The sequence below is a fragment of the Ruegeria sp. AB6 genome, from assembly GCF_056542685.1.
On the sequence record NZ_JBQGAD010000009.1, the window covers coordinates 115,344 to 163,115 of the forward strand.

The window sequence follows — 47,772 nt, forward strand, 5'->3', positions numbered from 1 at the left end:
CCTGTTTACGCGCGTCGATCTGAGACAGCATCTGCTTGCGCACTTCGCTAATCGTGCGGCCCTCAATCAGCGCGTTCAGGAAATTCGCCGCCTCACGCATGGAACTGGGCGTCTGCCCCGGCGGCGGAGTGAACAGGCGGTTTTCCACGTGCCCGTCCGAAAACACCAGCACCACCAAAGCGCGGTCATGGCCCAGCGAGACAAACTCGATATGCTTGATCTCGGCCTCATGCTTGGGCGTCAGCACCAGTGACGCACCTTGTGTCACGTGTGACAAGGCCGATCCCACCCGGTCCAGCATTCCGCCCACATCGCCCGTGTTAGAGCCTAATGTTTCATTCAGCTTCTGCCGATCGTCGGCGCCCAGATCGCCAACCTCAAGCAACCCGTCAACAAACATTCGCAGCCCCTGCTGCGTCGGAATCCGCCCTGCGCTTACATGAGGGCTGTCCAGCAGGCCCAGAAACTCCAGATCCTGCATCACATTGCGCACCGTCGCGGCGCTGACTTTCTCCGACAAGGTGCGGGTCAGGGTGCGGCTGCCCACCGGCTCGCCGCTCTCCAAATAGCTTTCGACGATCAACCGGAACACTTCGCGCGAGCGGTCGTTCATCTCATTCAGAATTTTACTTGCTTCGCTCATCGGCGGCCCCCTGCTGGATCGTCATTAAATCGCAGGTAAATGAAAGGTCAATCGGGGTTGCATCGTAACGCCACGGGGCGGTATCCCAAAGCCAGCAAACAAAGGATATTTCATGCGACCCTCAGGACGTAATCTAGACGAAATGCGCGCTGTTTCCATCGAGACAGGTTTCACCAAACATGCCGAAGGGTCCTGCCTGATCAAGATGGGCGACACCCATGTGTTGTGTACCGCCACGATCGAGGATCGCGTGCCGCCCTTTATCAAAGGCTCGGGACTGGGTTGGGTGACGGCGGAATACGGCATGCTGCCCCGCGCGACCAACACGCGGATGCGGCGTGAGGCGGCCTCAGGCAAGCAAGGCGGTCGCACCGTGGAAATCCAGCGCCTGATTGGCCGCGCCCTGCGCGCCGGTGTCGACCGGGTTGCATTGGGTGAACGCCAGATCACTGTCGACTGCGACGTCATTCAGGCCGATGGCGGCACCCGCTGTGCCTCGATCACCGGCGGTTGGGTCGCGCTGCGTCTGGCAGTGAACAAGCTGATGAAAACGGGCGATGTCATTTCCGATCCTCTGGTCGATCCTGTCGCCGCCGTGTCTTGTGGCATCTATGCCGGTCAGCCGGTGCTGGATCTGGACTACCCCGAAGACAGCGAAGCCGGTGTGGATGGCAACTTCATCATGACCGGCTCGGGCAAGCTGATCGAAGTACAGATGAGCGCCGAAGGCTCGGTCTTTAGCCGCGCGCAGATGGATCACCTGATGGATCTGGCCGAGAAAGGCGTCGGCGAACTGGCAGCGGCACAGAAAGCCGCCACCGCATGACCCGCAAGTTCGACAGCGACAGGCTGCTGGTCGCCACGCACAACAGAGGCAAGCTTGAGGAGATGGCGCATCTTCTTGAGCCCTTTGGCGTGACCGTGATCGGCGCGGGCGAGATGAATCTGCCCGAACCGGAAGAGACAGAGGATACCTTTGTCGGCAATGCCCGGATCAAGGCGCATGCCGCGGCCAAAGCGACCGGCCTGCCCGCTCTGTCGGACGATTCCGGGATCACCATCGACGCGCTGAACGGCGCACCCGGCGTCTACACTGCCGATTGGGCCGAAACTGGCAATGGCCGGGATTTCCTGATGGCGATGACCCGCGCTCATAATGAGTTGGAAGCCAAAAACGCCCCCCACCCGCGTACTGCGCAGTTCCGCAGCACCCTGGTGTTAGCCTGGCCCGACGGTCATGACGAAGTGTTCGAGGGCATCGCTCCCGGTCATCTGGTCTGGCCCATTCGCGGCGAAGGCGGTTTTGGCTATGACCCGATGTTTGTCCCCGACGGCTATGACATTACCTTTGCCGAGATGGATCGCTGGGAAAAGAACAAGATCAGCCATCGCGGCCGCGCGGTGGAGATGTTCGTGAAGGGCTGCTTTGGCGGATGATTGGCGCAACGGGGGCTTTGGCCTGTACGTGCATTGGCCCTTTTGCGAGGCCAAATGCCCCTATTGCGACTTCAACAGCCATGTTTCCCGTAATATTGATCAAAAACAATGGCTTGAGGCGTATCTGACCGAGCTGCGCCGCTCGGCCACCGAAACGCCCGATCGCATCCTGAACACGATCTTCTTTGGCGGAGGCACCCCATCTCTGATGGAGCCAGACACAGTCGCCGCTGTGATCGATGAAGCTCGCGCCTTATGGCGCCCCGCCAATGACATGGAAATCACGCTCGAAGCCAATCCCGGTTCAGTCGAGGCGGGCCGTTTCGCCGCCTATCGTGATGCCGGGGTCAACCGGATCTCGATGGGCGTGCAAGCGTTGAACGATGAAGATCTGCGCCGTCTGGGCCGCATCCACACGGTGGCCGATGCCCGCGCCGCCTTTGATATCGCCCGGACCTGTTTTGAACGCGTCAGCTTTGACCTGATCTACGCCCGACAACACCAAACACTGGAAGACTGGCGCGCAGAATTGACCGAGGCGCTGTCGATGGCTGTCGATCACCTGTCGCTCTACCAACTGACCATCGAGGAAGGCACCGCCTTTGGCGACCGCTATGCAGTGGGCAAACTGCGCGGCCTGCCCGAGGATGACCACGCCGCTGACATGTATCTTGCCACGCAAGAGATTTGTGAGGCGCATGGCCTGCCGGCCTATGAGGTGTCAAACCACGCCCGACCGGGTGCGGAGTCGCGGCACAATCTGATCTATTGGAACTACGGGGATTATGTGGGCATCGGACCCGGCGCACATGGGCGCATCACGGTTCAAAACACTAAATACGCCACTGAAACTTACTTGTCGCCCACCGCGTGGTTGACTGCCGCCCTCAAGGGATCGGGTGAAAAGGAACGCACCGCGCTCAGCCCGCAAGATCAGGCGAATGAATACCTTATGATGGGTCTACGTATTTCTGATGGTCTAGATATAGATCGCTACAATGCGTTATCTTCGAATGAGCTGCCGCATGGCAAACTCAGCGATCTGAGTGAAATCGGCATGGTCGAGGTGCAAGACCGTCGGCTTAAGGCCACCAAAAACGGACGCGCCGTGTTGAATGCCGTTATCCGGGAATTGCTGGGGTAGCATGCAGTATCTTTGGGCTACTCTTGGATTGATTTGCGTGGCGCTTGCGGTCATCGGTGTCGTGCTGCCACTGCTACCGACCGTCCCGTTCCTGCTGTTGGCCGCCTTCTTCTTCGCGCGCTCGTCGTCCCGTTTGCATAATTGGCTGATCACACATCGCACGTTCGGCCCAATGATCATTGATTGGCAAAGCTCCGGCGCCATTCGTCCAAGTGCAAAAAAAGCGGCAACCGTGTCGATTGCCGTCGTTTTTGGAATTTCAGTTCTGATTTCTGTACCGGGCTACGTTCTTGCAATCCAGGCGGTCGTTTTGGGCGCTGTGCTGACCTTTATCTGGACCCGCCCTAACGGCTGAGCTTGGCGCAAAGATCGTCGAGTTGATCCAGGTTTTCATAGGTTAACACAACCTGCCCCGTCTCGGTCCCCGCTTTGTGGTTGATGACAACCTTCATCGCCAGAATGGCCGACAGATCTTTTTCCAACGCCCGCGTATCCGCATCCTTCCCGGCATCCAGATTACGCGCCCGAGGAACCGGTTTTGCTTCATTCGGCTGCTGTTGTTTCTTGACCAAAGCCTCGGTCGCGCGGACTGAAAGGCCATCGCGGATCACAATTTTCGCCAGCTCTGTCGGGTTTTCGGCCGTGATCAACGCCCGCGCATGGCCGCCGGACAGCTTTCCCTCGACCACGAAATGCTGCACATCCATTGGCAATGACAGCAATCGCAGCAGGTTTGCGATATGGCTCCGACTTTTACCCAGAGCCTCGGCCATTTTGTCCTGCGTATGGCCAAAGCGGTCCATAAGCTGTTTGTAACCCGCGGCCTCTTCTACAGCGTTCAGGTCAGCACGCTGGATATTCTCAATTATCGCGACTTCCAGAACCTCGGTGTCGTCGAAATCCCGCACAATAACTGGAATTTCATGCAGTTGCGCCATCTGCGCAGCGCGCCAGCGCCGCTCACCAGCGACAATCTCATAGTCACCTTCCGAGATTTCACGCACGATCAAAGGCTGGATAATGCCCTTTTCCTTGACCGAAGCCGCCAGTTCATCCAGCTGCTCTCGTGAAAAAGTACGGCGTGGCTGGTTCGGATTGGCGTGTAGTTTTTCAATCGGGACTTTCATGTCCGGGCGGCGCGGTTCGGAGATGACGCGGCCTTCGGTTTCCTGCGTTACATCCGCCATCAATGCAGACAACCCGCGCCCCAACCCCCGAGGTTTCGATTTCTTTGCTGCCACTGTGCCCTCCTACCGCCATTCAGGCGGCTTTTTTATTCTTATGTATGACCTCGCGCGCCAAATGTCGGTACGCCATCGCCCCTAAGGACCCAGAATCATATTGCAGAACTGGCAAAGCGTAAGACGGCGCCTCGCTGACCCGAACATTTCTGGGTATCTTGGTTTTAAATACCATCTCACCCAGATTGTCACGCGCGTCTTTTTCGACCTGACGGGACAAGTTGTTGCGGTTGTCATACATAGTCAGCACAACACCTTCGATTCTGAGGTCGGGGTTTGCGGTTTGCCGAACCTCGCGAATAGTCAGCATAAGCTGCGACAGACCCTCAAGCGCAAAGAACTCACTTTGCAGCGGAACCAGTACAGAATGCGCCGCAACCATTGCGTTGACAGTTAAAAGGTTCAGTGAAGGCGGGCAATCGATCAGAACAAAGTCAAACCCAAACTTGTCGATAGCAGTTTGACGCAATGCGTCATGAAGTAGATAGCTGCGTTTTTCATTAGAAATAAGTTCGATATCAGCTGAACTCAGATCCACAGTCGCCGGGATAACAAAAAGCCCGCCAATTTCTGTTTCCTGAACGACCGCCTCCAGTGGAGCATCATCCAGGATCAGATCATATGTCGTCCAATCGCGGTCTTCGACTCCTAAACCGGTGGACGCATTGCCCTGCGGGTCCAGATCAACCACGAGAACTTTGCATCCAGCCTCTGCCAGGCCCGCAGCGAGGTTGATCGCAGTCGTTGTCTTTCCAACACCGCCCTTCTGATTGGCTACCGCTATTATCCGAGGGCCAGAAGGACGAGACAAATCAACCACGAGAAACTCCTTTTATCTTAAGGATAACGGCTTGGGGCTCGGTTAAACTTGTAATCGGCTCGGCATCGAAATTCCATTCCTCCTGCGCGTCCGACAGTTCTTTTTTCCACTTCGCGCCTTTCGGCAACAGGGCTGTCCCAGATTCGCCTAAATGCCTATCGCAAAACGATAATAAGACCTTTAATTCTGCAAGCGCGCGAGCTGACAAAACATCGGCATTCAAGGGGTCAACGGATTCAATTCGTTTGGAAATTACCCGGCAATTCGTGCTGCATTCACGCGCCACATTTCGCAGAAATGCCGATTTTCTTTGATCACTCTCCACCAGTGTGAACGAGGCGTCCGGATATTCTTCCATAGCCAGAATCGCGCAGACCATACCTGGAAATCCGCCCCCACTACCCAGATCAACCCAAGAATTGAAGCTGTCGGCGCAGCGATAAACTTGCACAGAATCTTTGATGTGCCGCTCCCATATGTCCTCCAGGCTGTTCCTCGAGACAAGATTTATGCTTTGATTCCACTTTTTGACCAAATCTACATAAGTGGTCAGCCGGGAAAATGTTTCACGTGAAACATTCAAGTCGTCCCTCATATCTTTCGCACTTTCTGGTTGCGGCGAAGTCTGGCCAAAACCAATGTCAGAGCTGCAGGCGTAACGCCTTCGACGCGACTAGCCTGACCAATATTCTCCGGCTTTGCTTGGGACAGCTTTTGTTTCATCTCTGACGACAGGCCTTCCAGGGCAAAAAAATCGAAACCCCTAGGAATTTCATAAGCTTCATCCCGACGCATTGCTTCGACATCTCTTTTCTGCCGCTCAATATAGTTCGCGTACAGCGCGTCACGCTCCACTTGTTGACGGATATCAGGGTCAACGGCTTCCGAGCCCGAAATTAGTGGGATCAAATCCGAGTAATTGACTTTGGGAAACGCCAGAATCGCCATGCCATCTCGACGATTGCCGTCGTTATTAACCGAAATTCCTGCCGCGTTTATCTCTTTCGGCGTATATTTCCGCTTATTTAGCAACGCCTTTGCCGCCGTTAGCTTCTTCATCTTCTTGGAAAACACTTCTTCCCGTTTAGGTGTTACGCACCCCAGCTTAATTCCGACCGGCGTTAACCTCTGGTCTGCATTGTCTGCTCGCAATGACAGGCGAAACTCAGCACGAGACGTGAACATCCGGTAAGGCTCCGCGACTCCCTTGGTGGTAAGGTCGTCAATCATTACCCCTATGTAACTGTCTGCACGTGTAAAATGAATAGGTTCTCTATCCAAGGTGGCCAGGGCGGCATTTAGTCCCGCTACCAAGCCCTGAGCAGCCGCTTCCTCATACCCAGTGGTTCCACTAATTTGACCTGCCAAATATAAACCTGGCACAGAAGGCAGAGACAGCGAGGAAGTTAACACACGGGGATCCACATAATCATATTCGATCGCGTATCCTGGTTGCAGAATCTTGGCTTTTTCCAAGCCCTTAATAGACTGGACATATTCGCGCTGAACGCCTTGCGGCAACGAAGTTGAGATTCCATTTGGATATATTGTGTGATCATTGACCCCTTCCGGCTCCAGAAATATCTGGTGGGAGTCCTTTTCGGCAAATCGAACAATCTTATCTTCAATTGAAGGACAGTACCGCGGGCCAACGCCATCAATGTGGCCGCCATACATTGCTGAACGCGCCAAGTTCTTTTCGATTATCTCGTGTGTTTGGGCATTCGTATGTGTAATACCACACGAGATTTGGGGAGCTACAACCGAACTGGACAAAAAAGAGAACAGGCTTGGTTCATCGTCTCCGTCTTGACGCTCTAGATCTGACCAATCAATCGTTCGTCCGTCCAATCTTGGCGGAGTGCCTGTTTTCAAACGACCAAGTGGTAACTCAAAGCTATCTAATCTTTCTGCCAATCGAACCGACGGTCTGTCGCCCATCCGTCCGCCCGGTTTGGACTGATCCCCAATATGGATCACACCGCGCAGAAATGTCCCGGATGTTAAGATCACTGCTTTTGCTCGGATTTCTGAGTCGTCCGCCAATCGGATACCGGCAACGCGATCGGCGACCATCAGGAAATCAGTCACTTCACCGACAATAACGCGCAACTCTTGTTGAGCTTGCGTTTCTTTTTGCATTGCCGCCCGGTACAAAGCCCGGTCTGCCTGCGTTCGTGGACCTTGCACCGCGGGCCCCTTGCGACGATTTAGCAACCGAAACTGAATTCCGGCCCGATCTGCGACACGCCCCATAACGCCGTCCATTGCATCGATTTCGCGTACTAAGTGGCCTTTGCCCAGTCCTCCGATTGCTGGGTTACATGACATGACTCCAATGTCAGCGGCTGATAAAGTCACCAATGCGGTATTCACACCCATCCGTGCGGCTGCGTGGGCTGCCTCGGTTCCTGCGTGGCCCGCGCCGATGACGATGACATCAAAATCCGAATGTTTCACGTGAAACACTCCTTACTTGCCCAAGCAGAAACTCGAGAATATTTCGTCCAACAAGTCTTCAACCCCGATCCTCCCGACCAGAGATTCCAACGTTCTGATAGCTGTGCGCATTTCTTCGGCAGCGATATCATACAGGTCTGGGCCTGATTCCAGAACCGAGATTGCCGCGTTCAAGGCCTGTTGCGCATTGATCAGCGCAACACGGTGCCTTTCTCGTGTCGAAATACCAGATGTCGTGGTTCGCGATGACAAAATACGCGATATACGGGCAACAAGTGCATCCACTCCGTGGCCTGTTTTCCCAGAAATTCCATTTTCACCCTCGTCTCGAAGGTCGGATTTAGGGAAAACCTGGATATCTTCGGACTGAAACTGCACATCCAATTCGGACGGGTCAGCTGTCAGAAACACTCGCATATCCGCAGCTTCCGCCCGTTTCTTTGCCAACGCAATTCCCAATGATTCCACATGATCTTCGGTTTCGCGCAATCCGGCCGTGTCCAAAAGTGTTACCGGCAGACCGTCCAAGTCCATCCGCACTTCGATCACATCGCGTGTAGTTCCGGCATATTCCGATGTTATCGCGGCTTCTCGCCCGGCCAGCGTATTCAGCAAAGTAGACTTTCCAGCATTGGGCAAGCCGACAATAGCAACTTCAAATCCTGTGCGAATACGTTCAGCAATCTTGACGCCTTCGGCTTCACGCATCAGGTCGGACATGACACCTTCAACTAAGGCCCGAACTTCAGGCGTGACATCGGTTGGCACCTCTTCATCCGCAAAATCGATCACGGCCTCAAGCAGGGATGCAGCACGGATCAGGTCGCGACGCCAACGCTCGGCAAGCTGCCCCAGACCCCCAGCCAGAATAGTCTGCGCCTGCTTGCGTTGCGCTTCAGTTTCCGCGTCGATCAAATCGGCAAGACCTTCGACCTGAGTCAGATCCATCTTGCCGTTTTCCAACGCGCGACGGGTGAATTCTCCGGGTTCAGCCAGGCGCAAACCATCGGTATCGGACAAACACCGCATCACAGCATTCACCGACGCAGTGCTACCATGAATTTGCAGCTCTGCGACGTCCTCGCCGGTGAAACTGGCCGGAGCGTGGAACGTCAGCACCAACCCGTTATCCAGACGAGATCCATCCGGCCCGCGTAGCGTGCGTAAATTCATACCGCGCGCGGGAAGTTCCCCGCCCGTCAGATCCATGACCGCCGAGTGCGCTAAAGGACCAGAGAGGCGTATAACCGCCACCCCTGCTTTGCCTTGCGCGCTGGCCAAGGCGAATATCGTATCCATTCGAAGGCCTCGCGTCCGTTAAGACCTGTGTCAGGTATTCATTGAATCGAAGAACTCGCCATTCGTCTTCGTCTGTTTCAACTTGGACAGCAGGAACTCGATCGCGTCGGTCGTCCCCATCGGGTTGAGGATGCGGCGCAGAACAAATGTTTTGGCCAGATCACCCTTGTCGACCAGCAGATCCTCTTTCCGGGTGCCCGATTTGAGGATGTCAATCGCCGGGAACACACGCTTGTCGGCGATTTTGCGGTCCAACACGATTTCCGAGTTGCCCGTGCCTTTGAATTCTTCAAAGATCACCTCGTCCATCCTGCTGCCGGTGTCGATCAGCGCGGTGGCGATGATGGTTAGCGAGCCACCCTCTTCAATATTCCTGGCCGCACCGAAGAACCGCTTAGGCCGTTGAAGTGCATTCGCATCCACACCACCGGTCAGAACTTTACCCGAGGATGGCACCACGGTGTTAAACGCCCTACCAAGTCTTGTGATTGAGTCGAGAAGAATAACAACATCTCGTTTATGCTCGACCAAACGCTTGGCCTTTTCGATCACCATTTCCGACACGGCCACGTGGCGCGTTGCAGGTTCATCAAAGGTCGAGGACACGACCTCACCCTTCACCGAGCGCTGCATGTCCGTCACCTCTTCGGGGCGTTCGTCGATCAGCAAGACGATCAGGTAGCATTCAGGGTGGTTCTGTTCGATCGAGTGCGCGATGTTCTGAAGGATCACCGTCTTACCGGTCCGCGGAGGCGCCACGATCAGCGACCGCTGTCCCTTACCAATTGGCGCAACAAGGTCGATCACGCGAGCGGACTTGTCTTTGATGGTGGGATCTTCGATCTCCATCTTCAGACGTTCGTCTGGGTACAAAGGTGTCAGGTTGTCGAACAGGATCTTGTGCTTAGCTTTCTCGGGGTCTTCAAAGTTGATCTTTGTGACCTTGGTCAGCGCAAAATACCGTTCGTTGTCATCGGGCGCCTTGATTTCACCTTCAACGGTGTCGCCAGTGCGCAGCGAATGCAGGCGGATCATGTCAGGCGAGACATAAATGTCGTCAGGACCCGGCAGATAGTTTGCCTCGGGCGAACGCAGGAAGCCAAAGCCGTCTTGCAGCACTTCCAGCACGCCATCGCCGCCAACGGTCCAGCCCTCATCCGCGCGTTCGCGCAGGATCTGGAACATCATCTCGCCCTTGCGCATGGTCGAGGCGTTTTCGATCTCCAGCTCTTCGGCCATCGCCAGAAGGTCTTTGGGGCTTTTGGCTTTCAGATCGGCCAGATTCAGGGATTCATTGGACATGATACAAACCTTCACCGCTGTCAGCGCGGCACGAAGTGGAATTTCAGTACGGAAGATACGCCGCCCGGACGGGCGTGTTTACCCCTACATAAGCGTGACCTTTGTTGGAGTCAAACTGCCCTTGTATTTCCTAAGTAGTTTGTGCCCTCAGAACTTCAGAACGACCGCCAGGACAATGATAACCATCAAAACCGTCGGAACCTCGTTCATCATGCGGTACTGCCGCCCAGTGAGCTTATTTCGCCCCTCTATGAAGTCCTTGCGCCGCGCCATCAGCCAATGATGGAACCAGGTCATCCCGATCACCGCGGCCCCCTTGGCCCAGGGCCAAGTCCAATCCCAACCAACAATGCCGGGCGTGAAGACCATGATCAGCCCGCAGACCCACGCCACGACCATAGCCGGGCGCATGATCACGCGCAGCAGCTTTTCTTCCATTTCAAAGAAGATCTCCTGCGCTCCGTCGACCGCCTGAGCCTTTTCTACGTGATAGACGAACAAGCGGGGCAGATAGAACAATCCTGCCATCCAAGAGATCACCGCCATGATGTGAACCGACTTTACCCAAGGGTAGATTGCAAAAAGAAGGTCGGTCATGTTGGCTCCGAAGGTTTCCCGGGACCCTCCCTAATAAAAAAATAAGAAAAGAAAAAGGATGATGGTTTTGTAGGGCAGTCCAAATCCGTGGATTACTTTTTTACACATATGTTTTCCCCAAGTGGACAGAATCCGGTTCTGGGCGGGTGATTCTGTTGAGAGAAAATTTTTCTTATTAATATCAATTATTTATACTTTTTTTGAATATGAATCACTGGGGATAAGTCTTTGGGTATGTTTGGAAAACCCCGGTTTTCCCGTTTGTCGACTTATCCTTGTCCCTACTGGATAGTATTCGGGCGAATCCGGGATGTTTGACGCGAAAATCGTGAGCTTGCGTGTCAACAGGAAAACCATACAAACCATCCCGGAACCGTTAACGATTTGCTCAGGGGGTTTTCCACATGTCTGTCCCCATCATTCTGGCCTCTGGCTCGTCCATCCGGGCGGAGTTGTTGCGCAATGCGCAGGTGCCGTTCAGCGTGCAAACCGCGCGCGTCGATGAAGACACAGCTAAACGCGCCCTTCTGGCTGAAGGCGCCTCGCCCCGCGATTTTGCAGATGCTCTGGCCGAGATGAAGGCCCGCAAGGTCAGCGACAAACATCCCGGCGCGATGGTGTTGGGATGCGATCAAGTGCTGGACTTCGACGGTCAGCTTTTATCGAAACCACAAACGCCTGACGACGCGCTGGCGCAGCTTAGGGCCATGCGGGGGAAACGGCATATGCTGCTATCGGCGGCCGTGATCTATCAGGATGGCGAGCCGATCTGGCGGCATGTGGGTCAGGTTCGCTTGCGGATGCGGATGAGCTCGGACGCATATCTGCGGGGTTACGTGGATCGAAACTGGGACAGTATCCGTCACGCCGTTGGGGCCTATAAGCTGGAAGAAGAAGGTGTGCGCCTGTTCGCCACCATTGACGGAGACTATTTTAACGTCTTGGGTATGCCCTTATTGGAGCTGTTGAATTTTCTGGCCGTCAAAGGGGTGATTGATCAATGAGCAAGGCAAAGATTCCTCTGGCCGGGGTGATCGGGCACCCAGTGGCGCATTCGAAATCGCCTCAGTTGCATGGGCATTGGTTAAAGACCTATGGGTTGTCGGGTCACTACGTGCCGATGGATGTGTCCCCGGACGATTTACAGGATGTGTTGCGGGCTTTGCCCAAGGCTGGGTTCGTGGGAACCAATGTCACCGTTCCGCATAAAGAGGCTGCGCTACGTCTAGCCGATGAGGCCACGGACCGAGCGCGCAAGATCGGTGCGGCGAATACGCTGGTGTTTCAGGACGATGGCCGAATTCACGCCGACAACACCGATGGCTATGGATTTCTCGAGAACCTGCGCAGCGGCGCGCCGGATTGGTCCCCGACGGACGGACCTGCGGTTGTGTTCGGGGCAGGCGGTGCCGCGCGAGCGGTGCTTCAGGCTTTGGTCGAGGCAGATGTGCCCGAGATTTTTCTAACCAACCGTACCCGGGAGCGGGCCGAGACATTGCGAGATGAATTTGGGCCCAGCATCACGGTTGTCGATTGGGTTCAGGCCGGAAATGTGCTCGAGGATGCCGAATTGGTGGTCAACACCAGCTCTTTGGGGATGCAGGGGCAGCCCGAGTTACGCGTGCCGCTGGACGGGTTGCAGCCCGGTGCGGTTGTGACGGACCTGGTCTACGCACCGCTGAAAACGCGTCTGCTGAAAACCGCCGAAGAGGCCGGCTGCACCACCGTCGATGGTTTGGGCATGTTGCTGCACCAGGCTGTGCCGGGTTTCGAAAGCTGGTTCGGTGTCCGCCCTGAAGTCAATGTAGACCTGCGCGCGGCTGTTTTGTCATGAGTTTCGCGCTTGGCCTGACGGGCTCGATCGGAATGGGCAAAAGCACCACAGCGCAAATGTTTGTCGATGAAGGCTGCGCGTTATGGGACGCAGATGCAGCCGTACATAGACTCTATTCAAGGGGTGGAGCTGCCGTTGAACCGATGCAAGCCGCTTTTCCCGCCGCAATCGTTGACGGCGCGGTTAGCCGCGATGCGCTGAAACAGATCATCACAAATGACCCGGCTGCGCTCAAGCAGATCGAAGGCATCGTGCACCCCTTGGTTGCCGCAGACCGCGCTACGTTTCGGGCAAACGCTACGGCGGATATTCTGGTTTTCGACATTCCCTTGCTATTCGAAACCGGTGGAGATGCTGCGATGGATGCCGTGGCTTGCGTGTCGATCCCGGCGGATGAACAAAAACGCCGCGTCATGGCGCGGGGAACGATGTCTGAGGCGCAGTTCGAGCAGATCCGCGCAAAACAGATGCCGAATGACGAAAAATGCGCACGATCTGATTTCGTGATCGTGACGGACAGTCTGGACCATGCCCGCGCGCAGGTGCAGGATGTGGTCAGGCAGATACGGGCGGGTTTGGCAGATGCGTGAAATTGTACTGGATACCGAAACCACGGGGTTCGATCCCGAAAGTGGCGACCGCATCGTGGAAATCGGCGCGGTCGAGCTTTGGAACCACGTGGCCACGGGCGAGACCTATCACGTCTATATCAACCCCGAACGTTCGATGCCGGAAGACGCGTTTGGCGTTCACGGTATCGGCCCGGACCTGCTGGAAACTCCGCGACCACCGGAAAAAGGTGAAGTAACACTGAAGGACAAGCCGGTTTTTGCCAAGGTCGGTCAGGGATTTCGCGACTTCATCAAGGATTCGAAACTGGTCATCCACAACGCCTCGTTCGACATGAAGTTCCTGAACGCCGAGTTGAAATGGATGGGCCTGCCGCAGATTCCGATGGATCAGGCGCTCGATACGCTGGCCATCGCGCGCAAACGCTTTCCGGGTTCACCCGCCTCGTTGGATGCGCTGTGCCGGCGGTTCAATATCGACAACTCGAACCGAACGCTGCACGGAGCACTGCTGGACTCTGAGATTCTGGCCGAGGTCTATCTGGAGTTGATCGGTGGACGGCAGCCGGATTTCGGCCTTTCGACTGTCGCCTCTGCGGCAGGTGCGGGCGGCGAAGAGTGGCGACCCACGGCACGACCGACACCCTTGGCGTCAAAGATCACCGATGAAGAACGCGCAGCACATGAAACATTTGTGGAAAAACTGGGCGAAAACGCCCTGTGGACCCGCGCCTGAGGGATTATCCGGCGCGGGTCGAATGGGTTAGGCTTCGGCTTTTTGTGCTTCGGCCTGACGACGCATCAACTCGTTGCGGTACAGGGCCACGAAGTCGATATTGTCCAGGTTCACCGGCGGATAACCACCATCGCGGGTTACGTCGCTGACGATGCGGCGCAGGAACGGGAACAACATCCGCGGGCACTCGATCATCAGGAACGGATGCAGTTGGTCATCGGCTACACCTTCAACGTGGAACAGGCCGCAATAATCCAGCTCGCACAGGAACAGGATGTCTTCCATGCCCTTGGCTTTGGATTTGAGGTTCAGTTTGACCGAAACCTCATACTGATGCTCGGTCGGGCGCTTTTTTGCATCAAGATTGACCTGAACGGAAATCTCGGGCTGCACGTCGCCGGATACGCCCTTTTGCGCCATCACGTTTTCAAACGACAGATCACGAATGAATTGTCCCAGAACGCGCATCTGGATCTGCGGTGCCGCCTGGGCTGCGGCGGCTTTGTTTTCTTTGGCGTCTTCTTCGGCCATTTATCTACTCCGAAACTAAAATTTGCCTTTGCTTAGCAAGTTGGGCGCGGCACCTCAATGCAGGTCACGGACCTTCGACCCATTTCGATGGTTTTGATGGGTCACGGCGGGGGTGAACCTCGGTGTATTCCCCGTCGATCACGTCGTCTTGCGGTGCAGGGTCAGGACCGGTGCGGAACTGCGCGCCACCACCCATCTGAAACTGGGTGATGGTTACCCTGGACTTAAGAAAATTGAAAACGGCCACCCGAACTCCGGGAATAAGCAAAGCAAAACCAATGGCATCGGTGAAAAACCCCGGTGTCAGCAGCAATACGCCAGACAAGAGTATCATAGCGCCATGGGCCAGCGGCTCGGTCGGGTCGTCCAGTTCGGCAAAGGATCGCTGCAGATTGGCCAATGCCATGCGACCTTGTGTCCGTACCAAAGCCGTGCCCAAAACAGCCGTCAGAACGACAATCGCAAGTGTTGGCCACAGGCCGATCAGGCCGCCGACCTGAATGAACAGGCCGATCTCGATGATCGGGACCAGCAAAAAAGCGAGGAACAGATACATATGCGTTATCCTTTAACCAGGCTCGGGCAGTAGACTTGTCCCGAACTGTCACCTACATAGTGGCAAGAGGCTGCGTATACAAAGTCGCGGTCTGATAAAGAGGATGAAATGAACGAACCGATGATCCAGTTGCTGGTCCTGGCCGGAATTGCCGTTTTCCTGATCCTGCGCCTGAAAAGCGTGCTGGGGACGCGTGAGGGTTTTGAAAAGCCCCCCGTTCAGCAGCAACCAGACGGGCAGAATTCGCGCCGTGACTTTGAGGTGATCGAAGGCGGCCCGGATCACGACATCACCGACCACGTTGCCGAAGACAGTGAACAGGCCCAGACCCTGACTGCGATGAAGCGGGTTGAGCCCAGCTTTTCGGTGTCCGAGTTTGTTCAAGGCGCGCGCGGCGCGTATGAGATGATCGTGATGGGGTTCGAAAAGGGCAATCTGGACGAAATCCAACCCTTCCTGTCCGAAGAGGTGTTTGACACTTTCGTTGATGTCGTCGCAGCGCGTGAAGATCAGGGCCTGACGATCGAAGCTGAATTCATTGGGGTGCGAGAAACCGCGCTGGCCGATGTAAAGTTCGACAAGGACACCAATGAGGCCGAGATTACCATGCGCTTTGTAGGTGAACTGACCTCGGTCGTGCGGGATCGCGGTGGTGATATCATCGAAGGCAACCCCAACACCGTCAAACGCCAAAAGGACAGCTGGACCTTTGCCCGCGTGATGGGCAGCGACGATCCGAACTGGCTGCTTGTTGCCACGGACGCATGATTGCTGCGCTTCGGTCGTTTTTGCTGGGGGCTGTGATGGCAACCTCTGCCAGCGCCGAAGCGACGCGTTCCATTCTGTCGTTTGACGATCTGGATGGCTGGGCCGCCGATGACCACGGGGCGGCTCTTTCGGTTTTTCTGAACACGTGTGGCGATCTGGATGACCCGGATTGGCGCGCACTCTGCAGTGTCGCGCAGACCTATGAAGCCGATGCCGCCCGATCTTTCTTTGAGCTGTTCTTCCGCCCCGTTCTGGTCGATGATGGCAAGGACGCGTTGTTCACCGGGTATTTTGAGCCAGAATTGGACGGATCGCGCACCCGATCGGATCGGTTCCGATATCCGCTGTACAAAATGCCGCCCGAGGCGCGTGGGGCTGGGCAATGGCTGTCACGTCGGGACCTGTTGACCAGCGATGTTTTGCAAGGTCGCGGACTTGAGATCGCTTGGGTCGATGACCCGGTCGAGCTTTTCTTTCTGCAAATCCAGGGCTCGGGCCGTATCCGTCTGCCGGATGGCGGCGCGTTGCGGGTGGGTTATGGGGGCGCAAACGGGCATCCCTACCGCTCAATCGGGTCGGAGTTGATCCGAAAGGGAGCGTTAGCCGCCCATCAGGTCAGTGCGCAGATGATCAAGACGTGGGTGCGCAAGAACCCCGAGGCCGGGGCCGAGCTGTTGTTTCACAACCCCTCATACGTGTTCTTCCGCGAAGTCACCCGCATCGCGCCCGAGCTTGGGCCTTTGGGTGCCATGAACCGATCCGTCACCACGATGCGCAGCATTGCAGCCGATCCGGGCTTCACGCCGTTGGGCGCGCCGGTTTGGGTTGAGAAGGACGGCAAGAACCCATTGCGACGGTTGATGATCGCGCAGGATACCGGTTCGGCTATCAAGGGCGCGCAGAGGGCAGATATTTTCTTTGGTACTGGTGATGAAGCGGGCCGCGCCGCGGGGCGTTTGAAAGACCCCGGACGCATGATCGTTTTACTGCCGATCCAACGCGCCTATGCACTGGCACCGGATTCGTTCTGATGGCACGGCGCAAACTCACCTCGGACGAAATCGAACTATGGCGAAAGGTCGCCAAACAGGCCGAGCGGATGCACCCCGAGATCCCGCAAACGGTGCATCCGACCACCCTGCCGAAACCGAAGCCCACCAAAACGCCAAAAGCGCGGATCGACACGTTTGAGCTTGGCCAGACCGGACCTTCTAAACCATCGCGCCATGCGTTAAAACCCTCTATCGCGGAAAGCCTGCGCGCTAGCCCGGTGCAGATGGACAACAAAGCGTTTGGTCGGATGAAGCGCGGCAAGCTCAAGCCCGAAGGCAAGCTGGACCTGCACGGAATGCGCGTGGATACGGCCCATCCGGCGTTGGTGCGCTTTGTTCTGACCGCCCAAGCGCAAGGTAAACGTCTGGTTCTGGTCGTCACCGGAAAAGGCAAGGACCGGGACGAGCCCGGCCCCATCCCCACCCCGCGCGGCGTATTGCGCAACCAAGTGCCGCATTGGCTGAGCATTCCGCCGCTGGCGCAGGCCGTGCTGCAAGTAACCCCTGCCCATATCAGCCATGGTGGCGACGGGGCGTATTACGTTTACCTGCGGCGTATCCGTTAAAAACTGCGCGCGGCGCGGGTGATCCCGATCCAGACCAACGCGCTGGCTGCGACGAAGAACGCTCCTATCCACAGGAATTGCTGATCCAGCGCGACGCGATGGTCGATCAACACTCCGGTCAGTCCCGGCCCGATGGCCGAGCCCAAGACCATCACGGCGGTTGCCATGGCCTTGATCGCACCGATGTGGCGGGTGCCATAGAACTCGGCCCAGAACGCGCTGGGCATTGTGCTATTGGCCCCCACGGTCAAGGCCAGAAAAACCAACGCCAAACTGGCCCCCACCAACCCTGTCACAAACGAGACAAGGGCAAACCCGATCGCCATGGGCAACAGGAAATAAGGCATCATCCGCGCGGTGCCCCATTTGTCCAAAGCCCAGCCGGTTGCAAACATCGCCAGCAGGGACACAGCGGTGTAGATCGGGAACAATGCAACCAGTTCGATATGCTGCCAGCCCTTGATCTCGGCCAGATGCACCTGATGAAAGAAAAACGCGGTGATGAAGGCGGATGGTCCCAGCAATGCTGGAGCCATAAACCAGAAAAGTGGACTAAGTAGAGCCTGTTTTCTCGTCCAATGGCGCCCTTTCATCCCGGTTGAGGAATGCTCAGACGCCAGGCTTTGCGGCGTGCGTTCCTGTCGCAGCAAACGCACCAGAACCGGGATCCCTAACAGCACCATTCCAGCTGAAATCACCCAAAGTATCCGCCAATCCAGCACTGCCATCGCGGCGACGAAAATGACCGGCAGCAGCGCCTCGCCGACCGAGAACCCGACCGAGGCAATGGACAGCGCTTTGCCCCGCGTGGCGGTGAACCAGCGTGTCATTGCCACCAGGGCCAGATGCACAGACATCCCCTGCCCGAACAGGCGCAGCAGAAAGATGATGATGGGTAAAAGGAACAGCCATGCGTTCAGCGCCATCGCCATCGCGGCCAAGGCCAGACCGACCAGGACAACCGGCCCCAGAACGCGCACGCGAAACATATCGGTCAGCGCCCCGGCCCAGATCATGACCACGGCCGACACTGTCGTGCCCAGCGAATAAAGCCCGCCCCACGCCCCATGGCTCAGGCCATACGCGGCGCGGATTTCGCCGGAAAAGATCGAGATGAAGAAGGTCTGCCCAAAGCTGGACAGAAATGTCAGCAAAAACCCCGCGCCCAGCCATGCTGCGTTGTCGCGCAGAAACTCGCCGGGCCGAGGCGACGTCACGGGGCGCTTACCTGTGCCTGTCCGGTTTCGGTCAGAACGATCTCGGTCGCGCCGGTTGGGTTGCGCACATTGGCCGGGGCGATGACGTCAATCCCCCGCTGCTCGGTACCGAATGTGTCGCTGACCCGGCGGGCCGATGCGATAATTGCCAGCAACGCTGGCGAGGTCGCGGCCACGAAATGCGAGGATTGCGCATCGTCATTGAAAGCGGTCGTGTCCAGAATGTTGATCTTGTATTCAGACAGCGCCTCGGCCGAACTGATATTGCCCAGACGCTCACCCTTGGTGGTGCCGCGCAGCCGGGCCGAGATATTCAGCAACTTGTCCTTTTGCGAGGTGATGACGATAAACGGATCCGGCGGTGTCTTGATCACATCCATCTGCGAGCGGAACAGATCCACGTCCAGATCCGGTGAAATCAGCACCACGCCTTCCAGATTGCGACTGGCCCAGCCTGGTTCGCGCAATTCGGCCTGTCGCATCATCTCCATCGTCAAGGCAGTGCCCATGGAATGCGCCACCAGAACCACGCGTTTGACTCCCATGGTTTTCAAGTGGCGGACGGTCTGCTCCAACCCGTCGCGGGCAAACAGCATACTGTCCAGATCATAGGCATAGCCATATCCGGTCGCCTGGCTGGGCCAGGAATAAACCATTGTGGCACCGGGAATATTCAGATCGTGTCTAAGCTGCGCGGCGCGAAACGTAGTTTCGGACTGTGTTGTGTTGTAGCCGTGAATGAAGATCGACACCTCATCCACGTTGCCCAACCGGGCTTTCAGATCGCCGGGCCCTTGTAACTCATCCACGGCAGCCATCACGAACTGCTTTTCGGGGTTTGGATTGGCGTAAGAGAAATCCAACGTTCCGGGTGTGTGATTGGGCGGGATCGAGACGGTCATTTCCAGAAACTGCAACCCATCTCCCCGCTTGAACCCGTAAGTGCCATCAGCCTCGCGCGCGCGGGTTGTGGTGGCGTAGATGGTTTGGGGTGTGCCCACATCCAAAGCCGACGGCACCGTTTCCGAGATGGTACGGTCGACGCAGGCGGTCAGAAGAGATGCAATCAAAAAAATGGAAATATTGCGCAGCACGAAAATAGCCCTCGAGGGTTTGCGCATAAGCTAACGAATTCCTGCCGCGGGTCCAAGCGCGACGGGTTCAACCAAGCAGCGAAAATCGGCCAGTGTCTGTTACAGGACGTAACGGCTGAGGTCGGTGGATTTGGTCAGCTCACCCAGATTGTCGTCCACGAACTGCGCGTTCACAGTGATTTCCGCCCCGGCCTGATCGGGTGCATTGAACGAGAGTTCTTCGAACACGCGTTCCATCACCGTATAAAGCCGCCGCGCGCCGATGTTTTCGACGCTTTGGTTCACATCTGCCGCGATCTTGGCCAAAGCGGCGATGCCGTCATCGGTAAAGCTGACCGCAACCTCTTCAGTACCCATCAGCGCAGTGTATTGGCGGGTCAAGGCGTTGTCGGTCTCGGTCAGGATGCGGACGAAATCCTCTTCGGTGAGCGCTCGCAGTTCCACCCGGATCGGCAGACGCCCCTGCAATTCCGGCAACAGATCCGAGGGTTTGGCGATGTGAAACGCGCCAGACGCGATGAACAGGATGTGGTCGGTTTTCACCGGACCATGTTTGGTGGATACGGTAGTGCCTTCGATCAGGGGCAGCAGGTCGCGCTGCACCCCCTCGCGACTGACATCGCCACCGCGCGCTTCCGCGCGCGCGCAGACCTTGTCGATCTCATCCAGAAACACGATGCCGTTCTGTTCAACCGATTCCAAAGCCACGCGGTTGACCGTTTCATCGTCCAGCAGCTTGTCGGCTTCTTCCCCGATCAGCGCGTCATAGCTTTCGGCCACGGTCATGCGTTTCTTGACGGTGCGCCCGCCAAAGGCCTTGCCGAAGATATCGCCCAGATTCATCATCCCCATCTGGCTGCCCGGCTGTCCCGGCACGTCAAACATCGGCATCGGGTTTGAGCTGTCCGACAGTTCCAGTTCGATGACCGTATCGTCCAGTTCCCCCGCTTTTAGCTTTTTGCGGAACATCTCGCGCGTGCCCTCGCGGGCGTCTTCACCGGCAATGGCAGTGATCACGCGATCTTCGGCGGCCTGATAGGCGCGCGCTTTCACGTCCTCGCGCATGTATTCGCGGGTCTGGATGATCGCTGCATCGGCCAGATCGCGGATGATCTGTTCCACGTCGCGGCCGACGTATCCGACCTCGGTGAACTTTGTGGCTTCGACCTTGATAAAGGGTGCGCGGGCGAGTTTTGCCAGACGGCGGCTGATCTCGGTCTTGCCGACACCGGTGGGGCCGATCATCAGGATGTTCTTGGGGTAAACCTCGTCCCGGATGTCATCGGCCAACTGCTTGCGCCGCCAGCGGTTGCGCAGCGCCACGGCGACCGCGCGTTTGGCATCTTTCTGGCCGATAATGAAACGGTCCAGTTCCGAGACAATCTCGCGCGGGGTCAGGTCGGTCACGGGTGCAGTCCTTTCGATCAGCGGTTTGGCTTACGTAGTCACCGCACAGGTGAAAACAACAGCGGCAGCGTTGGTTAGCAATGCGCCTGCCGGTTTGCAAATGCTTTCCATAGGTGAAACGTTTGTGCTCTGATACAATCATTTCAATATGTTGAGGGTCAGGAGCGCGCGAATGACGAAAATTGCCAAGATCACCCTGTTGTTCGTGGTGTTTGTGGACCTGATCGGACAAGGTTTGGTCTTTCCCATCATCAACTCATTGATCATGGAGACGAAATCCGGCTTCCTTCCCGACAGCACGCCGATGGGGCAGCGGCATTTCTACTATGGGCTGGTGATCGGGTGTTTCTTTTTGTCTTGGTTTCTGGGGGTGGTCTATGTCTCCAAAGTCTCGGATTCCATTGGGCGCAAGAACGCGCTTCTGGTCTGTCTGGCCGGGGCGTTGGCGGGCTATGCGCTGACGATTGCGTCGCTTTACCTCAACAGCCTTCTGCTGCTGATCATCGGGCGGTCAATCACCGGGTTTACGGCTGGCAACCAGCCCATCGCGCAGGCGGCGATGATTGATGGCAGCACGGATGCCGCCGATCGCGACCGAAACATGGGCTATATCGTGACCGGTGTCAGCTTTGGTCTGGTCGGTGGGCCCATCATAGGCGCCGTCCTGTCTGATGCGGCCCTGCTGGGCAGCGTGGCCACCCTTAAAACGCCGTTCTATGGCGCGTTTGCTCTGGTCCTGATCGCCATTTTCCTGGTGATCACCTTCTTCAAGGACACCCGCACCGAACGTGAACCCTTTGTCTTTCGCCCGCGTGATATCACCGATAGCCTGTTCGCTGTGCGCGGGCATCCGATGGTTCTGAAAATCTTGCCGGTCTATTCCTTCTTCATGATCGCCAACGTCACCTTTTACGTTTTTGTCGACAACTACCTGACCAGCCGGTTCGGCTATGGCGTGATCGGCGGCAGTATGGCGATGGTTGTGATCGGCTTTGCACTGGCCTTTTCCAGCACCTTCCTGGTGAAACCCGCGCAGGAAAGGTTCAGCAAGCACAAGATCATTTATGTCTCGCTGATCACGATGGTAATCTGCGGGCTAGCCTTTGCCTTCAGTCCTATCGGATGGCTGAGCTACGTGCCGGTGTTCTTCTTCTATTTCTTCTTCGGCGTATCCTACCCGACGCTACTGGGCCTGTTTTCCGCAAGTGTCAGCGAAACTGATCAGGGCTGGGTCATGGGCGTGACGACAGCCGTCTTCTGCCTGGCCGGAGGGGTCATGTCTCTGATCGGCGGCGGATTGATGAGCATCGACATCCGTGTGCCCTACTACATCGTCATCCTTACGGCGATACTGGGCCTGATCGGCATGCACCGCCGCTGGAAAGGGAAGGAGATTAAGGTTTTATTGGCCTGAGATTTCCTCGACCGTCAGATTGCCGTTGGTGTAGACGCAAATATCGGCGGCAATCGCCATTGCCTCGCGTGCGACGGTTTCGGCGGGTTTGTCGCTGTCCATCATCGCGCGAGCGGCGGCCAAAGCGAAATTGCCGCCCGATCCGATGGCGGCGACGTTGTGTTCGGGCTCCAGTACATCCCCTGCCCCGGTGATCACCAACAGGTCTTTGCCGTCGGTCACGATCAGCATCGCCTCAAGCTTTTGCAGGTATTTGTCGGTGCGCCAATCCTTAGCTAGCTCGACCGAGGCGCGGGCCAACTGACCCGGTGTGGCCTCAAGCTTGGCTTCCAGCCGCTCGAGCAGAGTGAATGCGTCGGCGGTTGATCCGGCGAACCCTGCGACGACTTCAAACCCACCGGGGGACAGGCGGCGCACCTTGCGGGCGGTGCCCTTGATCACCGTCTGGCCCAGGCTGACCTGACCATCCCCGGCAATCACCACCTGGCCGCCTTTCTTGACGCCAATAATTGTCGTGCCATGCCAACCGGGAAAATCGCTGTCTGCCATTAGGGCCTCCGTTCTTCACTGGCCCCCTATATGGGCCGGGCGTGCGTTCAGCGCAACTCTTCTCAAACTGCTCAAAAGATATGCAATAATTGCAATTCGGGGTTACCAGACTAGCAATTGTGAGACTCGGGTATTGGTCCTACATGAGCCTCACAACCGACAAAAGGTCGGCTGTTTCAGTTAAAAGGAATGCGCAAATGGCAACCACCGCAAATATCCATGCGCCGCTCGGAGCAGCTACCATCCTGCATGTAGTGGACGCATTTTTCGGAACCTACGAAAAAGCACTAGCGTGGAATGAATCCCGCAAGACCCGCAAGCTTTTGTCGAACCTCAGCGACGCCCAACTGGACGATGTTGGCCTGTGCCGTGCGGATATCGCAAAGCTCTGATCTTTGCACCGACCACACCGTCAAGATGAGCCGCTCAGCTCCTGAGCGGCTTTTTCTTTGCGCATCCGTTTCTTTGGCTACCCATGAAAAAAGGCGCCCCGAACGAGGCGCCTTTGAATTCCGTTCGAAACCCGGGTCAAATCGAGTCTTCGATCCAGCTTTGCAGCGCGGCTTTCGGTGCCGCGCCAGCGCGGTTCGACACAACCTGACCATCCTTGAAAATGAACAGCGCAGGAATACCGCGGACGCCCATTGCAGCAGCCGAGTTGGGGTTGCTGTCCACGTCCACCTTGGCGATTTTCACCTTGCCGCCATATTCCGACGCCAGTTCTTCCAGCGCGGGGCCAATCTGCTTACAGGGGCCACACCATTCGGCCCAGAAATCGACAACAACAGGGATGTCGGAATTCTTGACTTCGGCGTCAAAGGTTTCGTCGGTTACGGCTACGGTCGACATATTCTGTCTCCTGAATGGGGTAAACTCGGGAACAGAACGTAGGGGCGCGACTTGGCAAGGTCAAGATATGTGGGCGCGTGTCAGTGCATCCGTCACAATATCGTGTGGCAACCACATAAGCTGCGCGGTACGCGTCCACAGGATCGCGGTTTTGATATTCCGACCGGGATAGATCTGCGCCAGCGCGTGCGCATAAGCTCCCATCTGCCGCAACAACCCATCAGGGCAGGTTTCGGGGCTGTTTGGTACGCTCATATTTGTTTTGAAATCAATGATCTGCACCTCGGTATCCGAGATGATCAACCGGTCGATGACCCCATGCAAACGCCGCCCGTTCAGCGTGGCCGTCACCGGAACCTCGGCCAGCGTGTCCGGCGCAAAGACTGGGCGCAGATGATCTGCGGTCAGGGCGGTTTTGGCCTCGGCCAACAGCTCGGACCTGTCTGTGTCGGACATATCCGGTAGAATGCGCGCGCAAAGCTGTGGCCAGTTTTCCGGCGGAGTCGACGGCAAATGCTCCAGCAGCAGATGCAGGCGCGTGCCACGCAGCTTTGCGGCCTCTTCATCCTGCCCTATTTCGCCGGGCAATGCCTTGGGCCCACCCAAATCTGATGGGCTGAGCGTGTCCGGTTCAACTTCGGGCGCGTCCGGGTTCGAACGGAACACTTCGGGCAAAGTCTGCTCTGCAACGCGCGTGTCTTTGTGCTCGGTTTCTGGCAATCCATCCCAGTCCCCATGCGCTAATCGCAGGGTGCCGGTGCCTTCGATGGCGACGGCTCCTGCCCGTTCCATGGCAGCCTTCACCATTTGATACCAACTGGTCCCATCCGTTCCGACATCCCCGGCTGCGGCTACGATTAACCATTTTTCTGCTCGTGTTAGAGCCACATAGAGCAGGCGCAACCGTTCATTCTCTTCCCGCTCCCGGGCCTGCGCCCGCGCGCGGACAATCAGGCTGGGTGAGGCATCGGCTGGCAGCTTCCAAACCGGAATATCGTCACCCACCATAATCTCGGCATCGCGCGGGGCCTGTCGTTTGCCGGTATCTGGCAGGATCACGATGGGCGCCTCCAGCCCTTTCGAGCCATGCACCGTCATGACGCGGATCATATTGCCGACGCCGCTCATCTGTCGTTTGATTTCCAGATCGTCGGTCTGCATCCAGACAAGGAATCCGGTCAGACTGGGAATATCCGTGCGCTCATAGGCAAGCGCCTGCGACAGCAGCGCATTGATGCCATCCTCAGCCTCGGCCCCCAGACGACCCAGCAATTTGCGCCGCCCGTCATGGCGCGTCAGGATGCGTTCGATCAGGTCATAGGGGCGCAGAAAGTCGATCTGGCGGCGCAAATCGTTGAGAACCTCAAGCGTTTCAGGAAAGTCATCCGCGCGATGGCGCAAAGCCGCCCATAGAAATTGTTCCTGCCGCCGATGGGCCAGATCAAAAAGTTGTTGCTCGCTCCACCCGAATAGCGGAGATTTCAGCACGGCCGCCAGCGAAAGGCTGTCCTCGGGCGTGGCCAGAAAGCTCAGCAAGGCAGCAAGGTCCTTCACCGCCAGCTCTGCGCCGACCTTCAGCCGGTCCGCCCCTGCGATGGGCAGGTGCAGGGATTTGCAGGCGCGGATTATCTCTGCAAACAAATCAGACCGGCGCTGTACGAGGATCAGGAAATCGCCCGGCTGCACCCTGCGGCGCACGAAGGTGCCGGGGATGTCGCCGTCTTCGGGTATGGTCTCGCCCGAGTCGATCATGATTTTGATAGACTGCGCAACCTGCTCGGCCAAAATCACCGTGTGATGGCGCGCGCCAGGTCGGTCGACCGGGTCGGTCCAGTCGGCATCCTCATCCGCTTCGACCTTTTCCACCACGGGCCAAAGGTCCACCCGGCCAGGCAAGTCCGCTTTGAAAGCCCGGTGCTGGCTGTCTTTGTGAAACCCGGCCTCGGCCCGGTTTTCAAACAGGATATCGACCAGAGACAAGATCGCACTGGAGGACCGGAACGAATATTCCAACGTCGAATCCCACAGTTTAGAGCCTGATTCTTGCAGTCGTCGCCCAAACTCTCGCTGCATGCGATCGAATGCGGCAGGGTCCGCGCCCTGAAAGGAATAGATCGACTGTTTCTTGTCGCCGACCACAAAGATCGTACGCTCGACGCCGGACCGGGCCCCTTCCCCGCTGGTGAATTCCTGCGCCAGTTTCTCGACCACGTCCCATTGGTCGGGGCTGGTGTCCTGCGCCTCGTCCACCAGAATATGGTCGATGCCGCCGTCCAGCCGATACAGCACCCATTCGGCCACAGCCGGGTCGTTCAGCACTTGCCGCGCACGCAGGATCAAGTCGTCGAAATCCAGCCAGCCGCGCAACTGTTTGCGACGCTCATATTCCGGCAGGAAGGCGGCGGCAAACCGGTGCAACACATGGGTCTTGCGCGCGGCGACCAGCGCCAATCTCTGTTCGCGCGCGGCCTCGATGCGCAGCATCAGCGCCTCAAGCTGTGGCATTCGGTCGGCCAACGCGCCTTCGCGCAGGGCCTTAGTCGGAAAGCTGTTGATCTTGGCCGAAAATGGCTCCTTGGCGGCCTTACCCGTCAGGAAAACGCCTTCGAGGATTGGCAGGCTGCCCAATCGCGGCTCGGTAAAGGCGGCCAGTTTTGCGGCAGCCTTGGCGTTGTTGCCGCCGCTCTCGGACAGTGCCGGCAGGATCGAGCGGATCAGATCGACCTCACCGCCCAGAAAGACCTTGCTCAACAATGCGTCTTCGTCAAAATCGTCGGGCAGGTCAAATTTGCTCAGAATGTCGCCCCAGTCGAGAGCGTTTGCAAAGAGATTCCGTTTCTGGGTCACGGCGGCTGTCAGAGCGTCAAACCCAGAGTCGGTGACGAACCGGGCCACATCTTCGATCAATCCGGCCTGCGGTCCCGCGGCGAAATCTTCGACGATTTCTTCGCGCAGCAAGGCGGCGGCACGGTCTTCCATCTCAGAGAACTGCGGGCTGACCCCGGCCTCAAGCGGGAATCGGCGCAGCAACGCCGCGCAGAACGAATGGATCGTTTGGATCTTCAACCCGCCCGGCGTTTCGATGGCGCGGGCAAACAAAGTACGCGCCTGCGTCAGGCGATCCGGGTCGATCATTCCCGCCACGCCCAGATCGGTCAGCTGCCTGCGCAACGGGTCATCACCCAGCATCGCCCATTCGCCAAGGCGTTTGAACAGGCGGTTCTGCATCTCGCTGGCGGCAGCTTTGGTGTAGGTCAGGCACAAGATGTGCTGCGGCTGCACGCCGTCCAACAAAAGCCTCGCCACCCGGTCGGTCAGAACCCGCGTCTTGCCCGAACCCGCATTCGCGGCCAACCAGGTCGAGGCATCAGGCCGCGCTGCCTGCACCTGCCGTTCGGTGGCTTCGTTGCGGGCGCTCATGACAGATCCTCGGGCTTGGTCTCGGCGGTTCGGTCCCACTCGCCAAAACGGGCAAGGTGATCGTAGTCCCCGATATCCGTATCCTTGTGCAACATTCGCCGTGACGAGAAACCCTGATCAGGCTCTAAATAGGCAAAAATTAACTCTTTTAGTTCAGCCAACACCTTGTCAGTCGGTTCCTTGACCAAGGGCGCGGGCACCTCTTTGTAGCTTCCGCCCATGCCGATAAACACCGCTTCGGCCACGGGCAGAGGGTCAAACCCTTCGATCCCGCCCTGCTCGGCCATGGCGGCTTCGATCAGCAATTGTTTGTCGAACTTGGCTTGCTGACTTTCGGTGGGCGGAGTCCCGGTTTTATAGTCGATCAACCGCACAGCGCCGCGCGTGTTCAGGTCGATCCGGTCGGCCCGGCCAACGATCGTGACGTCCAAAGGGGCGAGGACCAGTTTCATCGCCGCTTCGAACGCCACCGGCCCGCCATCGCCCCTGCGTGCGGTCTCGGCAGCCAGAAAATCGTCGGCAATGCGCTCCAACCGCGCAAGCCACAATTTGCGTGCGGTCGGCCAGGCGACATGCTGATCCAACAGCATCTCGGCGCGTTTCAGAAAATTCTCGCGGTTTAGCAGGGCTGTGTCCAGAACGCTGTCCTTCACGAAATGTTCGAGGATTTCGTGAATCACAATCCCGCGCAGCAAGGCATCCGGCGCTTGCACCAACGGGTCCAGTGGTTTCAATCGCAGCACATGTTTCGCATAGATCGCATAAGGGTCGCGGATCAGACGCTTGATCTCGGTGACGCTCAGGCGACGAGGTCGCGACGCGACGGGCGGGCGCGGCGAGGGGCGTGCTGCCGCTTTGATCTCAGGTGCATGCTCCAGCTGTTCCGACCAACTCAACCATTGGCCGCCCCGGTCGCGCATCTTGGTAAGCGCCGAGCGTCCGCCCTGATCCGGCAAGCCCTGCAGCAGATTGGTCAACCGGTTCAACCAGCGCGACGGCACAGTTTCGGCGTCGTCCGAGCGGGTGGCGCGGGTCAACCAGACCTCGGGCGCGCCGATGGCCTGCTGGAAATCGTGTGCCGACAGCCCGATCCGCCGTTCCGGCAGCAACAAACCGACCTTGTCACGCATCTGCCGGTTCAACCAAGGGTCCGGGGCTGGGGCCTCGGGCCAGCTGCCCTCGTTCAAACCGCCCAGGATCAGAAGATCAGCCCCCTGAACCCGCGCCTCAAGCGTCCCCCAGATCATGATCCGGGGATGCGGCGCGTCACGGTCGCGAACCTCTTCCCCTGCCAGCAGCGTACCCAACAGATCGGCGAAATCATGCGCCGTCATCTGGCCGCCATGGCCGGACTCATCCTCAAGCGCAGTCAGAACGGCCAGTGCTTTTTGACCTGCGTTCTTGTCCCAAAGCAGACCGCTTTCGCCGGAGCTGCCGGTCGAGATCGCCTCGGCCAGACGACGCAAACGAGTGACCCATTCGGACAACGGCAATTCGCCCGAGATCTGTTGATCGCAGAAATGCCGGATCAACCATTGGATCCAGCCCTCAGACACTTCTTTGCGGATCGCAAAGGCGGTCAGGCTGGGACCGTCAGGAAACGGAGGACCATAGCGCCGCAAATCCAATTCCAGATCGCGCGTGTGCAGCAAATGCGCACCCCGCTCATCACCACCGTGGCACAAAGGATGTTTCAGCAGCGTCAAAAGCGCCTCACCATCCAGCCGCCGGGTAAACAGGCCCGCCACATGGCGCAGGAACCGACCGGGCGGGGACAGTTGCAAGGGCAGACCCGCACTGTCGTCGGGTGTGATGTTCCAACGATCCAGAGCAGCGCTGACCTGTCGGGTCAACATCCTGTCCGGCGTGATCAGCGCCGCAGTTTGACCCGTTTCTGCCGCCTGTCGCAGCCGAAGCGCGATGGCCAAGGCTTCGCTGCGCGGAGATTGCGCCTCAACCAGGGTCAGGTCTGCGGTGGCCTCGGCCAAATCCGTCAGTTGCGGACCCTCGGTCATCCACGCATCGGTTATTGGCGCTGGGCGTAATGCCAGTGACACCAACCGATTGCGGGCGGCTGAGGGTGGCGCGTCCAGCGTCCAGCGTTCAATCTGGTCGGGCCGCAGATCCAACATCGTCATCAGTTTGCGGAACCGGTATTGCGGGTGATCTTCCGAGGGCAGCGCCTCATCCAGCCGGGCCCAGACGGCGTCGGGTTGGTCAAAATCGTATCCGGGCAGAATCAACGCGCCTTGCGGCAGGCGGGCGATTGCCTCCATCAGCATCAGCGTCGTCCCGCGTGACCCGGTTGAGCCCGCCAGAATGACCGGATGCTGCGGCGGTTCTGCCTGCCAGCGCGCGATCAGGTTTTCGACAACGCGACGTTGGCGCGCCTGTGCGTCCAGTGCATTATCGCCAGTTTCCACGAACCTGTCGGCAATACCGATAAACGCTTGCGCGCGGGCCCAATGACCAGACATGTCGCTGACATCCAACTGCCGGATCGCGTCGGGGGAAACGCCTTCGCCCTGCATCTCGTCAATCAGGGCTGCCAGGCTGTCGGACAGATCAAACAGCGAGGACCGCGCCGCCAGATCGGGCTGTTGTTCCAGCAGTTTCGAAACCAGTTGCGTCAGCTCCAACCGTCGTCTCAGTGCTGGAATCGCGGGCGGAATCTGCGCAAGATTAATGCTTTCGCCCAGATCCGTGACCAGCGAAAGTCGCGGTAGCAAGCACGCTGGCCCCTGATCGAACAGGTCGCGAACCCGTCGCGCCATCCGCCGCGTGTTGACGACCAATTGTACGCGGGCCAGTGCCTCGGGCGGTTGGCCGGCGCTGCGTGCGTGCAAACCCGCCACCAGCGCCTTGGGAAAATCCGAACCCGGTGGAACGGCAAAGGCGCGCGGGGTCAGACCGGGGTTAAACATCGGCAATCAACCCTTCGGCCAGCGCGATACCCTCTGGATGACCTACATCGCACCATCGGCCAGGATAGGTCAGTGAAAACAGACGGTTGTCGCTGTGCATCCGGTCCCACAGCAGGTTCAGGGAAAAGGATGTCTGAGGGATATCCATCAGACCTTCAGTTTTCAAAATCTGCGCCCCGCCATAGATCAATCCGGGCCCGCGCGAGATGCGCCCATCCGCATCTGCGGTGAAATCTCCAGTGCCGGTGTAGCCCAAGGTTTGTGCCACAGGTACGCACATCAACAGCGCGTCCATTCGATCTGGGTCCCATGCCTTACGCAAAAGTGTTAACGGATTTGGGCCGGACCAGATTGCATCGGGATTCAGAGTGAACACCGGCTCCGGCCCCAGCATCGGCAGAGCGGCGCGCAATCCGCCCCCTGTTTCAAGGATGTCGTCTGTTTCGTAAGTCAGCGTCACACCTTTCGGTGCCAAATGCGCCTCAAGCTGCTCGGGCAGATAGTGCAGGTTGGCGACGATCCGCTGAGGGTTGATCGCATCAATCAGCTCTAGTGCATGGTCGATCAGCGGCCGACCCGAAACTTCGATCAGCGGTTTGGGTCTATCTTTGGTCAGCGCGCCCATACGGGTCCCGAACCCGGCGGCGAATACCATCACAGCGTCGGGTGATTGCGTCATTTCTGTCGTAGCCTGTTCAGGTTTTCTTCGGTGGGCGCGGGCAGGGCGCTGCGCAGCAGATCAGCCACGCCGACCAGCGCGGGATGCTCTAGATCGCGCATTAAATGCGCCCATGTGGCCGGGATCAGGTCCACGTATTGGGGCTTGCCGTACTCCGTGGCCAGCCGGGCAAAACCACCCAGAATACGTAGGTTTCTTTGCGCCCCCAGCACCGTATAAGCGGTGCGGAAGTCATGATCGTTAACTCCGGTCTGCGAGATATAGTGATCAATCATACGCATCTCGGTTCCCAAGGATACGTCGCGACGAATGTCTTGCAACAAGGACACAAGATCATAAGCCGGATGCCCCAGCATCGCGGTTTGGAAATCCAGCAGGCCCACGCGTTTTACCCCGTTTCGGTCGGGCAGCCAAATCAGATTCTCGGCGTGGTAATCGCGCTGGACCACAACCTTTGGTCCCGATGTTTCCTGGTGCAGGATGTCGGCAAAGCGATGCTCAAACCGACTACGCGCGTCTTGATCATGCGCGCCAAGAATGGCCTGCGCGTATTTGGTAAAGGACAGGGCCGACAACTCGGCCATCAGCGAGGGGCCGTAAGAAGGCAGGGACAGTGTTGGTGCCGCGTGCAGTGTGATCAGAACGTCCGTAGCAGCCTGATAGAGCTCCCGTTCCATCTCAGGGCGGGTTTCTAGGACACGCGCGAATAGGTCATCGCCCAAATCTTCCAACAGAAGGAACCCGAACTCGGTGTCCTCAGCGTAGATCTCGGGCGCGCTTAGCCCGGTCGCGCGCAGGTGGTGCGCCATCCGCACAAACGCTTCGACCGGTTCGGCTTGACCGGGGGGGGAATCCATCAGCACGGCCGTTGCCCCTGTCTCGGGATTGGTAAGCCGCTCGTACCTGCGGTTCGAGGCATCCCCGGCCAAGGGCGCGCGCAGGGCATTCGCCCAAGGTGTCTGCGCGATCAGCGCTTCGGCTAGAATGGCGCGGTTTGTCATGTGATCGCCTCCGGCAAGTCAGCCCAGCGCGGGTCCGACCAACTGATCGTCAGATGGCGTTTATCCAGTGTATCAGGGTCTGTTTCAAACTTTAGCGTCAGAGCTGAGGCCGGTCTCAACGGCCCCAGTTTGTTTGGCCATTCGATCAGGCTGATCGCGGTTTCGAATGCGTCGGTCAGACCCAGTTCCTCGACCTCTTCCAGTGCGCTGAGCCGGTAGAGGTCGCAGTGCCATATCTCGCCCAAGGAGGTGTCATAGACCTGCACAAGCGTGAAGGTGGGCGAGGGGACATCTTCGGGGTGGGTCATCACGGATTGGATCAGACTGCGCGCGAAATGTGTCTTGCCGCTGCCGATCTCGCCGTCCAGCAACAGAACGTCGCCGGGGCGCAGCACGCGGCCCAATAAAACCGCCAATCGGGCGGTTTCCTCGGGCGAATTCAGGGTGATTACATGGGGCGCGCTTGTCATGGCGCCACAATGGCCTTGCGCCCGGTTGGCTGCAACCCGGTTCAGGCGCTGATCTGGTGAATATCCTGACTTATCATCGCGTCCGCATCCGGTGAAAACCGCACGATCGTCGCGCCGTTCTGCATCGGGCACAAGGTGCAGATCAGGCGCGTGCCATTACGCAATCGCAGGTCCGCGGACCACTCGGATCGGTTTTCGCGCATGGCTACGAAATCTCGGATTTCGCCAAGGACCGGCGTTGCCAGGCATTGATCCTGCCAGCCCCGTGTCACATCAAGGATCGAGTCCGGCTCGAACCCGCTGTCGTGGGTTTCACCCCACAATTCCTGATAGGCGTAATTGGTGAAAGCTAGGGTTCCATCCGCACCAAACACAGCGATTGCATCCGCCAGCTTGTCCAGAATGGATTGCATCAGGTCCATCTCGGACCGGAAGCGGCGGGTCAGGGTGATCTCGGCCGTGATGTCCTCGAACAGAAAGGCGACGGCACCGTCAGGGTGTGGGCGGCCGCTGACCGAATAGACCGAGCCCGAGGGCAGGGACCATGTTTCCTGATAATTCCCGTCTTCGGCCGCTTCGAGAAGATCGTTCATCTGGCTGCGCCAACCGCGGTAATTTTTGGGTTCGGGCATCATGTGCTGATCGCGCAGCCGGTCGAAAAAGCTGGACAGGCTAGGTCGACAACTGAGGAAATCGGGCGGCAGGGCGGTCAGGTCGATCAAGGCGGGGTTGAACAGGGCCAACTGACGGTTTCGGTCGAAAATGGCCAGTCCGATGGACAGCTGTGCGAACGTCTTGGTCATCGTCTGCACAAATTTCCGCTGGGCGGTTTCGGCGTCGACGATGGCATTGATATCGACTGCATAGCACAAATGCCCCTCGGGGTGATCGGACAGCGTCAGATCGAACCAAAGCTTGCTGTCGCTACCCTCGGTCGAGATCGAAACGCGCGACTTTCCTGACGGTTTTGCGTCGTCTTCAAGGCCCGGAAAGAGCGGTGCGGTCAGGTCCGTATCCTGCCCGCGCACTTTGCGTACCAATGCAATATAGGCCGCATTGCACCAGCGCACATTGGATTGGTGATCCAACAGCCATACTGGATAGGGCGCCCGTTCCATTGCCAACCGGATCGGATCATTGCTGTCCCGATGCGCGATTGATGTGCACCCACCGCTGTCGCGTAATTGAACCCGGACAATCCCGTCGATCCATTCGCACAGGACATCGCGTTCTACCGTGCAATCAATCGCGGGGATCACCATGTTGCCTTCGTGCCGGATACGTTCGGGCGTTTCGGGGAACGAAGGGAAATCCCGCTGCAACAGACGGCGCAGGTCCGGCCAGTCGCGCAGGTCGTCAAACCCCTCAAGCGCGATGTCCGAATGGCTGATCAAACGATCCCCATCAAACAGAAACACCGCATCGAACAGCGACGAGGGCGAGGACAGGCCGAAATTGTCGCCCCTTTGCCTGCGACGTGGCAGCAGCCACTGCACCGCGAGACTGGCAGAAACCAGACCGATAACAGCCAGAATGATCCAGTCCACCATGAGTTCCTCGCAGGGTTGCTCGTGGCGTCGGATAATGGGTTGCAATGGTTAACAGGGTCTTAACTCAGACCTCAATGCGCTGATTGGCACCGGATGGCACAGGGGTGTCGCCGGTCTGGGCATCCAGCAATTTGCGGGGCCATGTGACCCTGACGATTGCCCCCCGGTGATCGGGATTATCGGAATAGGTCTGATAGGGGTCCGAGCCATTGGCAAAGTCCAGCTCGGCGCCGGTCCGTTCCAGCAGCGTTTTTGCGATGAACAGACCCAGCCCCATGCCTTCATATTCCGGGCGCGCGCGCTGGTCCTTTTCGGCGCGGCGGCGGCGCATGAACGGGTCACCGATGCGGCCGATCATCTGCGAAGGATACCCGCGCCCGTCATCCATGATGTGGACGGTAATCTGATCGGCCGTCCACTCGGCCTCGACCCAGACATTGGCGCGGGCGAAATCCACCGCGTTCTGGATCAGGTTGCGCAGCCCGTGAATGATCTCGGGTTTGCGCAGTATCGAGGGTTGCTGCACATCGCCGTCATCGGCGGGCCCTTCCAGGAAATGAACGCTCTTGCCTCGGTTGATATGAGGCTCTGCGGCTTCATGCACCACGGTGGATAGCGGGGCTTGCCGCAAATGCAGGTCGTCCTTGCCTGCCCGACCCATGTCACGCAGGATATCGCGGCACCGGTTGGCCTGTTCGCGGATCAGGGCGGCGTCTTCCTTCAGGTCGGGGCGGTCGTCCAGTTCCTCATAGAGTTCAGAGCTAGTCAGCTTGATCGTGGCCAGCGGCGTGCCCAACTCATGCGCGGCGGCGGCGACCACGCCGCCCAGATCAGTCAGCTTCTGTTCCCGCGCCAGCGCCATGTGCGTGGCGGACAACGCGTCAGACATGGATTGCACCTCAGAGCTGACCCGATGGGAATAGGCCCCCAAAAAGACGATGGCGATCACTATGGCAGCCCAGTTGCCGAACAGCAGGATGTCGGGGATATCCAGATCCATGCCCACATCCGTGCGTAGCGGCACATGAAACTCGGCCAGCAGGGTGGTCAGCGCGATGGCCACACCGCCAATGATCAGGGTCGAACGCGTGCTCATCACGCTGGCCGAGATCGTGACCGGCCCCACCAACAACAAGGCAAACGGATTGTTCAGCCCGCCCGTCAGATACAAAAGGATGGTCAGTTGCAGCAGGTCGAACAGCACCATCAGGAAGTTTTCGAACTCGGACAGGCGCTTGTTGCGAGGAAAAACAAGGATCGCCGTCAGGTTTCCCATGACCGAAACACCGATCGCCAGATAACACAGCATCACGTCAAGCTGCACACCATAGGTCTGTTGCGCGACGGTGATGGCGGTGATCTGGCCGATGATGGCCACCCAGCGCAACAGGATCAGTGTGCGCAGCCTGATCCAGCTGCTGCGTTCCTGTCCACGCCAGAATGTGATGTTGGAATTGGCCATGGGTCCATTTTGTCCTGTTGCATCGGCTGACCATCTTGATAGGTGTCCGGGCCGAAACGATCAACAACCCCTCTGATCTTTAGGATTGATGCCATGGTCCGCCTTTACGCCATTCTCGCTGCTATTGTTCTAGCCATAGGTCTGGGGGCTATGTGGTTGCTGACGCGCGGAGCCGGTTCGGACGACAAGTTCGCGCAATGCCGGTCCAGCCAGATCGCAGGCGGCACCGCCGCCATTGGTGGACCGTTCGAGCTGATCAACGGCGAAGGTCAAACCGTGACCGATACCGACGTGATCACCGAACCCACGCTGGTCTATTTCGGCTACACCTTCTGCCCCGATGTCTGCCCCTTCGATATGTCCCGCAATGCCGAGGCCGTGGATATTTTGGAAACCCGCGGCCAGTCGGTGACGCCGCTGTTCATCTCGATCGACCCTGATCGCGACACGCCCGAAGTTGTGGCTGACTATGCTTTCAACCTGGGTGGAAAGACCATCGCTCTGACCGGTTCGGCCGAACAGGTCAAGGCTGCGAGCCAAGCTTACAAGACCTATTTCAAGGCCCATGACAAAAGCGACGAATACTATCTGGTCGATCATTCCACCTTTACTTATCTGGTCACACCTCAGGACGGGTTTATCGAGTTTTTCAACCGGAATGACACAGCCCAGCAGATGGCGGATAAGGTCGGGTGCTTCCTGGACAAGATCTAGGACTTAATGGCCTGTTTGACCTTTGCCTTGGCGCTGCTATTACTCAGTACCAAGCCAACGGCGTGAAATAGCGGAAAGAATAGAATATGGCGGACAGCTCTGACCTGGATATCGGCCCGGATAAATCCCTGCTTCTGGTGGATGATGACGAGCCCTTTCTGAGACGTCTGGCCAAGGCCATGGAAAAGCGCGGTTTCGAGGTTGAGACCGCAGGCTCGGTCGCCGCAGGACGGGCCATTTCCACCGCCCGCCCCCCTGCCTACGCGGTTGTGGATTTGCGGCTTGAGGATGGCAACGGTCTGGACGTTGTCGAAGTGCTGCGTGAAAAGCGCCCCGACAGCCGGGTCGTGGTTTTGACCGGATATGGCGCCATCGCAACCGCCGTGGCCGCCGTCAAAATCGGCGCAACCGACTACCTGTCGAAACCCGCCGATGCCACCGATATCACCAACGCGCTGCTGACCAAAGATGACGAGCTGCCGCCGCCCCCGGAAAACCCCATGAGCGCTGACCGCGTACGTTGGGAGCATATCCAGAGGGTCTATGAACTGTGCGACCGGAACGTCTCGGAAACCGCACGCCGGTTGAACATGCATCGCCGGACTTTGCAGCGGATTTTGGCGAAGCGCAGCCCGCGGTGAAAAATATTCACTAGCGACAGCGCTAAAGTTTTTAGCCAGATCGTCTCCAGAGACAGCGTGAGAGCGCGTAGGTGCCTTAGTTTAGTGTTTGACCACTTTGTTCGGCTTGGCCTCTGTTTCCGTGTTGGTGATTAACGGGTTTGACAAACCGTGGACAGGCGGTATGCGCGTTCGAATTGATGTTATTTGCTGCCCTAAGTGGGGTCGGTGTTGTCCATGGGATGGCTTCCCTCATCTTTCCCAGATTGTTGAAGCACGAGTGCCAGCGGCCCTCCCGTCAGATTGTGAACTTCGTCGAGCTTCAAGCTGACCGCCTCAAATTTGCATATCGTCTTTGGGGTATGTTGACGCTGATGGTCGTGATCTTGATAGGATTGCATTTTCTGATTTCGAACGTTTTCTAGAACCGCATCCGCTTTCACATGTCACAGCTTCGTGATTTGCACCTCTGCGTCCTGAGACCAAGTTTTCGCTTCTGGAAAACACTTAACAAGACAGGAACTTCACAGATGATCGGCTATGTGACCATCGGCGTCTCGGATATGGAACGCGCGAAGAAATTCTATACGGAACTGCTTTCGGATCGCGGCGCAAAGGTGGTCAACGATGTAGGGCGCATCGCGTTTATCGGAACCAAACCCGGAGAGGCGATGTTGGCCGTCTGCGAGCCCTATGACGGAAATGAATGCTCTGTTGGCAATGGCGTCATGATCTCGTTTGCCGCCGAATCCGAGAACGAAATCAAAGCGCTCTATGATAAAGCCCTCAGCCTTGGTGCAGCGGATGAAGGCGCGCCGGGTGTCCGTGTGCCGGGCCGGTTCACTGGCGCTTATGTGCGTGACCACGACGGCAACAAAATCTGCTTCTACATGTTTGCCTAAAGCTGTGCCAAAAGGGCGGCGTGTCTGTCCGTATAAGCACGCCGTACCTCGATCGGGGGGCGCAGAACGATGTTCAGCCCCTCCATCACGGTCTTGTCGGGGTGTCCAAAAAACTTCGTCGCCTCGGCCTCGGAAAAGCCTGCGATCTGCGTGGCCTCCATCCAGGCGCTGATCTTGTCGGCCTTTTTTATCTGACGCTTCACCGTTTTCGGCATGGCGGCGGGCAGGCCGAACCGAATGTGGATCGCCGCGGCCAACCGGTCATCCAGCGCGCCATAGTCGGGACCGACGGCGGATTTGACTGGAGAAATCATATCTCCAATCACGTATTCGGGGGCGTCATGTAACAAAGCAGCCAACCGCCATTTGACCGGAGCCTTCGGGGCGATGCGGCCATAGAGTTCTTCGACCAGCAGCGAATGTTCGGCCACGGAATAAGCGAAATCCCCCGCCGTCTGACCGTTCCAGCGCGCCACAAAGGCCAGTCCATGGGCGATATCTTCGATCTCGATATCCACCGGGGTGGGGTCCAGCAGATCCAGCCTGCGGCCAGACAGCATCCTCTGCCATGCGCGGGGTTGTGTTGCCATTATACCATGCCTTGTCCGAACAGCCGCGATTGCGCCGCAATTTTGTGGTATGGTTTACCTGTCAAGATCACCAGCTGCCAACTTTTTCTTGAGCATTCGTGCTTTGAACAAGTGCGCGGTGATACCGACATGAAGTACCGAGGGGGGCGCATGCTTCTCCCGGTGTGCCCCTCTCGATTGAAACCAGAATCGAAAGGAGCTTGTTATGTTCAAGCGTTTGTTTGGAATTGCACTGGCCTTCGGCATGGCCGCCACTGCCCCTCCGGCGTTTGCCCAGCAGCAAAGTTGTGCGCAGCGTGACCACGTGATCGCCAAGCTACAAGACAGCTATTCGGAACAGCTGGCGTTTGGCGGATTGCAGAAATCACGCGGCGGGCAATCGGTGATGGAGGTTTGGACCTCACGGGAAACGGGAAGCTATACCGTTTTGGTGACCCATGCGAACGGCCTGAGTTGTATCGTCGCCGTTGGCACCGATTTTTTCGAAGCGATCCCCAAGATCAAGGTAGAAGGCACGCCTAGCTAAGTTTGGCGCATAAAATCCCGTTTCCGGCCATCTGCGTTGCCACGTCCCCAAAGGGATGCTAGGGGCAACCCGGACCAAGATTTACCGGAATGGAGTACCTGATGGCCGGGGACTATATCGTCAAAGACATTTCATTGGCCGGGTTCGGCCGCAAAGAGCTGGATATTGCCGAAACCGAGATGCCGGGGCTGATGTCCCTGCGAGCGGAATATGGCGAAAGCAAGCCGCTAAGCGGTGCGCGGATCGTCGGCTCTCTGCACATGACCATCCAAACCGCTGTTCTGATCGAAACGCTTGTGGCGCTGGGCGCGGATGTGCGCTGGGCGTCGTGCAACATCTTCTCGACCCAAGACCATGCTGCCGCTGCGATTGCCGAGGCCGGTATCCCCGTCTTCGCCATCAAGGGCCAGACGCTGGAAGAGCATTGGGATTATCTGGACAAGTCCTTCCTGTTCGACGAAGGCCCGAACATGATCCTGGACGATGGCGGCGACGCGACGCTTTATATCCTGCTGGGTGCCCGCGCCGAAGCCGGTGAGGACATCATCCCAGTTCCAGGTTCGGAAGAAGAAGAGGTGATCAAGAAACAGATCGCCAAGCGTATGGCCGCAAGCCCGGGCTGGTTCACCAAGATGCGCGATCAGATCCAGGGTGTGTCTGAGGAAACCACCACCGGCGTGAACCGCCTGTATCAACTGGTCAAAGACGGCCACCTGCCGTTCCCGGCAATCAACGTCAATGACTCGGTCACCAAATCGAAGTTTGACAACAAATATGGCTGTAAGGAATCGCTGGTTGACGGTATCCGCCGCGCTACCGACACCATGATGGCCGGCAAGGTTGCCGTCGTCTGCGGCTATGGCGACGTAGGCAAAGGGTCGGCCGCCTCACTGCGCGGTGCCGGTGCCCGGGTGAAAGTCACTGAGGTTGATCCGATCTGCGCGCTACAGGCCGCGATGGACGGGTTCGAGGTGACACTGCTGGAAGACGAAGTTTCCAGCGCGGATATCTTCATCACCACCACCGGCAACAAGGATGTGATCCGCATCGAGCATATGCGCGAGATGAAGGATATGGCCATCGTCGGCAACATCGGTCACTTCGACAACGAAATTCAGGTGGCCAGCCTGAAGAACCACAAGTGGACCAACATCAAAGAACAGGTGGACATGATCGAGATGCCCTCGGGCAATCGTCTGATCCTGCTGTCCGAAGGCCGGTTGCTGAACCTCGGCAACGCCACGGGCCACCCCTCGTTCGTGATGTCGGCGTCCTTCACCAACCAGGTTTTGGCGCAGATCGAGCTGTTTACCAAGGGTGATGAGTACGAAAACAAGGTTTATATCCTGCCAAAGCATCTGGATGAAAAAGTCGCGCGTCTGCATCTGGACCGGATCGGCGTGAAGCTGACCCAGATGGATAGCGAACAGGCGGCCTATATCGGAGTGAAGCCCGAAGGCCCCTATAAGCCCGAGCATTACCGCTACTGATCGCGGATCGGGAATGACGAAACGCACAGAACGCCGCCGGTTCATGCAACTGGCGGCGTCTTTCTTTTCCATCATCGTATTTCTATTTCTTGTTGGCTCAGCTGTGTTTCTGCTGTTGACGCACCCGAAATCACCCTTGCCTGACCATTGGAACCCCCTGCGCGATCTGTCGATTACGGCCCCCGTTTCTCTGGTTACGCGGTTTCAGTTGAACCGTGCTCTGGCGGATGAGGCGCAATGCAAGGCGGTACTGTCTGCGGAAGAAGTGGCGTTTGCTGAGATGGAGGATCTGGTCGTCGATCAGAATTGCGGGATCAGCGGACGGGGCCTGCTGTCGCGCCTTGTTACCGCAGATGTCCGAGGGGTTGAGACGCGCTGCACCACAGCTCTGCGTCTTGCCATGTGGGAACATCACGCGGTTCAGCCTGCTGCGCGGGACATCTTGGGCACTGAAGCGCGCGCGCTGCGGCATCTGGGCAGCTATAACTGCCGCCGGATGCGGACCGCGCAGGGGCATAACAGCCGGTGGAGCAGTCATGCAACCGCGGACTCCATTGATATCGTAGGGGTTGATCTGGCTGATGGTCGCACGGTGAACCTGTTGCGGGATTGGTCAGCCGGGGGACCAGAAGCTGAATTTCTGCGCCGGATCGGACGCGGTGCTTGTGATTGGTTCCGCGTAGTGCTGAGCCCCAATTTCAACAAGTTGCACGCGGACCACTTCCATTTGCAGGGGCCGGGCTGGGGCTATTGCAGGTAATCCGGCCCCGAAAAACGAGGCCGGAGATTGGCTTAGCGTCCGCTGACCGCATCAGCCAGCGATTTGAACCGGACGATCTTGTAGATACCCTTCGAGGCATCCTCGCCATTGTTCAGAACGGGAGAGCGGTGCAACTCGTTAATCGTGGCATAGACATACCCATCCGCACCGATCGAAAACCCGTCCGGCCACGGCAATTCATCATCCGACTGGAACAGCACTTCATAGCTGCCATCCGGTTTGGTGACGCCCAGCGCATTGTCCGTCATCGCGGTGATATAGACATTGCCGCCGGTATCCACGGTTGACCCATCCGAGATCGGCTTGTCGCCATAGCGTTCAACCTTGGCCTCAAGATCGGCATCCGACAGGCTTTCATCCAGCAGGGCAGTGGTGGGGATGCGGTACATCGCACTTGCTGTCATTGGGGCGAAGTAAACCCATGTGTTGGTCGGATCGACGGTGATCGGGTTGATGCCGATTTTGGCCGGATTGCCGCCCAGCGTGATCTCGCGCCCGTCAATCACCATCGGCGTATCTTCGGGGATCGTGTATTGCGACCCCTCCAGAACGCGCCGCGCGCGTCCGGTCTCCAGATCAACAACGATAATGGCCGAGTTCTGACCGTCACCGGTATCCGAGATATAGATAGCCCCGTGATCGCGGTCTACAGCCAGATCATTCAGGAATGAGGTCGGCCGCGCCACAGGCGCACCGATATAATGGATCGCGTGCAGGGTTTCGGTTTTGGTGTCCCAGCCGACGACGCGCCCGGTCTGGTTTTCGCCCTGACCATCCAGCATCCAAAGGATACCATCCCGATCCGCACGCAGGCCCAAAACGCCGTTCAACCCATCCGCATCGTCGTTGGGTGCGCGGGCCCAGTCTTCGGTCGGGTAAGGCTTGGTGGAGCCATCAGGCATCACCTCAACCACGCGCAATTCAGGGCCGTAGAATTCATGCACCGACATGAACATTCGCCCATCCGGGCCAATGGCCAGATTGCCCGGGGGCATGGCCTTTTCAAACTCAAGATAAGTTTCCAACTCGGCTGCTGCGGCGGGCAGGGCCAGCGCAAGCGCGCATGTGGCTGCGTAAAGTGATTTCATCAGGTCCTCCTCTGGTCGTGATCCAGCAGATACCATTTGAAATTTTCCGCGATAACTGGCTCAATCTTGAAACCAGCGTTAGGAAATTTCGAATGTATCACGTGAATGACCTACTGACCTTTGTCTCGGTCGCAAAAACCGGCGGCGTCGGGTCTGCGGCCAAGGCGCAGGGGATCTCGGCAGCGACGGTCAGCCATCGCATCACGAAACTTGAGGAGGTTCTGAACCTCAAACTCTTTCACCGCAACAGCCGCAAAGTACAACTGACTGATGAGGGGTTGATCTTTCTGGATCGGATCGAACCGCTTTTGGCCGATCTGCGCGAGGCCGAACTGGATGCCGGCAGCGGCAGCGGAGCATTGCGCGGGCATTTGCGCGTCACGCTTTCCCCGTGGATTCTGTCGCGCTTCATTATGCCGGTGATGGGCTCGTTTCAGGCCGAAAACCCGGACCTGACGGTCGAGTTTCTGGCCGTTGACCGCTATGTCTCGCTGGTGGACGAAGGGATCGACTGTGCGATCCGGGTTGGGCGGCTGGCCGATAGCACGCTAAAGGCGCGCAAACTCAGCGACAATGACCGGATCATCTGTGCTTCGCCCTCGTTTTGCGACACGCATGGCACGCCGCAGTCGGTCGAGGACCTGCGCGTGATGCGCTGGGCGTGCCTGCCGTGGCAGACGCGGTTGGATATAACGGATGGACATAGCGCCACGCAATTCACGATCCCCCGGGGTATTGCCGTGTCGAACTCGGACATGCTGACCGAGGCAGCGGTGCAGGGGCTGGGTCTGGCTGTCAAATCCCGATTGGCGGTTCAGCGAGAACTGGAAAGCGGTGCCTTGATCGAGGTTCTGCCCCGGTGCCTGCGATCCCCCGATGCGCCGATTTCCTTCGTGCATGCGGGCAGCGCCACCGCCGGGCGCAAGGTGCGGGCGTTCTCGGAATTGGCAAGCCGCGCCTTCCATTAGGTGCGGCTGCGGGGGGAAACCCGCCAAATTTCCCCTTTGTGGCCTGCGTCCAACATATTAACCTATCTGCACTTGTTTCAAGGTTTCAAACAACAGCGGCCCTGCCGCCTTACCGGAGAGTTATTCATGGGAAAACGCGACGAGTTGATCGCCAAATATGCCGAAGACCTAAAATCCAAATGCGGCATGGATGCGGATATGGATCTGTTGACCAAGGTCACGATTGGCTGCGGCCCGGCGATTTACGATGCAGATGCCTCGACCGTGGCGGCAACACAGGAAGGTGAGATCGAGACGGTCAAGAACAACTTCCTGATCAAGAAATTGGGCCTGTCGGACGGCCCTGCGCTGGACGAGGCGATTCAGTCGGTTCTGGATACCTATGGACAGTCCGAGCGCAATAAGTACCGCGCGGTCGTCTACTACATGCTGACCAAGCATTTCGGAAGAGAGTCGGTTTACGGCTGATGACAAATGCGCCCGCCCCTAAGGCGGGCGTTTTCAATTTTAGGCACTTGGTGTTTGTGCGCGCGGCTGCAAATGGCTAGTGTAAGGATGTGACCAGGACGGTCAGAACCAACAGATTTCTATACGCGTGTGGTGAGTCGGGAGCACGCGGGGTAGGGAAGGTTCTGCATCGTCGGAACCTTCCCTTTTTTAGACTGCTTGAGCTTATTTTGCCTGAGTCTGGCCCAAATCGCAGATAACCTGCCATTCGGCATCTGTGACCGGCTGAACCGACAGGCGTGAGTTCTTCACAAGAACCATCTCGGCCAGCCGTTCCTCGGCCTTGATCTGCTCTAGCGTGACGGGTGTCACAAAGGGCCGAACCGCTTTGATATCTACACATTCCCAGCGGTCGTCATCGGTAGTGCTGTCGGGATGGGCGGCGGCGCAGACCTCGACTATGCCAACCACCGCCTTTTCCTTTTGCGAGTGGTAAAAGAACCCCCGGTCGCCCACCGCCATCTGACGCATGAAATTGCGCGCCTGATAGTTGCGCACGCCGTCCCATTCCTCGCCTGCGTCCCCTTTAGCGACCTGCTGGTCCCAGCTCCAGGTCGAGGGTTCGGATTTGAACAGCCAAAATGCCATCAGCCGACGACCTTCTTCCACGCGATCAGATCGACGGACTGGAACAACCCGGCCTTGGCATAGGGGTCATTGTCGGCCCAGGCTTGGGCGGCGGGCATGTCCTCGACCTCAAGAATGATCAGCGAGCCGATCATTGCGTCGCCGTCCAGCAAGGGACCCGCCTGCGCGACTACACCCGTTTCCTCGATATACGCCAGATGATTGGCGCGGTTGTCCAGCCGGGTTTGCAATGCGCCGTCCTTGTCACGGGCGATCAGAGCGATGAGCATATTATTCCTCCTTCAGGGGTCTGTTGAGCAGCCAGACGATTGCCTCACCAACGCTGCACTCACCGCTGCTTATTTCTGCTACTATCCTGCTTATGGGCATGTCCAGTTTTTCAGTCGCAGCAATTTCAGCCAGAGCTTTTGCTGTCGCAACGCCTTCGACGGTAATATTTGTGTCAAACTCGTCCAGCCGTCCCAATGCCAGCCCAAAGCGGTAGTTTCTCGACTTTTCGGAAGAACATGTCAGAACCAGATCGCCCATGCCCGAAAGCCCCATCAGCGTATCAGGGCGTGCGCCACGCATCATTGCGAATCGCTGCATTTCGGCAAAGCCCCGTGTCATCAGAGCCGCGCGGGCGCTATCGCCCAAACCTTCACCTATGCATCCGCCGCAGGCAATTGCGATGACGTTTTTCAGGGCGCCGCCAAGTTCAGCCCCAATCACATCTGTTGTGCGATAAAGACGCAGATTTGGCCTGCTTAGTTCGTGCTGAAGATACAGGCTTTTCTCATCCTCGGCGCAGGCCAGCGTCAGGGCGGTTGGCAACCCGCGCGCAATGTCATCGGCAAAGCTGGGGCCGGTCAGCAGGGCAGGGTGCGCGTCAGGGATCGTCTGGCGGATAACCGAGATCGGCCCTAGCCCTGTGGACAGTTCAATACCCTTGCAGCAGGCCACCAGCGTTTTGCCGGTCAGAACCTCGGCGTGATCCTCTAACGCGCCACGCAGTTTCTGCATCGGAACCGAGACCAGCAATATCTGGCTTTCCGCAGCCTGCGTGATGTCAGAGGTTACAGTGATCGCATCTGGCAAAGCCACACCCGGCAGTCGTGCCGCGTTTTCACGCGTAGTGAGCATCGCCCGCGCCTGTTCCGCGTCCCGCGCCCACAGCGTCACCGGCCCGTTCCCCGCCAATGAGATCGTCAGCGCTGTGCCAAACGCGCCCGAACCCAGAACGGACACGCTCATGCCTTGGCCCCTTTCTTGCCGCTGCCCAGCATGGCGGGGCTGGTCTGGTCCAGGGGCCAGCGGGGTCGCGCGGTCAGGTCCAACCCGTCGCGCGCGCCGGTGCGAAACCGCTCGATCCCTGCATACGCGATCATGGCGGCGTTGTCGGTGCACAGGGCCAGTGGCGGTGCGGTGAAACGCGCGCCTTTCTCAACACAAACAGCCTCTAACACGGAGCGAATGGCTGAATTTGCTGCGACGCCTCCGGCCACGGCAATCACCGGCTCCGCGGGGTTTTCGTCCAAATACAGATCCATCGCGCGGCGGGTTTTCTCGGCCAGTGTATCCACGATGGCTTGCTGAAATCCGGCGCAAAGGTCGGCGCGGTCCTGACGGGTCAGCCCACCTTTCCCGGCCACGACCTGATCGCGCATCCGCATCAGTGCAGTCTTCAGGCCCGAAAAAGACAGATCACATCCGGGCCGGTCCAGCAAAGGCCGCGGAAAGCGGAACCGTTTGGGATCACCTGCGCGGGCCTCGGTTTCTACCGAAGGGCCACCCGGTTGCGGCAGTCCCAACAGGCGGGCGGTTTTGTCGAACGCCTCACCCGGCGCGTCGTCGATCGTGCCGCCCAAACGGGTGAAGCGGTCCGGCCCGTGGGCGATCAGGTATTGGCAATGCCCGCCCGAAACCAGCAGCATTAGGTAAGGAAACGCGATCCCGTCGGTCAGGCGCGGCGTCAGCGCGTGGCCTGCCAGATGGTTCACCCCGATCAAAGGCAACCCGGTTGCCGCACTGATCCCCTTTGCGCACATGACGCCGGACATGACGCCTCCGATCAGGCCCGGCCCAGCGGTGACTGCGACGGCATCCATGTCAGACAGGCCCAGCCCGGCATCCGCCAGTGCCTGCACGACGCAGGTATCCAGCTTCTCGGCATGGGCACGGGCGGCAATCTCGGGCACGACGCCGCCAAAGGCGCTATGCAGCTCGGTTTGGCCATGCACGACAGACGACAAAACCTCGGCCCCGTTTTCGCCATGGCGCACAACGGCAGCGGCTGTGTCGTCACAGCTGCTTTCCAACCCGAGGACAGTAAATGTTTGCACCATTGGCCTGATCCGTTACACCTTGGTTGCCAAGCGGGGTATCACCCTGCGCGGATGCAAACAATCCCAAGGCCCAAGGCGCCGAACGTTGTATTTGTTGATGACCCGCCCGCGCGCGGCCTCTGAAAGGTTTGTCGCGCAGCTTCCGACCCGCGTCAGGTCTCGGGTGCAGGTCATCTATTCCCCGATTCTGGAAATCAAACCCCTGCCGGTGAGCACGGATATACGCGGCGTGCAGGGTCTGATCTTTACCTCGGCCAATGCGGTGAACGCGGCGGCCTCAATGGGGGTTGATCGGTCGCTGCCGGCTTTTTGCGTCGGACCGGCGACAACCGGGACGGCCAAGGGCGCCGGGTGGGACGCGCAAATGATGGGCCAGACCGCCGAGGAACTGATTGCAGCCCTTTTGCAAACCCGACCGCTCAGTCCGCTACTGCACCTGCGCGGCGAGCACAGCCGGGGCAATATTGCCGAGCGGCTGACCGAATCCGGCCTGACCGTGCGCGAACAGCCCGTTTACCAGCAAAACCTGTTACCGCTGACACCCGAGGCGAGGGCCGCCGCAAACGGCAAATCCGGTGTATTGGCCCCGATATTTTCGCCCAGAACGGCGCGACATTTTGCCGACATCTGGCGCGGTTCTGCCCCGCTTTGGGTGGCTGCCATCAGCCAGGCCACCGCCGAACCCCTTTATTCTTTGCCCTATACGCGGTTGAAGGTCGCGAAAGAGCCAACACCAAAGAAAATGCGTAAGGCCGTTAAAAAACTTGTGAAACATGCGTTGCGGGTTGAGGGCGACGTGGCCACCGACTAACTTAATTGGGTCTGTTGTTCCAAGCATTTCGGATTCGATAAGGGGAATATTGCGGTGGCTGGTAAGAAGAAGTCCGATCAAAAACCGGTGGATGACCCCAAGTTGGAGGAGGCGGTCGATGCTGTTTCCGTATCTGACGAAGCATCGGTTGACGAGGTCGCAGCGCTAGACGAGGCCCCTTCCGAAGCCGAAGCCGAAGCCGAAGCCGAAGCCGAAGCCGAAGCCGAAGCCGAAGCCGAAGCCGAAGCCGAAGCCGAAGCCGAAGCCGAAGC

Annotated in this window: 50 protein-coding genes and 1 pseudogene (1 of these 51 cut by a window edge); 23 read left to right on the top strand and 28 right to left on the bottom strand. The window is 58.1% G+C overall.

The annotated features are described in order from the left end of the window. Positions 1 to 643 carry the 5' portion of a heat-inducible transcriptional repressor HrcA gene (hrcA, locus tag ACR0DB_RS17340; RefSeq protein WP_170771358.1) on the bottom strand. It extends 422 nt beyond the left edge of the window, so 643 of the gene's 1,065 nt are visible here — the first part of the coding sequence; it begins with the start codon at positions 641 to 643; its stop codon lies off the left edge, out of view. A 112-nt stretch (positions 644 to 755) separates the two neighbouring features. Here hrcA and rph point away from each other — a divergent pair, with 112 nt between their 5' ends. From rph to ACR0DB_RS17360, 4 genes are read left to right on the top strand one after another with little or no spacing between them, the layout of a single operon-like run. After that, positions 756 to 1,469, top strand: a complete 714-nt coding sequence (gene rph / locus ACR0DB_RS17345) for a ribonuclease PH (protein WP_480552234.1) — start codon at positions 756 to 758, stop codon at positions 1,467 to 1,469. After that, positions 1,466 to 2,080: an RdgB/HAM1 family non-canonical purine NTP pyrophosphatase gene (gene rdgB / locus ACR0DB_RS17350; protein WP_170771354.1), complete on the top strand. Its 615-nt coding sequence runs from the start codon at positions 1,466 to 1,468 to the stop codon at positions 2,078 to 2,080. Before rph ends, rdgB begins: the two co-directional genes overlap by 4 nt. Continuing rightward, positions 2,070 to 3,224 carry a radical SAM family heme chaperone HemW gene (gene hemW, locus ACR0DB_RS17355; RefSeq protein WP_480552235.1) on the top strand — a complete coding sequence of 385 codons (1,155 nt, stop codon included), beginning with the start codon at positions 2,070 to 2,072 and terminating at the stop codon, positions 3,222 to 3,224. The genes rdgB and hemW overlap by 11 nt, the downstream gene beginning before the upstream one ends. A gap of 1 nt (position 3,225) precedes the next feature. Continuing rightward, the gene (locus tag ACR0DB_RS17360) at positions 3,226 to 3,579 is read left to right on the top strand and encodes a YbaN family protein (RefSeq protein ID WP_480552236.1); all 354 of its coding nucleotides are present in this window, start codon (positions 3,226 to 3,228) and stop codon (positions 3,577 to 3,579) included. Here ACR0DB_RS17360 and ACR0DB_RS17365 read toward each other — a convergent pair. From ACR0DB_RS17365 to ACR0DB_RS17395, 7 genes are all read right to left on the bottom strand, one after another. Next, a complete protein-coding gene (locus ACR0DB_RS17365) occupies positions 3,569 to 4,465 on the bottom strand; it encodes a ParB/RepB/Spo0J family partition protein (protein ID WP_480552237.1) in 897 nt (298 codons plus the stop codon). The genes ACR0DB_RS17360 and ACR0DB_RS17365 overlap by 11 nt on opposite strands. 19 nt (positions 4,466 to 4,484) lie before the next feature. Continuing rightward, positions 4,485 to 5,285, bottom strand: a complete 801-nt coding sequence (locus tag ACR0DB_RS17370; protein WP_480552238.1) for a ParA family protein — start codon at positions 5,283 to 5,285, stop codon at positions 4,485 to 4,487. Further along, positions 5,278 to 5,880 (bottom strand): 16S rRNA (guanine(527)-N(7))-methyltransferase RsmG, encoded by a 603-nt coding sequence (rsmG, locus tag ACR0DB_RS17375; protein ID WP_170786183.1) that lies wholly within the window; start codon positions 5,878 to 5,880, stop codon positions 5,278 to 5,280. The genes ACR0DB_RS17370 and rsmG overlap by 8 nt, the downstream gene beginning before the upstream one ends. After that, positions 5,877 to 7,745 (bottom strand): tRNA uridine-5-carboxymethylaminomethyl(34) synthesis enzyme MnmG, encoded by a 1,869-nt coding sequence (mnmG, locus tag ACR0DB_RS17380; protein WP_480552239.1) that lies wholly within the window; start codon positions 7,743 to 7,745, stop codon positions 5,877 to 5,879. The genes rsmG and mnmG overlap by 4 nt, the downstream gene beginning before the upstream one ends. 12 nt (positions 7,746 to 7,757) lie before the next feature. Beyond that, on the bottom strand, positions 7,758 to 9,044 hold the full coding sequence (gene mnmE / locus ACR0DB_RS17385) for a tRNA uridine-5-carboxymethylaminomethyl(34) synthesis GTPase MnmE (RefSeq protein ID WP_480552240.1): 1,287 nt from the start codon (positions 9,042 to 9,044) through the stop codon (positions 7,758 to 7,760). 30 nt (positions 9,045 to 9,074) lie between these two features. Continuing rightward, a complete protein-coding gene (rho, locus tag ACR0DB_RS17390) occupies positions 9,075 to 10,346 on the bottom strand; it encodes a transcription termination factor Rho (protein WP_170771337.1) in 1,272 nt (423 codons plus the stop codon). Positions 10,347 to 10,493: 147 nt separating this feature from the next. Further along, positions 10,494 to 10,943: a CopD family protein gene (locus ACR0DB_RS17395; RefSeq protein WP_480552241.1), complete on the bottom strand. Its 450-nt coding sequence runs from the start codon at positions 10,941 to 10,943 to the stop codon at positions 10,494 to 10,496. Between the two features lie 404 nt (positions 10,944 to 11,347). On the opposite strand from ACR0DB_RS17395, the gene ACR0DB_RS17400 reads away from it, so the two are divergent. Genes ACR0DB_RS17400 through dnaQ form a run of 4 tightly spaced genes read left to right on the top strand, consistent with a single transcriptional unit; the run spans position 11,348 to position 14,082 of the window. Beyond that, positions 11,348 to 11,947, top strand: coding sequence for a Maf family protein (locus ACR0DB_RS17400; protein WP_480552243.1), 600 nt, complete (start codon positions 11,348 to 11,350; stop codon positions 11,945 to 11,947). Next, positions 11,944 to 12,777 (top strand): shikimate dehydrogenase, encoded by an 834-nt coding sequence (locus ACR0DB_RS17405; protein ID WP_480552245.1) that lies wholly within the window; start codon positions 11,944 to 11,946, stop codon positions 12,775 to 12,777. Before ACR0DB_RS17400 ends, ACR0DB_RS17405 begins: the two co-directional genes overlap by 4 nt. After that, a complete protein-coding gene (coaE, locus tag ACR0DB_RS17410; protein WP_480552246.1) occupies positions 12,774 to 13,367 on the top strand; it encodes a dephospho-CoA kinase in 594 nt (197 codons plus the stop codon). Before ACR0DB_RS17405 ends, coaE begins: the two co-directional genes overlap by 4 nt. Beyond that, positions 13,360 to 14,082, top strand: a complete 723-nt coding sequence (dnaQ, locus tag ACR0DB_RS17415) for a DNA polymerase III subunit epsilon (protein WP_480552247.1) — start codon at positions 13,360 to 13,362, stop codon at positions 14,080 to 14,082. Before coaE ends, dnaQ begins: the two co-directional genes overlap by 8 nt. Positions 14,083 to 14,109: 27 nt before the next feature. On the opposite strand, the gene secB is transcribed toward dnaQ, so the two are convergent. Both secB and ACR0DB_RS17425 read right to left on the bottom strand, forming a co-directional pair. Continuing rightward, a complete protein-coding gene (gene secB / locus ACR0DB_RS17420; protein WP_480552248.1) occupies positions 14,110 to 14,613 on the bottom strand; it encodes a protein-export chaperone SecB in 504 nt (167 codons plus the stop codon). Between the two features lie 64 nt (positions 14,614 to 14,677). Continuing rightward, a complete protein-coding gene (locus ACR0DB_RS17425) occupies positions 14,678 to 15,169 on the bottom strand; it encodes an FxsA family protein (protein WP_170771323.1) in 492 nt (163 codons plus the stop codon). Between the two features lie 108 nt (positions 15,170 to 15,277). Between ACR0DB_RS17425 and ACR0DB_RS17430 the strand changes: the two genes are divergently transcribed. Genes ACR0DB_RS17430 through ACR0DB_RS17440 form a run of 3 tightly spaced genes read left to right on the top strand, consistent with a single transcriptional unit; the run spans position 15,278 to position 17,555 of the window. Then, positions 15,278 to 15,937 carry a Tim44/TimA family putative adaptor protein gene (locus ACR0DB_RS17430; RefSeq protein ID WP_170771321.1) on the top strand — a complete coding sequence of 220 codons (660 nt, stop codon included), beginning with the start codon at positions 15,278 to 15,280 and terminating at the stop codon, positions 15,935 to 15,937. Next, positions 15,934 to 16,968, top strand: a complete 1,035-nt coding sequence (gene mltA / locus ACR0DB_RS17435; RefSeq protein ID WP_480552250.1) for a murein transglycosylase A — start codon at positions 15,934 to 15,936, stop codon at positions 16,966 to 16,968. The genes ACR0DB_RS17430 and mltA overlap by 4 nt, the downstream gene beginning before the upstream one ends. Beyond that, the gene (locus ACR0DB_RS17440; protein ID WP_480552251.1) at positions 16,968 to 17,555 is read left to right on the top strand and encodes a Smr/MutS family protein; all 588 of its coding nucleotides are present in this window, start codon (positions 16,968 to 16,970) and stop codon (positions 17,553 to 17,555) included. The genes mltA and ACR0DB_RS17440 overlap by 1 nt, the downstream gene beginning before the upstream one ends. Here the strand turns inward: ACR0DB_RS17440 and ACR0DB_RS17445 are convergent. From ACR0DB_RS17445 to hslU, 3 genes are all read right to left on the bottom strand, one after another. Then, positions 17,552 to 18,772: an MFS transporter gene (locus ACR0DB_RS17445; RefSeq protein ID WP_480552253.1), complete on the bottom strand. Its 1,221-nt coding sequence runs from the start codon at positions 18,770 to 18,772 to the stop codon at positions 17,552 to 17,554. The genes ACR0DB_RS17440 and ACR0DB_RS17445 overlap by 4 nt on opposite strands. Beyond that, positions 18,769 to 19,893 (bottom strand): alpha/beta hydrolase, encoded by a 1,125-nt coding sequence (locus tag ACR0DB_RS17450; protein ID WP_480552254.1) that lies wholly within the window; start codon positions 19,891 to 19,893, stop codon positions 18,769 to 18,771. The genes ACR0DB_RS17445 and ACR0DB_RS17450 overlap by 4 nt, the downstream gene beginning before the upstream one ends. A gap of 72 nt (positions 19,894 to 19,965) precedes the next feature. Further along, positions 19,966 to 21,273, bottom strand: coding sequence for an ATP-dependent protease ATPase subunit HslU (hslU, locus tag ACR0DB_RS17455; protein ID WP_480552255.1), 1,308 nt, complete (start codon positions 21,271 to 21,273; stop codon positions 19,966 to 19,968). A 172-nt stretch (positions 21,274 to 21,445) separates the two neighbouring features. Between hslU and ACR0DB_RS17460 the strand changes: the two genes are divergently transcribed. After that, on the top strand, positions 21,446 to 22,687 hold the full coding sequence (locus tag ACR0DB_RS17460; protein WP_480552256.1) for an MFS transporter: 1,242 nt from the start codon (positions 21,446 to 21,448) through the stop codon (positions 22,685 to 22,687). Here ACR0DB_RS17460 and hslV read toward each other — a convergent pair. After that, a complete protein-coding gene (gene hslV / locus ACR0DB_RS17465) occupies positions 22,676 to 23,236 on the bottom strand; it encodes an ATP-dependent protease subunit HslV (RefSeq protein ID WP_170771306.1) in 561 nt (186 codons plus the stop codon). The two genes, ACR0DB_RS17460 and hslV, sit on opposite strands and share 12 nt — an antisense overlap. 197 nt (positions 23,237 to 23,433) lie before the next feature. On the opposite strand from hslV, the gene ACR0DB_RS17470 reads away from it, so the two are divergent. Continuing rightward, entirely contained in the window at positions 23,434 to 23,628 is a 195-nt protein-coding gene (locus tag ACR0DB_RS17470) for a DUF1127 domain-containing protein (protein ID WP_170771304.1), read from the top strand. A 136-nt stretch (positions 23,629 to 23,764) separates the two neighbouring features. On the opposite strand, the gene trxA is transcribed toward ACR0DB_RS17470, so the two are convergent. The 8 genes from trxA to regB all read right to left on the bottom strand — a co-directional run bounded on the left by trxA (position 23,765) and on the right by regB (position 35,591). Next, positions 23,765 to 24,085, bottom strand: a complete 321-nt coding sequence (trxA, locus tag ACR0DB_RS17475) for a thioredoxin (protein ID WP_170771302.1) — start codon at positions 24,083 to 24,085, stop codon at positions 23,765 to 23,767. A gap of 60 nt (positions 24,086 to 24,145) precedes the next feature. Next, positions 24,146 to 27,505: a double-strand break repair helicase AddA gene (gene addA / locus ACR0DB_RS17480; RefSeq protein ID WP_480552257.1), complete on the bottom strand. Its 3,360-nt coding sequence runs from the start codon at positions 27,503 to 27,505 to the stop codon at positions 24,146 to 24,148. Continuing rightward, positions 27,502 to 30,429, bottom strand: coding sequence for a double-strand break repair protein AddB (gene addB, locus ACR0DB_RS17485; protein WP_480552258.1), 2,928 nt, complete (start codon positions 30,427 to 30,429; stop codon positions 27,502 to 27,504). The genes addA and addB overlap by 4 nt, the downstream gene beginning before the upstream one ends. Next, positions 30,422 to 31,108, bottom strand: a complete 687-nt coding sequence (locus ACR0DB_RS17490; RefSeq protein ID WP_480552260.1) for a nucleotidyltransferase family protein — start codon at positions 31,106 to 31,108, stop codon at positions 30,422 to 30,424. Before ACR0DB_RS17490 ends, addB begins: the two co-directional genes overlap by 8 nt. Then, positions 31,105 to 32,109: an aminoglycoside phosphotransferase family protein gene (locus ACR0DB_RS17495; RefSeq protein WP_170790187.1), complete on the bottom strand. Its 1,005-nt coding sequence runs from the start codon at positions 32,107 to 32,109 to the stop codon at positions 31,105 to 31,107. Before ACR0DB_RS17495 ends, ACR0DB_RS17490 begins: the two co-directional genes overlap by 4 nt. Continuing rightward, positions 32,106 to 32,579, bottom strand: coding sequence for a tRNA (adenosine(37)-N6)-threonylcarbamoyltransferase complex ATPase subunit type 1 TsaE (gene tsaE, locus ACR0DB_RS17500; protein WP_480552262.1), 474 nt, complete (start codon positions 32,577 to 32,579; stop codon positions 32,106 to 32,108). The genes ACR0DB_RS17495 and tsaE overlap by 4 nt, the downstream gene beginning before the upstream one ends. Positions 32,580 to 32,620: 41 nt before the next feature. Then, positions 32,621 to 34,129, bottom strand: a complete 1,509-nt coding sequence (locus ACR0DB_RS17505; protein ID WP_480552263.1) for a PAS-domain containing protein — start codon at positions 34,127 to 34,129, stop codon at positions 32,621 to 32,623. Between the two features lie 64 nt (positions 34,130 to 34,193). Then, positions 34,194 to 35,591 carry a sensor histidine kinase RegB gene (gene regB / locus ACR0DB_RS17510; protein ID WP_480552264.1) on the bottom strand — a complete coding sequence of 466 codons (1,398 nt, stop codon included), beginning with the start codon at positions 35,589 to 35,591 and terminating at the stop codon, positions 34,194 to 34,196. Positions 35,592 to 35,684: 93 nt separating this feature from the next. On the opposite strand from regB, the gene ACR0DB_RS17515 reads away from it, so the two are divergent. The 3 genes from ACR0DB_RS17515 (at position 35,685) to ACR0DB_RS17525 (ending at position 37,827) form a co-directional block, all read left to right on the top strand. Next, positions 35,685 to 36,305 (top strand): SCO family protein, encoded by a 621-nt coding sequence (locus tag ACR0DB_RS17515; protein WP_480552265.1) that lies wholly within the window; start codon positions 35,685 to 35,687, stop codon positions 36,303 to 36,305. 86 nt (positions 36,306 to 36,391) lie between these two features. Beyond that, positions 36,392 to 36,946 (top strand): ActR/PrrA/RegA family redox response regulator transcription factor, encoded by a 555-nt coding sequence (locus ACR0DB_RS17520; protein ID WP_170771283.1) that lies wholly within the window; start codon positions 36,392 to 36,394, stop codon positions 36,944 to 36,946. A gap of 509 nt (positions 36,947 to 37,455) precedes the next feature. Continuing rightward, positions 37,456 to 37,827, top strand: coding sequence for a VOC family protein (locus ACR0DB_RS17525; protein ID WP_480552267.1), 372 nt, complete (start codon positions 37,456 to 37,458; stop codon positions 37,825 to 37,827). Here the strand turns inward: ACR0DB_RS17525 and ACR0DB_RS17530 are convergent. Beyond that, complete coding sequence (locus tag ACR0DB_RS17530; RefSeq protein WP_480552268.1) at positions 37,824 to 38,417, bottom strand: HD domain-containing protein; 594 nt, start codon at positions 38,415 to 38,417, stop codon at positions 37,824 to 37,826. The genes ACR0DB_RS17525 and ACR0DB_RS17530 overlap by 4 nt on opposite strands. Before the next feature lie 205 nt (positions 38,418 to 38,622). On the opposite strand from ACR0DB_RS17530, the gene ACR0DB_RS17535 reads away from it, so the two are divergent. From ACR0DB_RS17535 to ACR0DB_RS17545, 3 genes are all read left to right on the top strand, one after another. After that, entirely contained in the window at positions 38,623 to 38,943 is a 321-nt protein-coding gene (locus ACR0DB_RS17535) for a hypothetical protein (RefSeq protein WP_170771275.1), read from the top strand. Between the two features lie 101 nt (positions 38,944 to 39,044). After that, complete coding sequence (gene ahcY / locus ACR0DB_RS17540; protein WP_170771582.1) at positions 39,045 to 40,433, top strand: adenosylhomocysteinase; 1,389 nt, start codon at positions 39,045 to 39,047, stop codon at positions 40,431 to 40,433. A gap of 13 nt (positions 40,434 to 40,446) precedes the next feature. Continuing rightward, positions 40,447 to 41,193 carry an extensin-like domain-containing protein gene (locus tag ACR0DB_RS17545; RefSeq protein WP_480552270.1) on the top strand — a complete coding sequence of 249 codons (747 nt, stop codon included), beginning with the start codon at positions 40,447 to 40,449 and terminating at the stop codon, positions 41,191 to 41,193. A gap of 32 nt (positions 41,194 to 41,225) precedes the next feature. Here the strand turns inward: ACR0DB_RS17545 and ACR0DB_RS17550 are convergent, their stop codons facing one another. Beyond that, positions 41,226 to 42,302 carry an L-dopachrome tautomerase-related protein gene (locus tag ACR0DB_RS17550; RefSeq protein ID WP_480552272.1) on the bottom strand — a complete coding sequence of 359 codons (1,077 nt, stop codon included), beginning with the start codon at positions 42,300 to 42,302 and terminating at the stop codon, positions 41,226 to 41,228. A 92-nt stretch (positions 42,303 to 42,394) separates the two neighbouring features. Between ACR0DB_RS17550 and ACR0DB_RS17555 the strand changes: the two genes are divergently transcribed. Together ACR0DB_RS17555 and ACR0DB_RS17560 are read left to right on the top strand one after the other, a co-directional pair. Further along, positions 42,395 to 43,270, top strand: coding sequence for a LysR family transcriptional regulator (locus ACR0DB_RS17555; RefSeq protein WP_170771268.1), 876 nt, complete (start codon positions 42,395 to 42,397; stop codon positions 43,268 to 43,270). A 126-nt stretch (positions 43,271 to 43,396) separates the two neighbouring features. Beyond that, on the top strand, positions 43,397 to 43,738 hold the full coding sequence (locus tag ACR0DB_RS17560; RefSeq protein ID WP_480552274.1) for a DUF2853 family protein: 342 nt from the start codon (positions 43,397 to 43,399) through the stop codon (positions 43,736 to 43,738). Positions 43,739 to 43,942: 204 nt separating this feature from the next. Here ACR0DB_RS17560 and ACR0DB_RS17565 read toward each other — a convergent pair whose 3' ends face one another. The 4 genes from ACR0DB_RS17565 to tsaD are packed head-to-tail and all read right to left on the bottom strand — an operon-like array spanning position 43,943 to position 46,689. After that, positions 43,943 to 44,365 carry an EVE domain-containing protein gene (locus ACR0DB_RS17565; protein ID WP_480552275.1) on the bottom strand — a complete coding sequence of 141 codons (423 nt, stop codon included), beginning with the start codon at positions 44,363 to 44,365 and terminating at the stop codon, positions 43,943 to 43,945. After that, a complete protein-coding gene (locus ACR0DB_RS17570; protein ID WP_170786233.1) occupies positions 44,365 to 44,634 on the bottom strand; it encodes a YciI family protein in 270 nt (89 codons plus the stop codon). Before ACR0DB_RS17570 ends, ACR0DB_RS17565 begins: the two co-directional genes overlap by 1 nt. Position 44,635: 1 nt before the next feature. Beyond that, positions 44,636 to 45,598 (bottom strand): NAD(P)H-dependent glycerol-3-phosphate dehydrogenase, encoded by a 963-nt coding sequence (locus tag ACR0DB_RS17575; RefSeq protein WP_480552277.1) that lies wholly within the window; start codon positions 45,596 to 45,598, stop codon positions 44,636 to 44,638. Further along, the gene (gene tsaD, locus ACR0DB_RS17580; RefSeq protein WP_480552279.1) at positions 45,595 to 46,689 is read right to left on the bottom strand and encodes a tRNA (adenosine(37)-N6)-threonylcarbamoyltransferase complex transferase subunit TsaD; all 1,095 of its coding nucleotides are present in this window, start codon (positions 46,687 to 46,689) and stop codon (positions 45,595 to 45,597) included. Before tsaD ends, ACR0DB_RS17575 begins: the two co-directional genes overlap by 4 nt. Before the next feature lie 85 nt (positions 46,690 to 46,774). On the opposite strand from tsaD, the gene ACR0DB_RS17585 reads away from it, so the two are divergent. Together ACR0DB_RS17585 and ACR0DB_RS17590 are read left to right on the top strand one after the other, a co-directional pair. After that, positions 46,775 to 47,500, top strand: a complete 726-nt coding sequence (locus tag ACR0DB_RS17585; protein WP_480552281.1) for a uroporphyrinogen-III synthase — start codon at positions 46,775 to 46,777, stop codon at positions 47,498 to 47,500. Between the two features lie 54 nt (positions 47,501 to 47,554). Further along, positions 47,555 to 47,772: pseudogene (locus ACR0DB_RS17590) on the top strand (hypothetical protein); the annotation flags it as partial.

Bases quoted from the DNA above. Each gene is read 5' to 3' on its own strand.
- dnaQ (WP_480552247.1), top strand. From the start codon at position 13,360: ATGCGTGAAATTGTACTGGATACCGAAACCACGGGGTTCGATCCCGAA.
- rdgB (WP_170771354.1), top strand. From the start codon at position 1,466: ATGACCCGCAAGTTCGACAGCGACAGGCTGCTGGTCGCCACGCACAAC.
- ACR0DB_RS17525 (WP_480552267.1), top strand. From the start codon at position 37,456: ATGATCGGCTATGTGACCATCGGCGTCTCGGATATGGAACGCGCGAAG.
- ACR0DB_RS17570 (WP_170786233.1), bottom strand. From the start codon at position 44,634: ATGCTCATCGCTCTGATCGCCCGTGACAAGGACGGCGCATTGCAAACC.
- addA (WP_480552257.1), bottom strand. From the start codon at position 27,505: ATGAGCGCCCGCAACGAAGCCACCGAACGGCAGGTGCAGGCAGCGCGG.
- ACR0DB_RS17575 (WP_480552277.1), bottom strand. From the start codon at position 45,598: ATGAGCGTGTCCGTTCTGGGTTCGGGCGCGTTTGGCACAGCGCTGACG.
- ACR0DB_RS17560 (WP_480552274.1), top strand. From the start codon at position 43,397: ATGGGAAAACGCGACGAGTTGATCGCCAAATATGCCGAAGACCTAAAA.
- mnmE (WP_480552240.1), bottom strand. From the start codon at position 9,044: ATGGATACGATATTCGCCTTGGCCAGCGCGCAAGGCAAAGCAGGGGTG.
- ACR0DB_RS17515 (WP_480552265.1), top strand. From the start codon at position 35,685: ATGGTCCGCCTTTACGCCATTCTCGCTGCTATTGTTCTAGCCATAGGT.
- ACR0DB_RS17405 (WP_480552245.1), top strand. From the start codon at position 11,944: ATGAGCAAGGCAAAGATTCCTCTGGCCGGGGTGATCGGGCACCCAGTG.
- ACR0DB_RS17555 (WP_170771268.1), top strand. From the start codon at position 42,395: ATGTATCACGTGAATGACCTACTGACCTTTGTCTCGGTCGCAAAAACC.
- rho (WP_170771337.1), bottom strand. From the start codon at position 10,346: ATGTCCAATGAATCCCTGAATCTGGCCGATCTGAAAGCCAAAAGCCCC.
- ACR0DB_RS17495 (WP_170790187.1), bottom strand. From the start codon at position 32,109: ATGACAAACCGCGCCATTCTAGCCGAAGCGCTGATCGCGCAGACACCT.
- ACR0DB_RS17395 (WP_480552241.1), bottom strand. From the start codon at position 10,943: ATGACCGACCTTCTTTTTGCAATCTACCCTTGGGTAAAGTCGGTTCAC.
- ACR0DB_RS17430 (WP_170771321.1), top strand. From the start codon at position 15,278: ATGAACGAACCGATGATCCAGTTGCTGGTCCTGGCCGGAATTGCCGTT.
- ACR0DB_RS17520 (WP_170771283.1), top strand. From the start codon at position 36,392: ATGGCGGACAGCTCTGACCTGGATATCGGCCCGGATAAATCCCTGCTT.
- hslV (WP_170771306.1), bottom strand. From the start codon at position 23,236: ATGGCAGACAGCGATTTTCCCGGTTGGCATGGCACGACAATTATTGGC.
- ACR0DB_RS17400 (WP_480552243.1), top strand. From the start codon at position 11,348: ATGTCTGTCCCCATCATTCTGGCCTCTGGCTCGTCCATCCGGGCGGAG.
- mltA (WP_480552250.1), top strand. From the start codon at position 15,934: ATGATTGCTGCGCTTCGGTCGTTTTTGCTGGGGGCTGTGATGGCAACC.
- ACR0DB_RS17425 (WP_170771323.1), bottom strand. From the start codon at position 15,169: ATGTATCTGTTCCTCGCTTTTTTGCTGGTCCCGATCATCGAGATCGGC.
- ACR0DB_RS17535 (WP_170771275.1), top strand. From the start codon at position 38,623: ATGTTCAAGCGTTTGTTTGGAATTGCACTGGCCTTCGGCATGGCCGCC.
- ACR0DB_RS17470 (WP_170771304.1), top strand. From the start codon at position 23,434: ATGGCAACCACCGCAAATATCCATGCGCCGCTCGGAGCAGCTACCATC.
- ahcY (WP_170771582.1), top strand. From the start codon at position 39,045: ATGGCCGGGGACTATATCGTCAAAGACATTTCATTGGCCGGGTTCGGC.
- trxA (WP_170771302.1), bottom strand. From the start codon at position 24,085: ATGTCGACCGTAGCCGTAACCGACGAAACCTTTGACGCCGAAGTCAAG.
- ACR0DB_RS17490 (WP_480552260.1), bottom strand. From the start codon at position 31,108: ATGACGCAATCACCCGACGCTGTGATGGTATTCGCCGCCGGGTTCGGG.
- tsaE (WP_480552262.1), bottom strand. From the start codon at position 32,579: ATGACAAGCGCGCCCCATGTAATCACCCTGAATTCGCCCGAGGAAACC.
- ACR0DB_RS17450 (WP_480552254.1), bottom strand. From the start codon at position 19,893: ATGCGCAAACCCTCGAGGGCTATTTTCGTGCTGCGCAATATTTCCATT.
- ACR0DB_RS17360 (WP_480552236.1), top strand. From the start codon at position 3,226: ATGCAGTATCTTTGGGCTACTCTTGGATTGATTTGCGTGGCGCTTGCG.
- secB (WP_480552248.1), bottom strand. From the start codon at position 14,613: ATGGCCGAAGAAGACGCCAAAGAAAACAAAGCCGCCGCAGCCCAGGCG.
- regB (WP_480552264.1), bottom strand. From the start codon at position 35,591: ATGGCCAATTCCAACATCACATTCTGGCGTGGACAGGAACGCAGCAGC.
- rsmG (WP_170786183.1), bottom strand. From the start codon at position 5,880: ATGAGGGACGACTTGAATGTTTCACGTGAAACATTTTCCCGGCTGACC.
- ACR0DB_RS17460 (WP_480552256.1), top strand. From the start codon at position 21,446: ATGACGAAAATTGCCAAGATCACCCTGTTGTTCGTGGTGTTTGTGGAC.
- rph (WP_480552234.1), top strand. From the start codon at position 756: ATGCGACCCTCAGGACGTAATCTAGACGAAATGCGCGCTGTTTCCATC.
- ACR0DB_RS17565 (WP_480552275.1), bottom strand. From the start codon at position 44,365: ATGGCATTTTGGCTGTTCAAATCCGAACCCTCGACCTGGAGCTGGGAC.
- ACR0DB_RS17545 (WP_480552270.1), top strand. From the start codon at position 40,447: ATGACGAAACGCACAGAACGCCGCCGGTTCATGCAACTGGCGGCGTCT.
- coaE (WP_480552246.1), top strand. From the start codon at position 12,774: ATGAGTTTCGCGCTTGGCCTGACGGGCTCGATCGGAATGGGCAAAAGC.
- ACR0DB_RS17530 (WP_480552268.1), bottom strand. From the start codon at position 38,417: ATGGCAACACAACCCCGCGCATGGCAGAGGATGCTGTCTGGCCGCAGG.
- addB (WP_480552258.1), bottom strand. From the start codon at position 30,429: ATGTTTAACCCCGGTCTGACCCCGCGCGCCTTTGCCGTTCCACCGGGT.
- tsaD (WP_480552279.1), bottom strand. From the start codon at position 46,689: ATGGTGCAAACATTTACTGTCCTCGGGTTGGAAAGCAGCTGTGACGAC.
- ACR0DB_RS17550 (WP_480552272.1), bottom strand. From the start codon at position 42,302: ATGAAATCACTTTACGCAGCCACATGCGCGCTTGCGCTGGCCCTGCCC.
- ACR0DB_RS17505 (WP_480552263.1), bottom strand. From the start codon at position 34,129: ATGGTGGACTGGATCATTCTGGCTGTTATCGGTCTGGTTTCTGCCAGT.
- ACR0DB_RS17440 (WP_480552251.1), top strand. From the start codon at position 16,968: ATGGCACGGCGCAAACTCACCTCGGACGAAATCGAACTATGGCGAAAG.